Source organism: Rhizobium sp. ZX09 (genome assembly GCF_017357485.1).
Classification (GTDB): Bacteria; Pseudomonadota; Alphaproteobacteria; order Rhizobiales; family Rhizobiaceae; genus Agrobacterium; species Agrobacterium pusense.
The window spans coordinates 1911062-1967825 of sequence record NZ_CP031363.1 but is presented as its reverse complement, the minus strand read 5'-3'; the positions used below and the strand labels follow the sequence as shown (position 1 = coordinate 1967825).

The 56764-nt window shown below is 59.1% G+C and carries 53 protein-coding genes (2 of these 53 cut by a window edge); 23 read left to right on the top strand and 30 right to left on the bottom strand.

Annotated elements, in window-relative coordinates:
• Positions 1 to 1855: the 5' portion of an EAL domain-containing protein gene (locus tag BTN45_RS09865; protein ID WP_112766605.1), read on the bottom strand. It extends 533 nt beyond the left edge of the window; only the first 1855 of its 2388 coding nucleotides appear in the window; its start codon is at positions 1853 to 1855; its stop codon lies beyond the left edge, outside the window.
• 297 nt (positions 1856 to 2152) lie between these two features.
• A complete protein-coding gene (locus BTN45_RS09860) occupies positions 2153 to 2761 on the bottom strand; it encodes a 50S ribosomal protein L25/general stress protein Ctc (protein ID WP_004442950.1) in 609 nt (202 codons plus the stop codon).
• A gap of 302 nt (positions 2762 to 3063) precedes the next feature.
• Between BTN45_RS09860 and BTN45_RS09855 the strand changes: the two genes are divergently transcribed.
• The 3 genes from BTN45_RS09855 to adh all read left to right on the top strand — a co-directional run bounded on the left by BTN45_RS09855 (position 3064) and on the right by adh (position 7890).
• Entirely contained in the window at positions 3064 to 5145 is a 2082-nt protein-coding gene (locus BTN45_RS09855; protein ID WP_207587501.1) for a bifunctional diguanylate cyclase/phosphodiesterase, read from the top strand.
• A gap of 94 nt (positions 5146 to 5239) precedes the next feature.
• Complete coding sequence (locus tag BTN45_RS09850; protein ID WP_006699467.1) at positions 5240 to 6199, top strand: helix-turn-helix domain-containing protein; 960 nt, start codon at positions 5240 to 5242, stop codon at positions 6197 to 6199.
• Positions 6200 to 6372: 173 nt separating this feature from the next.
• Complete coding sequence (adh, locus tag BTN45_RS09845; protein WP_112766604.1) at positions 6373 to 7890, top strand: aldehyde dehydrogenase; 1518 nt, start codon at positions 6373 to 6375, stop codon at positions 7888 to 7890.
• A 142-nt stretch (positions 7891 to 8032) separates the two neighbouring features.
• On the opposite strand, the gene BTN45_RS09840 is transcribed toward adh, so the two are convergent.
• On the bottom strand, positions 8033 to 10297 hold the full coding sequence (locus BTN45_RS09840) for a methyl-accepting chemotaxis protein (RefSeq protein WP_112766603.1): 2265 nt from the start codon (positions 10295 to 10297) through the stop codon (positions 8033 to 8035).
• Positions 10298 to 10486: 189 nt separating this feature from the next.
• Here BTN45_RS09840 and BTN45_RS09835 point away from each other — a divergent pair, with 189 nt between their 5' ends.
• The 4 genes from BTN45_RS09835 to BTN45_RS09820 are packed head-to-tail and all read left to right on the top strand — an operon-like array spanning position 10487 to position 13955.
• Complete coding sequence (locus BTN45_RS09835) at positions 10487 to 11326, top strand: glycosyltransferase family 2 protein (protein ID WP_035209259.1); 840 nt, start codon at positions 10487 to 10489, stop codon at positions 11324 to 11326.
• Positions 11327 to 11346: 20 nt separating this feature from the next.
• Positions 11347 to 11634 carry a lipid-A-disaccharide synthase N-terminal domain-containing protein gene (locus tag BTN45_RS09830; protein WP_035209260.1) on the top strand — a complete coding sequence of 96 codons (288 nt, stop codon included), beginning with the start codon at positions 11347 to 11349 and terminating at the stop codon, positions 11632 to 11634.
• Positions 11609 to 13117 carry a glycosyltransferase family 39 protein gene (locus BTN45_RS09825; protein ID WP_207587499.1) on the top strand — a complete coding sequence of 503 codons (1509 nt, stop codon included), beginning with the start codon at positions 11609 to 11611 and terminating at the stop codon, positions 13115 to 13117. Before BTN45_RS09830 ends, BTN45_RS09825 begins: the two co-directional genes overlap by 26 nt.
• Positions 13107 to 13955 (top strand): phosphatase PAP2 family protein, encoded by an 849-nt coding sequence (locus tag BTN45_RS09820; protein ID WP_207587497.1) that lies wholly within the window; start codon positions 13107 to 13109, stop codon positions 13953 to 13955. Before BTN45_RS09825 ends, BTN45_RS09820 begins: the two co-directional genes overlap by 11 nt.
• A 229-nt stretch (positions 13956 to 14184) precedes the next feature.
• Here the strand turns inward: BTN45_RS09820 and BTN45_RS09815 are convergent, their stop codons facing one another.
• The 6 genes from BTN45_RS09815 to lgt form a co-directional block, all read right to left on the bottom strand.
• Positions 14185 to 15117: a ribose-phosphate pyrophosphokinase gene (locus tag BTN45_RS09815; RefSeq protein ID WP_003522877.1), complete on the bottom strand. Its 933-nt coding sequence runs from the start codon at positions 15115 to 15117 to the stop codon at positions 14185 to 14187.
• Positions 15118 to 15337: 220 nt separating this feature from the next.
• Positions 15338 to 16072 (bottom strand): hypothetical protein, encoded by a 735-nt coding sequence (locus BTN45_RS09810; RefSeq protein ID WP_137068869.1) that lies wholly within the window; start codon positions 16070 to 16072, stop codon positions 15338 to 15340.
• An 89-nt stretch (positions 16073 to 16161) separates the two neighbouring features.
• A complete protein-coding gene (locus tag BTN45_RS09805; protein WP_207587495.1) occupies positions 16162 to 17313 on the bottom strand; it encodes a Xaa-Pro peptidase family protein in 1152 nt (383 codons plus the stop codon).
• Between the two features lies 1 nt (position 17314).
• Positions 17315 to 18109, bottom strand: a complete 795-nt coding sequence (pgeF, locus tag BTN45_RS09800; protein WP_207587493.1) for a peptidoglycan editing factor PgeF — start codon at positions 18107 to 18109, stop codon at positions 17315 to 17317.
• A gap of 151 nt (positions 18110 to 18260) precedes the next feature.
• Complete coding sequence (locus BTN45_RS09795; protein WP_207587491.1) at positions 18261 to 19361, bottom strand: class I SAM-dependent methyltransferase; 1101 nt, start codon at positions 19359 to 19361, stop codon at positions 18261 to 18263.
• Between the two features lie 16 nt (positions 19362 to 19377).
• Entirely contained in the window at positions 19378 to 20190 is an 813-nt protein-coding gene (gene lgt / locus BTN45_RS09790; RefSeq protein ID WP_207589720.1) for a prolipoprotein diacylglyceryl transferase, read from the bottom strand.
• 308 nt (positions 20191 to 20498) lie between these two features.
• Here lgt and BTN45_RS09785 point away from each other — a divergent pair, with 308 nt between their 5' ends.
• The 4 genes from BTN45_RS09785 (at position 20499) to BTN45_RS09770 (ending at position 22862) form a co-directional block, all read left to right on the top strand.
• Positions 20499 to 20762 carry an accessory factor UbiK family protein gene (locus BTN45_RS09785; RefSeq protein WP_207587489.1) on the top strand — a complete coding sequence of 88 codons (264 nt, stop codon included), beginning with the start codon at positions 20499 to 20501 and terminating at the stop codon, positions 20760 to 20762.
• A 426-nt stretch (positions 20763 to 21188) separates the two neighbouring features.
• On the top strand, positions 21189 to 21689 hold the full coding sequence (locus tag BTN45_RS09780; RefSeq protein ID WP_004442934.1) for a YbjN domain-containing protein: 501 nt from the start codon (positions 21189 to 21191) through the stop codon (positions 21687 to 21689).
• 1 nt (position 21690) lies between these two features.
• Positions 21691 to 22509 carry a pyrroline-5-carboxylate reductase gene (gene proC, locus BTN45_RS09775; RefSeq protein WP_207587487.1) on the top strand — a complete coding sequence of 273 codons (819 nt, stop codon included), beginning with the start codon at positions 21691 to 21693 and terminating at the stop codon, positions 22507 to 22509.
• An 11-nt stretch (positions 22510 to 22520) separates the two neighbouring features.
• Positions 22521 to 22862, top strand: coding sequence for a tRNA-binding protein (locus BTN45_RS09770; RefSeq protein ID WP_004442931.1), 342 nt, complete (start codon positions 22521 to 22523; stop codon positions 22860 to 22862).
• Between the two features lie 14 nt (positions 22863 to 22876).
• On the opposite strand, the gene BTN45_RS09765 is transcribed toward BTN45_RS09770, so the two are convergent.
• The 4 genes from BTN45_RS09765 to BTN45_RS09750 form a co-directional block, all read right to left on the bottom strand.
• Positions 22877 to 24256, bottom strand: a complete 1380-nt coding sequence (locus BTN45_RS09765) for an ATP-binding protein (RefSeq protein WP_006699624.1) — start codon at positions 24254 to 24256, stop codon at positions 22877 to 22879.
• Positions 24257 to 24287: 31 nt separating this feature from the next.
• Positions 24288 to 25001 carry a response regulator transcription factor gene (locus tag BTN45_RS09760; RefSeq protein ID WP_006699625.1) on the bottom strand — a complete coding sequence of 238 codons (714 nt, stop codon included), beginning with the start codon at positions 24999 to 25001 and terminating at the stop codon, positions 24288 to 24290.
• 2 nt (positions 25002 to 25003) lie between these two features.
• Positions 25004 to 25510, bottom strand: coding sequence for a MarR family transcriptional regulator (locus BTN45_RS09755; protein ID WP_004442928.1), 507 nt, complete (start codon positions 25508 to 25510; stop codon positions 25004 to 25006).
• Positions 25511 to 25746: 236 nt separating this feature from the next.
• Positions 25747 to 26346: a DUF1236 domain-containing protein gene (locus tag BTN45_RS09750; RefSeq protein WP_004442927.1), complete on the bottom strand. Its 600-nt coding sequence runs from the start codon at positions 26344 to 26346 to the stop codon at positions 25747 to 25749.
• Positions 26347 to 26575: 229 nt separating this feature from the next.
• Here BTN45_RS09750 and BTN45_RS09745 point away from each other — a divergent pair, with 229 nt between their 5' ends.
• On the top strand, positions 26576 to 27220 hold the full coding sequence (locus BTN45_RS09745) for an MBL fold metallo-hydrolase (protein ID WP_004442926.1): 645 nt from the start codon (positions 26576 to 26578) through the stop codon (positions 27218 to 27220).
• 86 nt (positions 27221 to 27306) lie between these two features.
• Here the strand turns inward: BTN45_RS09745 and BTN45_RS09740 are convergent, their stop codons facing one another.
• The 4 genes from BTN45_RS09740 to BTN45_RS09725 all read right to left on the bottom strand — a co-directional run bounded on the left by BTN45_RS09740 (position 27307) and on the right by BTN45_RS09725 (position 30394).
• Complete coding sequence (locus tag BTN45_RS09740) at positions 27307 to 27522, bottom strand: cold-shock protein (protein ID WP_003494703.1); 216 nt, start codon at positions 27520 to 27522, stop codon at positions 27307 to 27309.
• Positions 27523 to 27967: 445 nt separating this feature from the next.
• Positions 27968 to 28870: a DMT family transporter gene (locus BTN45_RS09735; protein ID WP_037089805.1), complete on the bottom strand. Its 903-nt coding sequence runs from the start codon at positions 28868 to 28870 to the stop codon at positions 27968 to 27970.
• A gap of 152 nt (positions 28871 to 29022) precedes the next feature.
• Positions 29023 to 29334, bottom strand: coding sequence for a hypothetical protein (locus BTN45_RS09730; RefSeq protein ID WP_004442924.1), 312 nt, complete (start codon positions 29332 to 29334; stop codon positions 29023 to 29025).
• 136 nt (positions 29335 to 29470) lie between these two features.
• Entirely contained in the window at positions 29471 to 30394 is a 924-nt protein-coding gene (locus BTN45_RS09725; protein ID WP_004442923.1) for an EAL domain-containing protein, read from the bottom strand.
• 212 nt (positions 30395 to 30606) lie between these two features.
• On the opposite strand from BTN45_RS09725, the gene BTN45_RS09720 reads away from it, so the two are divergent.
• Positions 30607 to 31809 (top strand): pyridoxal phosphate-dependent aminotransferase, encoded by a 1203-nt coding sequence (locus tag BTN45_RS09720; RefSeq protein ID WP_004442922.1) that lies wholly within the window; start codon positions 30607 to 30609, stop codon positions 31807 to 31809.
• Positions 31810 to 31868: 59 nt separating this feature from the next.
• On the opposite strand, the gene BTN45_RS09715 is transcribed toward BTN45_RS09720, so the two are convergent.
• Positions 31869 to 32975, bottom strand: a complete 1107-nt coding sequence (locus tag BTN45_RS09715) for a calcium:proton antiporter (protein WP_006699630.1) — start codon at positions 32973 to 32975, stop codon at positions 31869 to 31871.
• Between the two features lie 195 nt (positions 32976 to 33170).
• Between BTN45_RS09715 and BTN45_RS09710 the strand changes: the two genes are divergently transcribed.
• On the top strand, positions 33171 to 33437 hold the full coding sequence (locus tag BTN45_RS09710) for a DUF2188 domain-containing protein (protein WP_004442919.1): 267 nt from the start codon (positions 33171 to 33173) through the stop codon (positions 33435 to 33437).
• A 102-nt stretch (positions 33438 to 33539) separates the two neighbouring features.
• Here the strand turns inward: BTN45_RS09710 and BTN45_RS09705 are convergent, their stop codons facing one another.
• On the bottom strand, positions 33540 to 34484 hold the full coding sequence (locus BTN45_RS09705) for a LysR family transcriptional regulator (RefSeq protein ID WP_174150199.1): 945 nt from the start codon (positions 34482 to 34484) through the stop codon (positions 33540 to 33542).
• An 89-nt stretch (positions 34485 to 34573) separates the two neighbouring features.
• On the opposite strand from BTN45_RS09705, the gene BTN45_RS09700 reads away from it, so the two are divergent.
• Both BTN45_RS09700 and BTN45_RS09695 read left to right on the top strand, forming a co-directional pair.
• Positions 34574 to 35611, top strand: coding sequence for an NAD-dependent epimerase/dehydratase family protein (locus BTN45_RS09700; protein ID WP_207587485.1), 1038 nt, complete (start codon positions 34574 to 34576; stop codon positions 35609 to 35611).
• Complete coding sequence (locus tag BTN45_RS09695) at positions 35611 to 36000, top strand: DUF6220 domain-containing protein (protein WP_045531999.1); 390 nt, start codon at positions 35611 to 35613, stop codon at positions 35998 to 36000. The genes BTN45_RS09700 and BTN45_RS09695 overlap by 1 nt, the downstream gene beginning before the upstream one ends.
• Positions 36001 to 36047: 47 nt before the next feature.
• On the opposite strand, the gene BTN45_RS09690 is transcribed toward BTN45_RS09695, so the two are convergent.
• The 4 genes from BTN45_RS09690 to trxB form a co-directional block, all read right to left on the bottom strand.
• Positions 36048 to 37163, bottom strand: coding sequence for an alkene reductase (locus BTN45_RS09690; RefSeq protein WP_207587483.1), 1116 nt, complete (start codon positions 37161 to 37163; stop codon positions 36048 to 36050).
• A 123-nt stretch (positions 37164 to 37286) separates the two neighbouring features.
• Positions 37287 to 37577: a metalloregulator ArsR/SmtB family transcription factor gene (locus tag BTN45_RS09685; protein WP_004442911.1), complete on the bottom strand. Its 291-nt coding sequence runs from the start codon at positions 37575 to 37577 to the stop codon at positions 37287 to 37289.
• Between the two features lie 597 nt (positions 37578 to 38174).
• Positions 38175 to 39071: a LysR family transcriptional regulator VtlR gene (locus tag BTN45_RS09680; RefSeq protein WP_034498849.1), complete on the bottom strand. Its 897-nt coding sequence runs from the start codon at positions 39069 to 39071 to the stop codon at positions 38175 to 38177.
• A gap of 24 nt (positions 39072 to 39095) precedes the next feature.
• Positions 39096 to 40070: a thioredoxin-disulfide reductase gene (gene trxB / locus BTN45_RS09675; RefSeq protein WP_072494676.1), complete on the bottom strand. Its 975-nt coding sequence runs from the start codon at positions 40068 to 40070 to the stop codon at positions 39096 to 39098.
• A gap of 249 nt (positions 40071 to 40319) precedes the next feature.
• On the opposite strand from trxB, the gene BTN45_RS09670 reads away from it, so the two are divergent.
• Positions 40320 to 40787 (top strand): Lrp/AsnC family transcriptional regulator, encoded by a 468-nt coding sequence (locus tag BTN45_RS09670; RefSeq protein WP_004442906.1) that lies wholly within the window; start codon positions 40320 to 40322, stop codon positions 40785 to 40787.
• 19 nt (positions 40788 to 40806) lie between these two features.
• Here BTN45_RS09670 and BTN45_RS09665 read toward each other — a convergent pair whose 3' ends face one another.
• Both BTN45_RS09665 and greA read right to left on the bottom strand, forming a co-directional pair.
• A complete protein-coding gene (locus BTN45_RS09665) occupies positions 40807 to 41862 on the bottom strand; it encodes a glycosyltransferase family 4 protein (protein WP_207587481.1) in 1056 nt (351 codons plus the stop codon).
• Between the two features lie 85 nt (positions 41863 to 41947).
• Positions 41948 to 42424 carry a transcription elongation factor GreA gene (greA, locus tag BTN45_RS09660; RefSeq protein ID WP_003522847.1) on the bottom strand — a complete coding sequence of 159 codons (477 nt, stop codon included), beginning with the start codon at positions 42422 to 42424 and terminating at the stop codon, positions 41948 to 41950.
• A 221-nt stretch (positions 42425 to 42645) separates the two neighbouring features.
• Between greA and BTN45_RS09655 the strand changes: the two genes are divergently transcribed.
• The 3 genes from BTN45_RS09655 (at position 42646) to BTN45_RS09645 (ending at position 46596) form a co-directional block, all read left to right on the top strand.
• Complete coding sequence (locus BTN45_RS09655; RefSeq protein WP_035209288.1) at positions 42646 to 43878, top strand: putative DNA modification/repair radical SAM protein; 1233 nt, start codon at positions 42646 to 42648, stop codon at positions 43876 to 43878.
• The gene (locus tag BTN45_RS09650; RefSeq protein WP_207587479.1) at positions 43878 to 45320 is read left to right on the top strand and encodes a UdgX family uracil-DNA binding protein; all 1443 of its coding nucleotides are present in this window, start codon (positions 43878 to 43880) and stop codon (positions 45318 to 45320) included. The genes BTN45_RS09655 and BTN45_RS09650 overlap by 1 nt, the downstream gene beginning before the upstream one ends.
• Positions 45321 to 45456: 136 nt before the next feature.
• A complete protein-coding gene (locus BTN45_RS09645; protein WP_207587477.1) occupies positions 45457 to 46596 on the top strand; it encodes a GGDEF domain-containing protein in 1140 nt (379 codons plus the stop codon).
• A gap of 18 nt (positions 46597 to 46614) precedes the next feature.
• Here BTN45_RS09645 and BTN45_RS09640 read toward each other — a convergent pair whose 3' ends face one another.
• The 3 genes from BTN45_RS09640 to BTN45_RS09630 all read right to left on the bottom strand — a co-directional run bounded on the left by BTN45_RS09640 (position 46615) and on the right by BTN45_RS09630 (position 51546).
• The gene (locus BTN45_RS09640) at positions 46615 to 46818 is read right to left on the bottom strand and encodes a hypothetical protein (RefSeq protein ID WP_037089818.1); all 204 of its coding nucleotides are present in this window, start codon (positions 46816 to 46818) and stop codon (positions 46615 to 46617) included.
• Between the two features lie 217 nt (positions 46819 to 47035).
• On the bottom strand, positions 47036 to 50524 hold the full coding sequence (gene carB, locus BTN45_RS09635) for a carbamoyl-phosphate synthase large subunit (RefSeq protein WP_037089820.1): 3489 nt from the start codon (positions 50522 to 50524) through the stop codon (positions 47036 to 47038).
• A gap of 158 nt (positions 50525 to 50682) precedes the next feature.
• Positions 50683 to 51546 (bottom strand): LytTR family DNA-binding domain-containing protein, encoded by an 864-nt coding sequence (locus tag BTN45_RS09630; RefSeq protein WP_037089822.1) that lies wholly within the window; start codon positions 51544 to 51546, stop codon positions 50683 to 50685.
• 47 nt (positions 51547 to 51593) lie between these two features.
• Between BTN45_RS09630 and BTN45_RS09625 the strand changes: the two genes are divergently transcribed.
• Positions 51594 to 52082, top strand: coding sequence for a DUF2306 domain-containing protein (locus tag BTN45_RS09625; protein ID WP_142184916.1), 489 nt, complete (start codon positions 51594 to 51596; stop codon positions 52080 to 52082).
• Positions 52083 to 52180: 98 nt separating this feature from the next.
• Positions 52181 to 53098 carry a neutral zinc metallopeptidase gene (locus tag BTN45_RS09620; RefSeq protein ID WP_004442894.1) on the top strand — a complete coding sequence of 306 codons (918 nt, stop codon included), beginning with the start codon at positions 52181 to 52183 and terminating at the stop codon, positions 53096 to 53098.
• Positions 53099 to 53128: 30 nt separating this feature from the next.
• On the opposite strand, the gene BTN45_RS09615 is transcribed toward BTN45_RS09620, so the two are convergent.
• Positions 53129 to 53608 (bottom strand): DUF2938 domain-containing protein, encoded by a 480-nt coding sequence (locus tag BTN45_RS09615; RefSeq protein ID WP_107339155.1) that lies wholly within the window; start codon positions 53606 to 53608, stop codon positions 53129 to 53131.
• A 287-nt stretch (positions 53609 to 53895) separates the two neighbouring features.
• Positions 53896 to 55986 (bottom strand): methyl-accepting chemotaxis protein, encoded by a 2091-nt coding sequence (locus tag BTN45_RS09610; protein ID WP_207587475.1) that lies wholly within the window; start codon positions 55984 to 55986, stop codon positions 53896 to 53898.
• 330 nt (positions 55987 to 56316) lie between these two features.
• On the opposite strand from BTN45_RS09610, the gene BTN45_RS09605 reads away from it, so the two are divergent.
• A protein-coding gene (locus tag BTN45_RS09605) for an MATE family efflux transporter (protein ID WP_207587473.1) crosses the window boundary here: on the top strand, positions 56317 to 56764 show its 5' portion. The gene runs 950 nt beyond the window's last position; 448 of the gene's 1398 nt are visible here — the first part of the coding sequence; its start codon is at positions 56317 to 56319; the stop codon falls past the right edge of the window.

Sequence of the window (56764 nt, the reverse complement as noted above, 5' to 3'; positions counted from 1 at the left end):
CCACATAGGTTTGCGTCATGCCCGGCAGGCGCGATAGCCTGGCGAGATTGGCGACCGACTGATCAAGGATCACGTTGCCGATACGGTGAATGGTTCCGTTCTCTTCCGCAAGGCTGATGATGGCAGCAGGGGAAAGCAGCCCCTTATCCGGATGGTTGAGGCGCAGCAAGGCCTCGAAACCCGCTGTCTGGCCGGTTGCAATGTTTTGAATTGGCTGAAAATAGGCCTCGAACCAGTCTTCGGAAAGCGCCTGCGCGATATCCCGTTCCAGTTCCGCATGTTCGCGGGCCCTGTCCATGATCGAGCTGTCGAAGACCTGGGAGCCGTTCTTGCCCGTCCGCTTGCGGGTATACATGGCCATGTCGGCGTTCTGCAGAAGCTCGGAGGCACTCGCGGCGTGAAGAGGGTAGACCGCCATACCGATACTGGCGCTGAGGCGGATGCTGTTGTTCTCGATTTCAAATGGAGTGTCCAGCAGGGTGCAGATGCGCTCACAGAACTGCAGGGCGCGCTCTTCCACCTTGTCACCGGCCAGCAGGATTGCGAACTCGTCTCCGCCCAGACGCGAGGCGCTGTCCAGCGGTGTCAGCAGCGGCTGCAGTTTTAATGTGAATTCGCGCAGAACGGCATCGCCTGCGGCGTGACCGAGATTGTCGTTGATGGCCTTGAACCGGTCGAGATCTATGAACAGGCACGCGAGTTCGCTGCCGTTCCTGTCCGCATCGCGAATCTGCAGGTCGAGGATGGCCTCGAAGCCCTGACGGTTGAAGAGGCCGGTCAGATGGTCGGAAATGGCCTGCTGGCGATTACGCTTTTCCGACTGCCGAAGTTCGGTCACGTCGGTCATAACGCAGAGGCAGGTGCTGTGATGGGCCGTATCGCTGGAATCGAGGGCTTTTTCTAGGATAAGGGCATCCATGACGCTGCCATCCCTGCAGTGGAAGCGAACGGTGATGCCTGCCTGTTGGGTGTCAGCCGCCTGATGCGCCGCCTTGCGTTCCTGGAATAATGTCTGGTCATCGGGGTGGATGAGGTCGGCGAAATTCAGACCGAGTATTCTGGCGCGGTCATAACCGGTAGCCTGCACCCAGTAGTCGCTGACGGCGGCGATCCTGTCGTGCCTGTCCAGCGAAAACAGCATGGCGGGCGTGCGGTTGTAGATTTCCGTCTTGCGGGCGTGGGCGTTCTTTATCTCCAGCTCTTCCTTTTCGAGCTGGCTCTGCATTTCGTTGAAGCTTTTCGCCAGCCGGCCGATCTCGTCTTTCGACCGCCAGTCGACGTGGTGGCGGGAGCCGAGGCGTCGTGTCGCTTCTATTGCCGCGGCCAGCCGCATCAGCGGGCGGATGACCATGAAGCGGTTACCGGCAATGGCGGCAAGGACCATGGTGAGAATGGCGAGGATGAAAATCGTGATAAAGGCCAGTTCGGTGCGGCTGAGGGAGGTCAGAAGACCGACATCATCGTAATACACCGTCAATTGGCCGACCGTGACGGGCCCCTTGGTCGTCTTGTAGATGACCTCGCGTGTCGTCGAGGCGGCATCCTGGATGATGTCGCTGCCGGCGGTCTGAACGACATCAAGCTGGCCGGATGTATCCTTAACCTCGACCATACGGATCATGGGATCGGAGACAAGGGTTCCGGTAATCTGGTTTATCGTGTCGTCATCGAGGTCCCACAGGGGGCGGGCCAGCGCCTGCGTATTCGTCGACAGCAGAATTTCGATATGGTTGCGCTGGCTGCGAATAGCCTCGTTATAGGAAAGTGTCAGCAAAAGCGTGAAGAGCGGGGCGACCACTGTAAGAAGTGCGCCGGAAACAATCGCGATAAAGCGACTTTCGACGGAATGAGCCATGTTCGATTGCAGCTACCCTTTGCCCCAGACTTGCTGCGCCCTGTTTCATCCTTCCGGACAGAGATGCGTCAGATCCCGGGCCGAGCCCTTTCCCCACGCTATTTCTCGACCCGCCGGTGTTTCCATGAGGGCGCAAGGGTATCGTTTCATGGAAGTGTTAATCGACGCTGAAACACGAACCGCATCGCTGGCGGGGAGCGGGCTTTCTGTTTTTAAAGTTCATAAAAACTAAAAGGCCCGTTCCGGAAACGGAACGGGCCTCGTTCTTCAAAGCTGTCCGGCCTTGCGGCCGCCGATTTATTCCTCGGAAGCTTCTTCAGTTGCTTCTTCTTCAACGCCTGCTGCCGGGGCAACGATCGTTGCGATCGTGAAGTCACGGTCGGCGATAACGGGCGTGATGTTCTTCGGCAGCTTGACGTTCGAGATGTGAACGCTGTCGCCGATCTTCAGGCCGGAGAGATCAACCGTGATGGCTTCCGGAATGTCGTTGGCCGGGCAGTGGAATTCCACCGTGTGGCGAACGATGTTCAGAACGCCGCCGATCTTGATGTCCGACTTTTCTTCGTTTTCGAAGTGAACCGGAATTTCGACGTTGACGAGCGTGTTGCCCGAAACGCGCAGGAAGTCGACATGCATGGTGAAGTCGCGGACCGGATCAAGCTGGTAATCCTTCGGGAGAACCTTGATCTTCTTGCCGTCGACGTCGATCGTCGCAACCGTCGTCATGAAACCGCCGGCGTGGATACGCTTGGTGACTTCGTTGGTGGACAGGGCGATAGAAATGGGGGCCTGCTTGTCACCATAGATGACAGCGGGAATCAAACCGTTGCGGCGAAGTTCACGAGAGGACCCCTTACCAACTCGTTCGCGCGCCTCGGCCTTGAGCTCATACGATTCTTTGCTCATGGCAATTCCTTTCGAGGTTATATGGAGAGTTCATGCCCGCGGGCGCTGAACTGGGGAGGCGGCAAGCGCCATCCCACCCGCGTTGCCTCCAAGGGTGTCTACACGGGTGCGGGCGCTATAATACAAACGGGAGACAAAGACAAGAGAGGCCTGCTTTTCGATCGCACGCCTTGCGGGTTTATTAGGTTGTACTAATTCACTCGCATGTTGCAACTTTTAATATGTGCTTATCCATTCATGTAAACCGGGCGAAAACTTGGCGAATGATAAGGCTACGCGAAATTCCAACTGCGTAGATGACAATGCTCAAAGTTCTCCAGTGCCTTACCATCGATCACGACTATCGATATACCGTCGCAGCGGTTTTCGTCTGCATGCTCGGTAGTTTCGTGTCGATGCGCCTTTTTTCGAAAGCACGTCTGGCGACGGGGGTGCAGAAGGTCAACTGGCTGTTTCTGGCAGGTGTCAATGGCGGCGCGGCGATATGGACCACCCATTTCGTGGCGATGCTGGGCTATGTTGCTGCGGGTGACGTGGGATACGATCCGTATCTGACCGGGCTGTCACTTCTGATTGCGATTACCACAACGACTGCCGGTTTCGGAATTTCTGCCTATGGCGGGCGCAGCGTGCTGGTGGAAGCCGGTGGGATCATCCTTGGTCTCGGCATTGCAGCCATGCACTACACCGGCATGGCGGCCTACAATGTTCAGGGCATGATTTTCTGGGATCAGAACTATGTCATCGCGTCCCTCGTGCTGGGGGCAGTGCTGGGCGCCGTTGCAGTCAATCGGGTCTCGCGGCCCGTTAATCGGTTCTGCCAGTACAGCGCGGTGGCGTTTCTCATCCTGGCGATAGCGTCGATGCATTATACCGGCATGGCCTCCATGTCTTTCGCCTTCGACCCGCGTATCATCATTCCTGAAAATCTGCTGCCGCCGGCCATCATGGGCGGAGGCGCCATTGCGGTTACGCTGTTGCTGCTGGCGCTGGGGCTTTCCACTTATGTCATCGACGCCCAGTCCACCCAGCAGGCGGTCGCCCGCTATCGCCATCTTTCGCTGCACGATCCGCTGACCGGCATTCCCAACCGGGCAGCCTTCATCGAACATCTCAATCGTCGCACGCGTCATATTTCGTTGGGCGCACACACCGCGCTTCTTTCCATCGATCTCAACCGTTTCAAGGAAATCAACGATGTGCACGGCCATGCGGCGGGCGACGCCGTGCTTCGCACCATCGCCGACAGGGCGAGTTCCGTGCTGAAGGCCGGCGAATTTCTGGCGCGCATGGGCGGTGATGAATTCGTGGCGATGACAAATTCCTATTATACCCGCGCCGACGGCGCCGAATTCGCCCAGAGGCTGATCGACCAGATCAGCAGGCCGGTGGAATGGAACGGGCAGACATTTTCGGTCGGTGCGAGTGTCGGCATTTCGGTCCGCAATACCGGCTCCATCGATGCCGATACGCTGATGGCGCAGGCGGATGTCGCGATGTACCGAGCAAAAAGCGGCAGTTCGGATACGATCTGCTTTTACGATAAATCGATGGATGAGGCCGCGCGTGAGCGCAATGTACTTGCCGTCGCCATGCGTAGCGGCCTCGCCAATAACGAGTTCGAGCTTTATTACCAGCAGCAGAACGACACCAGAAGCGGCAGCATCGTCGGTTTCGAGGCGCTTTTACGCTGGAACCATCCCGATCGGGGCATGATTTCTCCCGCCGAATTCATTCCGATCGCGGAGCAGACGGGGTTCATCGTCGAACTCGGCGAGTGGGTTCTGAGAGAAGCCTGCGCGCAGGCGGCACTCTGGAAAAAATCGCTTTCCATTGCGGTGAATGTAGCGCCGCAGCAGCTTGCGGATAACGAGTTCCCGGACAAGGTCGAAAAAATCCTGGCAGAAACGGGCCTTGCGCCTGAAAGGCTCGAGCTGGAAATCACCGAGGGCAGCATCATCGCCGATCACCGCCATGCGCTTGTCACCATCCGCAAGCTCAAGGCGCTCGGCGTCAAGATCGCGATGGATGATTACGGCACGGGCTATTCCTCGCTGTCGACGCTGCAGAGTTTCCCTTTCGACAAGATCAAGATCGACCGCGCCTTCATCGACGGGCTGTCGACCAATGTGCAGTCCGAAGCGATCGTGCGTTCGACGCTTATTCTGGCGCATAGCCTGAATATTCCCGTGCTTGCGGAGGGTGTGGAAACCAAGGCCCATGTCGAGTTCCTGCGCCGCGAAGGCTGCCTGCAGGTGCAGGGCTTCTTTTTCGGCAAGCCCGGTCCGCTGACATCCATTGCCAGCCTCGTGGATGACACCTTCCTGTCCATTGAGGACGAACCTGAGGTCACTGTCGGCAGGCGTTACTTCAAGGCGGTCTGACCGTCAGCTGCGCCTCCGATGCCGGTCGCGAAGTTTTTTGTTGAAACATCGACGCTTCCAGCGCACCATCGCCCAAAAGCTTTGGGAGGAGCGCATGCCGACTGACATCGCCCATGCGGAACGCGTGTATGAAACCGCACGCCACCGTTCCGCAGCCGCAAGTTCGCCGATTGTCGCCTCGTGGCGTCGCTGCATGGTCAAGCACCGTCTTGCACCGGAAGAAAATCGCAAGCCGATCTTTCTCAGCGAGACGGAGTTTCGGCGCGCCCGTGAAAGTGCCGCTGGCCTGATTGCTGAAAGCACCGACGAACTTGACCGAATTTTCCACAGTGTCGGGAGGTCCGGCTGCTGCCTGCTCCTGACCGATGCCCAGGGCGTTGCGCTGGAGCGGCGAGGCGCGTCCGGCGATGATCGCGATTTCCGGGCGCTCGGCCTCTGGTCCGGCGCCGTCTGGAGCGAAGAGAGCGTTGGCACAAACGGCATAGGCACCGCGCTCGTCGACGAGCGTTCGGTGGTTGTCTATCGTGACCAACATTTCTTCACGTCGAATACGGAACTGTGCTGCACCACGGCTCCCATTCGCGATCATACCGGCCGGGTGACGGGTGCGCTCGATATTTCCACCTGCCGCGATGACATCAACGAGATGACCTTTTCTTTTGTCACCCAGGCGGTGAAGGACGCGGCGCAGCGCATCGAGGGCAATCTGTTCCGCCGTGCCTTTCCGGGGGCACGCATCGTCGTCGTGCCAAGTGGGTTCGGGGCGGCGCTTTCGCTTCTCGCCGTGGATCAGGACGATCTCGTGCTCGGCGCGACCCGCGCCGCTCGTCTTGCGCTGAAGCTGGACGATGCCCGCATCGCGCAAGGTCTCCCGGCCGCGGATATCCTGCAGGAACAGCGCCATGACAGCGGTTCCGACCTCGCGGAAGCGGAGCGTTCGGCGCTGCGGCGCGTGTTGTCGCGCACCAACGGCAATGTCACGCAGGCCGCGTCCTTGCTCGGCATCAGCCGGGCCACGCTTCATCGCAAGATGAAGAAATTCGACGTTCATTGACGTTCTTGTTGTTGCGATCCGGCCGATCGCGCCGGATCAACGCGGCTTTGTCGCAGATGTGAGACAATGTGCGCTGCGGAACCGCGTCGCCCCTCTACCGAACCGTGCCATCTGGGCCCACCTTCCTTTCATGCGGTCCGCTCAGGATCGTTTTCATCAGGGAGGATGAAATCATGAATATTCAGGTTCAGCAGAAAGCGGGCGAAGCGCCCTTCAAGCTGAAATACGGCAATTACATTGGCGGCAAATGGGTGGAGCCGAAATCCGGCCGCTACATGGACAATCTCTCGCCGGTGACCGGCCACAAGATCTGCGAAGTGCCGCGTTCGGATGCAGCCGACATCGAGTTTGCGCTCGACGCGGCCCACAAGGCCCGCGACAAATGGGGCAAGACGAGCATAACCGAGCGCTCCAACATCCTGCTTAAGATAGCCCAGCGCATTGAAGACAATCTAGATCTCATCGCCCGGGCTGAAACCTGGGATAACGGCAAGCCGCTGCGTGAAACCACCAATGCGGATATCCCGCTCGCCATCGACCATTTCCGCTATTTCGCAGGCTGCATCCGCGCTCAGGAAGGCACGATCGGCGAGATCGATAACGATACCGTCGCCTATCACTTCCATGAACCGCTCGGTGTCGTCGGCCAGATCATTCCATGGAACTTCCCGATCCTGATGGCTGCGTGGAAACTCGCACCGGCGCTTGCAGCAGGCAATTGCGTGGTGCTGAAGCCGGCCGAACAGACGCCGGCCTCCATTCTCATCGTGATGGAGCTGATTGAAGACCTTCTGCCGCCTGGCGTCCTCAACATCGTCAATGGTACTGGCCTTGAAGCCGGCAAGCCGCTGGCGCAGAGCAACCGCATCGCCAAGATCGCCTTTACCGGTTCCACCTCGGTCGGCAAGGAAATCATGCGTTATGCCGCAGACAACGTCACCAACATCACCTTGGAACTGGGCGGCAAGTCGCCGAACATCTTCTTTGCCGACGTGATGAATGAGGACGATGCCTTCCTCGACAAGGCGCTGGAAGGTTTTGCCTTTTTCGCGCTGAACCAGGGTGAGGTCTGCACCTGCCCCTCGCGTGCTCTGGTGCATGAATCGATCTATGACCGTTTCATGGAAAAAGCGATCAAGCGCGTTCAGGCCATCAGCCAGGACGATCCGCTCAATCCGTCGACGATGCTGGGCGCACAGGCCTCGCAGGAACAGTTCGACAAGATCATGAGCTATCTGGAGATCGGCAAGAAGGAAGGCGCCAAGGTTCTGACCGGCGGTGATCGCAAGACGCTGTCGGGTGATCTGAAAGACGGTTATTACATCCAGCCGACTGTCTTTGAAGGCAACAACAAGATGCGGATTTTCCAGGAGGAAATCTTCGGTCCCGTTGTTTCCGTCACCACCTTCAAGACCGTGGAGGAAGCGCTCGAAATCGCCAATGACACGGTTTACGGGCTGGGCGCTGGCGTCTGGAGCCGTGACACGAACATCGCCTACCGCGCCGGGCGGGGCATCGAAGCGGGCCGTGTGTGGACGAACTGCTATCACGTCTATCCGGCGGGTGCGGCCTTCGGCGGCTACAAGCAGTCTGGTATCGGTCGCGAGACCCACAAGATGATGCTCGACCACTACCAGCAGACCAAGAACCTGCTCGTGTCCTACAGCCCGAACAAGGTTGGTTTCTTCTGAGGTCCTCCCCGGAAGCCGGCGAGGGGCTGTGGTGCCAGGTCGCCGGCGTGTTCCCAGGGGCGCCTGCCCCTGGGAGCCCGGATCGGGCTTTCAGGCAAAATAAAAGGCCGGAGGTTTTGCCTCCGGCCTTTTTTGTTGCGCATCACGCCGCGTAACGCTGGTCTCGCCGGCGAGGATCGCCCACGGAGAATTGCCCCACCTGTTCGGTCAGGCCATCCGCCTCGTTGGCGAGCGAGAAGGCGGCGGCCGTTGTCTCCTCCACCATGGCGGCGTTCTGCTGTGTCACGTGGTCGAGTTCATTGACGGAGGCATTGATCTCGCTGAGACGGCCGGATTGTTCTCGCGACGCGGTGGCGATTTCGCCGATCTGGTCGTTGACCGACTGGATGCGTTTCTGGATCTGTTCCAGGCTTTCACCGGTCTTCAACACCAGCGCCACACCGCTTTCCACATCACCCGCAGAGGTGGCGATGAGCTGCGTGATGTCGCGGGCGGCGGCGGCCGATTTCTGGGCCAGTTCGCGAACTTCCTGCGCCACGACTGCAAAGCCCTTGCCGGCCTCGCCGGCGCGCGCTGCCTCAACTCCGGCATTCAGCGCCAGAAGATTGGTCTGGAAGGCAATCTGGTCGATGACATCGATGATCTGGCGGATTTTGGCCGAAGAGGTCTCGATGCGTTCCATGGCAACGATCGCTTCTTTGACGACAGCCGTTGATCTATGGGCATCCTGCATCGTATCCGCCGTAGCGGCGACGGCGACATTGCAGCGCGACAGCGACAGATTGACAGCCTGCGTCATGTCTCCGAGCGCCGCTGCCGCCTCCTCAAGGGCTGCTGCTTGACGTTCTGTGCGCCGCGACAGGTCTTCCGAGGCGCTTTTCAGCTCGCCGGAACCGGAGCGGATGGCATTGGCGCTTCCGCCGATATTGGAGATCGTCGCTTCCAGCCCTGCCATGGAGTTGTTGAAGTCGATGCGCAGATGATCGAGTGACGGAACGAAGGGTTTTTCGATGCGAAGATCGAGCCTGCCGGCGGCCAGATTGGCAAGACCGGTGGCGAGCGCGTCCACGGCTTCTTCCAGTTCCCTGGCGCTTCTTGCCTTCTCCATCTCGCGCTGGGCGCGTTCCTCGTCCAGTTCTTCACCCTTGCGGTGGGCTTCGGCTTCCATCCGCTGCTTGTCCAGAATGCCCTGGCGGAAGGATTCCAGCGCGCGCGCCATGGTGCCGATCTCGTCGCCACGGGAAACTGCCTTGATCTCGATGTTGTTTTCACCGCCGTTCAGGCGCTCCATAAGACCGGCAAGTCCGGTCAACGGCTTGGTCAGGCTCGCGGAAACGAAAATCCCGATCAGCGTCATTATTGCTAGTACGGCCAGCGTTGCGACCGCTGCCCAGAAGGCGAGATCGTTGGCAGCGGCGAGAACCTTGCTTTCCTGTTGGCCGATGGCAAGAAGATGTTTCTGTCCGAAGACGGCGACCGGACGATAGGCATAGAAGATATTGCCCGCAGGTGTTTGCGCCATGACCGTTCCGGCGTCGTTTACGTTGGAAAGGGCAGCGAGACTTTCGGAAACGGCAGCATCCGCACCGCCCGAGAGGACGCCAGCCCTGAGTTTCCCGTCGGAGCTCAGGAGAACGGCGTCGTCGATGGTCTTGCCGGTTTCCTCGGGCGTCACCACCGCGCCGATGCGATCGGCGGCGATGCGCATGATAACGGCACCCTTGCGCTGGAGCTGACCCCAGTTGGAGACGGCGAGCGGCATGCCGATCATGGCCGAATTATTCTCGCCATCGCTGAAGCCCGTGGTGCTGACGACGCCGTCCTTGCCGGCTTCGATGCGGTCGAACAGCTCCTTGATCGCGGCGTTCTGCGGTTCCGTTACATTGGTCAGGAAGTTCTTTCCCTTGGTCACGGAATAGATAATAAGGCCGTTCTTGTCGATCACGTAGATATCGCTGACGCGGGTATTACGCCAGACGCTGGCAATGGCGGCGTTGATGGTCGCATGACGAATGGCGTAGAGCAGCCGCAACCCTTCGCCGTTGAAGGAGGCGCGCTCCTCTTCGGAGACGCCCTCTCGGCGGAAAGCCTGGATGATGGCGTCCTTTTCCGTTGGAACAACGGTGGTCATCGTTTCCAGCGCCTGAGCCACCGCGGCGTTCTGCGACAGTTCGGAAATGCTCTGTTCGACGCGCAACGTATAGGCATCAAGCTGCTTGGACTGGTTGCCTGCAACCGTTTCGAGCCTGATCTTGCTGGCGTCGATCAGCCCCGATTTACCCATCTCGTAGGACAGCAGCCCCACCGACAGGCAGGAAACCAGTGTCGCACCGGTAACGAGCGCGGCAAATTTGGCTTTGATTGACAATGATTTAGCTTTGACAGCAGTCGGATTTCCACCCGGCATCCTGTTTTCCTCCCCCCAAAAAACGTGGCCGTACCGTTGCAAAAATTGTTTACGGTCGCGTTAAAGGACAGGGAATTGTAGGATAATTTCCCGCATGGCGTGAAAAAATCGAAGAGCCGCGCGGATAGGCACCACGTAATAAAACTGCAACAGAACGGGCGCATATCCAGCGAAGATCAACGGCTGTTCATGTTCATGCAAGCTTTTCACGCTCCTTCTCTCGCCACAATCGATGATGTTTGCGGAACCCGCGCAGACGGATGTGACGGAGCCAATTTGCGATCTGCCCCGGATTTTGCCGTTGTCGTGCCCATGCACAATGAAGAAGCGAGCGTTGAAACGCTGGTGGCAGAGATCGTGAGCGCCTGTGCGCCGGTCGGCCGCTTCGAGATCGTTGTGGTGGATGACGCTTCTTCTGACCGCACGGCGGAAGCGGTTCTGGCGCTCGCTGCCCGTTACAGCATGTTGCGGCTGGTGCGGCACGACCGCCAGGGCGGTCAATCGGCTGCGATCCACAGCGGAGTGCAGGCGGCGCGCGCGCCTATCGTATGTATGCTGGACGGCGACGGCCAGAATCCGCCGGACAATCTGCCGGTACTTCTTGCACCGCTTCTGTCCGCAAATGCACCGCGCCGGCTTGGGCTGGTGGCCGGCCAGCGCGTCGGCCGGCGCGACACGCTGGGAAAACGCCTTTCCTCCCGCTTTGCCAACGGGCTTCGGGCGCGAATTCTGAAGGATGGCACGCGCGATACGGGCTGCGGCCTCAAGGCCTTTCGCCGCGACGCCTACCTCGCTTTGCCGTATTTCGACCATCACCACCGCTACTTCCCGGCGCTGTTCAATCGTGACGGCTGGCAGGTCGCCCATGTCGACGTCACGCACCGGGCGCGGCTGCATGGAAATTCCCATTATACCAATATCGGCCGGGCGCTGGTGGGCATCCACGACCTGATCGGCGTCGCATGGCTTTTGCGCCGGCGCAAGCGGTCAAGCTGGGCTGAAACTTTCATAACGGAGACATTGCCGTGAACGTACCGGCTTTATGGTCCATGCTGCATGTGAACAGCTGGGAAGAATTCGTATGGGTCTTGACCGGTTTCATGGGCCAGATGCTGTTCACCATGCGTTTTCTGGTTCAATGGATTTCATCGGAACGGGCCAACCGGTCGGTCATGCCGGTGGCTTTCTGGTATTTTTCGATTCTTGGCGGTGTGGTGCTGCTCTCCTATGCATTGTGGCGGCGCGATCCGGTCTTTGTTCTCGGGCAGGCATCCGGCCTCTTTATCTATGCTCGAAATCTCTGGTTGATCCATGCAGAACGCCGCCAGCATGCATGAGGCGGCGACCCTGCCTTATGCGCGGGCAGGCGCCGAGCGCCAATGGCTGACATTCGCGTTTTCGGCGATTGTCCTCGTAACTGCCCTGCGCGTCCTTGGGCTCGCCTTCAACCGCACCGACCTTTTTGTCGATGAGGCGCAATACTGGCTGTGGGGTCGCGAAATGGCGCTCGGCGCCTATTCCAAGCCACCGCTCATCGGCTGGCTTATTCGTGCGGCCACCATTCTGGGCGGCGGGGAGGGCACGTTTCAGGTGCGGCTCGCCGCACCCGTCGTGCATGGCGTTGCGGCGGCGGCCATTTTTGTGCTCGGCCGCATGATCTACGATGTCAGGCTGGCCTCGCTTGCGGCGGTGATCTATCTGACCTTGCCAGCCGTGACGCTCGGCAGCCTGCTGATCTCGACCGATACGCCGATGATGCTGTTCATCGTGCTGTCGATGATATCCGTGCGCAAGCTTGCGCTCGTCCGCAGCGAGGGCAGGGCGGCGTTGGGTTGGAGCATCGCTCTGGGTCTCTGTTTCGGCCTCGGGCTGATGTCGAAATATGCGATGATCTATTTTCTGCCGTGCTTCATCGCCGCCAGCTGGCTTTGCGAAGCATGGCGAATCCGGCTGCGTGACGCGGTCATTGCTGCGTTCGTCTGCGTTGCCGTGATCGCGCCCAATCTGTGGTGGAATGCGGCCCATGATTTCATGACGGCACGCCACACCGCCGACAATGCCAACTGGCACGGTGTCCAACTCAAGATCGGCTCCGCGCTTGAATTCTTCTTTTCCCAGGCAGGTGTGGTTGGGCCATACGTCTTCGTAGGCATGATTGTTGCGACAATCCGCGCAAAAACCGGTGAAGCACGGGCGCTCGTCGCTCTTTCCGTACCGATCGTGCTTTTGATCACGGCACAGGGCCTCATGTCGCGGGCACTCGCCAATTGGGCGGTGGGAGCTTATGCGGCAGGCGTACTGCTGGCGGTGCCGATCCTGGCATCGCGACGTTGGCTCATCGTATCCACACTGGTCCTCGGCGGCATCGTCGCAATCGCGCTGCCGCTGATGACGATAGTGGGAACGGGCCTGCGCCTGCCGAACGGTAAACTGGCGATGGCACGTTATCTTGGAAGCTCCGAGCTGGTATCGACCGGCCTGTCACGGGCGCGTGAAGCAGGTGCGGACGCTATTGTCGCCAATGATCGTTCGATATTGGCCGAGCTCTTTTACCAGTTGCGGGACGAGAAACAGATGTTGACGCGTGCGCTTCCGGAAACCGGCGTGCCGTCCAGCCATTATGCCCTTCTTTATCCATTGAAGCCGGGCGAAGCGAAAAATCCGCTGTTTCTGGCAAGTGCCGATGGCTTGCCGGCGTGTCTTGCAGGCGAGGAGCCGGTGGCGCACTGGATCGCCGGCCCGGGCTCTGTCGAGGGCAGGGAAATCGGGCTGTGGCGCCTGCCACCACAATGCATCCCGGAGAGCGTCAATGGGCAATGATGTCTCGCATATGCGGATCACCATCTGGGTTACGTTCGCAGCGCTTGCGCTGGTGATCCTGTTTGCGACCTTTCCCTCTATAGATCTGCGCTTTTCCGCCTTGTTTTTCTCGCCGGTGGGCCAGCCATGGCCTGGCCGGGAGCCGTTTCCCGAATGGCTGCGCGACACGTTGCGGGAAGGTGTCGAGCTCGCCGCGCTTCTGACTTTCCTGGTCCTCGTCGGCAATCTCCGGCTCGGCACTTCGCAGCGAACCGGCTGGCGAGTCTGGGCGTTCCTTTGTGGTCCCGTGATCCTCTGTGCCGGGCTGCTGGTCAACGGCGTGCTGAAGGCCATGATCGGTCGCGCGCGTCCGTTCAGCGTTACCGAATTTGGCGGGCATCAGCTTTTCACGCCACCTTTTCAGTTCAGCACGCAATGCTATTCGAACTGTTCGTTTTCTTCGGGTGAAACCGCACTGATCGCGAGCTTTTTCCTGCCACTCTGCGTGCTTGTCTGGCCGCGCCTGCGGCCCTATGGGCGATGGGTGGTGGGAGCCCTTGCCGCCGGGGCAATCATTCTCATGTCCGGTCTTCGCATCGCGGCCGGCGGGCATTTCCTCAGCGATGTGGTGATGTCCATCCTGTTTTCGGCCCTGACGACACTGTTTCTGTACCGTGTGCTGGCGATAAGCCACCACCGTCACCTCTTCAGCGGTGCTGCCATCTCAGCCGATACGATCAGCCTTTGGCGCAATGGCCGCCACGCCATACTTACCCGCGTTCGGGGCTGGTGGCCGAAAATCAGGACTGCAGCCACCCGTCTCCAACGGCCCCCGGACACGGGTGCGGCGTCGTCTTAGTTGGGAGTTCGAGGTGCAGCATCGCTGGGGTGGGAGCGAGCGGCAAGACAGTTCCGACTCATCCTAGGGGTTGTCCCTATTGCCCGCGCGCCTTGATTTTATCGACGTGGTTAGCTCCTCGGCACAAGGCCGAGGATCACGTTGAGTGAATATGCGCCCACTTTGGCTCAAGCGCATGCCGGAAAAACCGGCAGACGTAGGCAACCCTCAGCGTGATTGCTGAATTTATTCAGTCGAACAGGCCGGAAACCGACTGTTCCTGCGCGGTCCGGTTGATTGCTTCGCCGAGCAGGCCGGCCGTGCTCACCACGCGGATATTATGCGCGGACTGGACACCGGTGGTCGGCTGGATGCTGTCGGTGATGACGAGTTCGCGCAGCTTGGAAGAGGCCACGCGGGCCACCGCGCCGCCCGAGAGCACGCCATGGGTGATATAGGCAGTAACGCTGGTCGCGCCCTTTTTCAGCAGGGCTTCAGCGGCGTTGCAGAGCGTGCCGCCGGAATCGACGATGTCGTCAATGAGGATGCAGTCCTTGCCGGAGACATCGCCGATGACGTTCATGACTTCGGATTCGCCGGGACGGTCACGGCGCTTGTCGACGATGGCCAGAAGACAGTCGAGGCGCTTGGCCAGCGCACGGGCGCGAACCACGCCGCCGACGTCAGGCGAAACGACCATGACATTGTTGGTGTCGTAGTGATCCTTCACGTCGCGGGCGAGAATCGGTGCTGCAAAGAGATTGTCGGTGGGGATATCGAAAAAGCCCTGGATCTGTCCGGCATGAAGATCGAGGGTGAGAACGCGGTCGGCGCCGGCTTCGGTAATGAGATTGGCAACGAGCTTGGCGGAAATCGGAGTGCGGGGGCCGGCTTTGCGGTCCTGGCGGGCGTAACCGAAATAGGGAAGCACCGCGGTAATTCGTTTGGCCGAGGAGCGGCGCATGGCATCGATCATGATGAGCAGTTCCATCAGATGATCATTTGCCGGGAAGGAGGTGGACTGGACGATAAAGACGTCCTCGCCGCGCACGTTCTCGCTGATTTCTACGAATATTTCCTGGTCAGCAAACCGCTTTACAGTGGCATTTCCGAGAGGAACATTAAGATACTTGCAGATCGCTTCGGCAAGGTGCCGGTTCGAATTGCCTGCGAAAACCTTCATTGCGGCCGCCTGTTTCCATGCCATCGCCTTGCGCCACGGGGCTCAATCCGCCGTAACCAAGCGTCGTTCAAGGGGAGGAACATCCGGCTGAAAAGCCTTTGCCGGATACGCCTTGTTGCCATGCGCGCCTTAATAGCGCTGTTGCTTCCGATTGCAAGAGGACTCCGCGCTTTCGCAATGATTTTCGTGAAATCTCTGTGACTTCTCCCGTCGTTTCACCTCATCCGCTTTGAGACTGCTTCCATGACGTGTAGTCGTTGAGTGTTTTTGCAGCGATGTCCTGCATGACTTTGTCGGTCACGGCGGCCCATGGATCACTGCCTCGCGCGGTCACTGCCTCCTGCCCCTGCAGGCGGTGCAGCCGCACGCCATTGGCGTCGAGAATGTCCCACACGTATACGACATTGACCTTGCCGCCATCGGCAAAGGCGGAAAAATATCCCTTCAGAATATTTTCGGCGGAGTTGTCGTTGGATGCGCGGATTGTCAGCCCCTTGGCCCGCGCTTCGGCCCCCAGTTGGCGGGATAGCGGTGTCACCGCCTGTACCGGTGCGCCGATGATGGGCAGGAAGCGGATGGAATTCGCGGCGGTGGCAGGTGCAAGGGAAGCCGTCTGCTGTGATGGCGGTTGTTGCGTGACGGCGGGGGCCGCGGCCGCGGTCTGGTTCTGACGGAGCGGTTCCCCGTACTGGCTGCCATTGGACAGCGCCTGTGCCTGTGCCTGCAGGGAGTTCTGGGGTGCATAGGCCGGGACGGACGATGCGATTGCAGGCCCGCCTGCGGGTGCGCGGTCGGCGGCTGCCGCCATCTGGTCGAGATCACCCTGTGTTACCGGCGTCGACTGTGATGCGTTGTGGCCGACATCCACCTGTGGCGTCAGTGCTTCCGTGGTGTTGCAGCCGGATAGGATCAGTGCCAAAGCCGGAACAATGAGGGCAACCCCCAACCGGCTCATGCGATTTTCCCTCTCATGTTCCGCTCCTTCTTGCCCAAGGTGGCGCAATGTAAGGGCGGTTTTCCCGCTGTGTCAAACCCGGGGGCGATTTAAGCTGTGAGAAGATCAAGGCTGTGACGCGACAGTGGCTCCGGCGCGCCGTCCGTGGTCAGATATGTCTGGCCGAGCGTCATGGCCGTGCCGGAATCGGAATCCATCACGATCATATGCACAAAGAGCGTCATGTCAGCGGTGATCTCCTGCGGATTGCCGGAGTGGAACATCTGATGCTCCATCCAGGACGGGGAGAAGCGCGCGCCCAGCGAATAACCGCAGGAGTTCAGCCGATGGCGGGTGAGGCCGCGCTCGTCCATGACGCGGGCATGCACATCGAAGACATCGCCAAAGGTCTTGCCCGGCCGCAGCACCTCCTCGATGGCGGTGAGGTTTTGCAGGCAGGCGCTGTAAAGCTCCTTCTGGCGGAAATCCTGTTCGCCGATCACCACCGTGCGCATCATGGCGGCATGGTAATGGGCGCTGACGCCGGCCCATTCCAGTGTCAACTGATCCTTGCTGTCGAGGACACGACGGCCTGCCTTGTAGCGGCAGAGAAGCGCATCCGCGCCTGAGCCGATGATGAATTCATTGGCGGGGTAGTCGCCGCCGCCCGCGAGCACGGCACCCTGCATTGCCGCAAGAATGGCGGCCTCGTCCGCGCCGGGCTTGATGAGCGGCAATGCTGCATCGAGAGCCTCATCGGCCAGCTGGCCAGCCTCGCGGGCATAAGCGATTTCGGCGGGACTTTTGACGAGCCTGAGGGTGCTGACGAGATACGACGCATCGACCATCTGGCCGAAGCTCGCAAGCTGGTTATCCAGCAGGCGGGCGACACGGCCGGTCATGCCGTGGGTGTCATATTCCACGCCGATCTTTGCGCCCAGAAGGTCGAGATCGCTCAGCAGGTTTTTGAGATCGAGCGTCGGGTCGGCATTGGGTCGATCGACCCAGAGGAGGACGTTCTCGATGATCGAAGTATTGCGGGCCTGACGCAGATCGGCCGAGCGTGTCAGCAGCGTCATGGAGCCGTCCGATTTCACCACCAGCGTCTGGAAGAAGCAGTAGCCGAAAGTATCGTAGCCGGTCAGCCAGTACATGCTTTCCTGGGCGAAAAGCAGCAGCGCATCCAGCTTCTCCTCGGCCATTTTCGCGAGCAGCCGCTCGCGGCGGGCATCGAATTCCGAAAGCTCGAAATGCAGGGCCATCTTAGTCCTCCAGAATTGCGATTGCGGAAATCTGCCGGCCGTAATCGGGTTCGGCGCGGTGGGTGGTGCGGCGGTAGGAATAGAAGCGTTCTTCGTCCGGGTAGGTGCAGAGACCAAGATTTTCCGCCTTCACACCGGATTTGGTCAGGCGGTCGATGGTGAACTGCTTGAGATCGAACAAGGCGTGGCCCTCTTTCTCCGCCCTGGAGAAATAATCCGCGTAAGCGGGTTCGATATCGGTGAAACGCGCGACATATTCCGGCCCGACCTCATAATTGTCCTGGCTGATGGAGGGGCCGAGCGAGGCAGCAATACGATCGCGGCTGGCCCCGAGCTTCGTCATCGCCTCGATCGTGTTTTCCAGCACGCCGAACAAAGCACCCTTCCAGCCGGCATGGGCGGCACCCACGACGCCCGCTTCCGCATCGGCGAACAGGATGGGGCCGCAATCGGCGCTCAACACGCCGAGGACGAAACCCGGTGTCGCTGTCACCATCGCATCTGCCTGCGGACGGCTGCCGTCATAGGTTCCGTCAACCACGACGACCTCGGGAGAGTGGACCTGATGGACCGTGGCGAGGCGGTCTGGGGCAAGGCCGAACCATTGGGTTACGCGGCGGCGGTTTTCCTGCACCCGTTCCGGCTCGTCATCAGATCCGAGCCCGACATTGAGGCCTTGATAAAGGCCATCGGAAACGCCGCCCTGCCGGGTGAAAAAGCCATGGCGGATGCGATTTTTATCGAAGGCGGCGAGGAGGGGACTCTGGATGGGTAGCGGCAGCGTTACGTTCTGCATGGTGCGGGAGTTCCTTGGAGAATTTCGCTGTAGCCCAGTGGAGCAGGGTCAAGCGAGATGTTTCCTGTTGCCGCGGCGTTGCGCGGCGTGTGTGATGCAGTGTGCCTGCTTCGTGTGTCGCGACGATGTTGGCCCAGAGGTTATTACGCTGTCAATCCACTGCCCGAAACGGCAGAAGATGGAGCGCGGGACTGGAAACGGCGATGACTTTGAAAAGTTCCCCCATCTTGCCGGCGCCTTCGCCGGCGAGGCGGTTGACGGCTTCGGCGATGGCGAGGGTCTGGTCCGCGGTTGCCTTGGCGGCGAGCGCCCCGGCCCGTTCCTTGAGGCCGAGGCCGTAGAGGAAATCGCCCTGTCTCAGGGTGCCGTTAACATGAACACCGGTCGCCTCGGCCGTTTTTACAAGACTTTCGAAATCGACATGGCTGGTCAGATCGGCTTCGCCTGGATGGGCGAGCGGCGGATCGAAGGCATGGTTGCGCATGGCCTGCAGCGTGTCGCCATAGCCGGCAACCAGATGGCCGTAATCAATGGCGAGCGCGGTGCCGCCATGGGCAGACAGGCGCTGGCAGATTGCGGTCATCACCGCTTCCCGGGCGGGCGAAATCTCGAATATGGTGCCAAGCGGCTGCCGTTCGGGCTGCGGCGGAAGCAGCGCCGGGTCTATGCTGGCAAGACCGGTGGAGAAGACGAGGTTGCCATTGGCATCGAGGCTGACCACGCGTTCGCGGAAACCCTGCGGCGTCCTGACGAATTGCCGGATCGGAATGGCGTCGAAAAGTTCGTTGGCGACAAGCAGCAGGAAACCTTCAGGCACACCGTCGAAACTGTCATGCCATGCCAGTCGACCCGCATGTTCGGCCAGCGCCTCCTTCTGGATGGCGGAAAGGCGGGGGCTGGTTTCCACCAGATGCACCCGCATCGTATCATAGAGCGGCGGCGCGATGCGGCGGATGACGCGCAGCATGTCCGCCATCATGGTGCCGCGGCCGGGGCCGATTTCCACCAGCCGGGTTTCAGCGGGTGCACCGTGCCTCTGCCAGGCATGAACCACGAAAACACCAAGCATTTCACCGAAAAGCTGGCTCACCTCCGGGGCGGTGATGAAATCACCCGAACGGCCAAAGGGCTCGCGGCTCTTGTAATAGCCATGTTCCGGATCGGCGAGGCAAAGTGAAAAGAAGTCGGTTACGCTAAGCGGACCGTTGAGCCGGATAAGTGATTTGATGCGTTGCGCGAGCGGTGTGGTCATGGCTGGCCATACCGCTTTAGGCGACTTTTGCCGCGCGGCGCGCGCGCAGGACGGCCCAGAGGCCCAGAAGGAACATTGGAGTGGACAGAACCATGCCCATGGTCAGCCAGTTGCCGGCGAGGTAACCGATCTGCGCGTCCGGTTCACGGAAGAATTCCACGAAGATGCGTGACAGCGCATAACCGCAGACGAAGATGCCGGTGACGGTGCCGGGCCGCTTCAGAGCCTTGAAGGCGTAAATGGCGATGGCCAGAACGATGGCCAACACGAGGCCTTCGAGGCCAGCCTCATAAAGCTGGCTCGGATGGCGCGCGAAAGGGCCGCCTGTGGGAAAGACGACCGCCCATGGCACATCGGCAATGCGGCCCCACAATTCGCCATTGATGAAATTGGCAATGCGCCCGAAGAGCAGCCCGATGGGCGCTACGGCCGCAACGATATCGAACATGCTCCAGACAGGAATGCCGTTCTTGCGGGCGAAAAGAAGCATGGCGATCGTCGTGCCGATCAGGCCGCCATGGAACGACATGCCGCCATTCCATATTTCGATGGCTCTGATGGGATTGGCGGCGACCGCAGCGAGATCGTAGAACAGGATGTAGCCGATGCGTCCGCCAAGCACGATTCCGCCAGCAGCCCACAGGATGAAATCGTCAAGATGCTGCGCCGAGATGGGTGAGGCGTCGTTAGGCCACAGGCGATCCGTGCGGGCGAGGCGGCGGGCGTAAAGCCAGCCGAGCATGATCCCCGCAACATAGGCGACGCCGTACCAGTGGATCGCCAGCGGACCGATGGACAACGCTATCGGGTCGATGTTCGGGAAGGGCATGATGGCGAGTGAAGTGGGAGCGGCTATCAATCCGTATATATTCCGTCATCGTTGCTGGGCGGACAACGGATCATCCATTGTCTCAAAGGACCGGGCGATGATGCTCACCGGTTCTTTGACGCCAAGGAAAATGGCGATTGCGGTGGCGGCGGTCAAGGTGATTCTTTAAGCTATGGCTCAACATACCAAAGGTGACGCAAGCTCTTGGGATTTTTCGATTTCGCTTGCAAGGCGACGGTGGAGTGCCTACCTGAATGCTATCAACAGCGGGCAAGACGATGCCCCTGAACCGACGAAGGATGAGCGCCATGAGCACGACAGGCACCAATCGTTTTCTGGATGAATTCGCCAAGCTGATGGCGGATGCGGCCGGCGCGGCCCAGGGCGTGCGCAAGGAAGCCGAGGCTGCGTTCCACGCACAGGCCGATCGCTGGCTGAACAGTCTGGATGTCGTCCGGCGCGAGGAATTCGACGTCGTGCGGGAGATGGCTATCCAGGCGCGGGATGAAAATGACGCCCTGCGCGCCCGGATCGAGGCTCTCGAAGCAAAGCTTTCGGCCACGAAGGACTGATTCTTCATCACTTTTCTCAGAAGCCCCGGATCGCAGGCGATTCCGGGGCTTTTTGTTTTTCGGCTCTCTGTGGCCGACTTGATCTCCGGTTGCCGAAAGTCGTGCTCAGACGCGAATTTTTTGGGCCTGTGGACACTTCCAAAAAACACAATCGGCAGAGTCGCTTAAGACTCTCGCCTGAGGTGATGGGGGAGAAGATATCCACTGCTCAAAAAGCAAAAATGGCGACCGAGGGGTGGCAGCGGGACTCGGCCATTATACACTGATTTTAAATGATGATTCGAAAAGACCGGTAAGCTCCAGACAGGGTGAATGCGTTATTCTGGTGGTGTCGGGCAATCGTCTCAAATGTTTATCCCGGTTTGTATGTGCGTTTTGTGCCCGGCGTTCAAAACACGACATTCCGACCGGCTGAGAAGGTGCCGCATGAGTCTGATAGAATTTGAAATTGAGCGTCAGTCCAATCCCGTCGATATGATCGAGATTGTCGCTGCCTCGAATGACTGGTCGTTCGAGCGTTCGGGCGAGGACGAGATCGCCATGACTGTGGCGGGCCACTGGGCCGATTATCACGTTTCATTTGCGTGGATGGAAGATTTCGAAGCGCTGCATCTTGCCTGCGCCTTCGACATCAAGGTGCCCGATCACCGTGTCAACGAAGTCATTTGCCTGCTGTCGCAGGTCAACGGTCAGGTGCTGATGGGGCATTTCGATCTGTGGCGGCAGGAAGATGTCGTGATCTTCCGCCAGTCGCTGCTTCTGTCAGGCGGTGCCGAGCCGAACAACCAGCAAGTAGAAGTGCTGCTGTCCAGCGCGCTGGAGGCCTGCGAGCAATATTATCAGGCATTCCAGTTCGTCGTCTGGTCGGGTCTGGATGCGAAAAGTGCAATCGAAGCGGTCATGTTCGAGACCGTTGGAGAAGCGTAACATGGTGTATAAGGCTTCCGGGCCGCTCGTCCTCGTGGGCGCCGGCAATATGGGCGGCGCCATGCTGTCTGGCTGGCTGAAAAAGGGCGTGCCGGGATCGCAGGTCATTGTCGTTGACCCGCGGCCCTCCGACGCCATGCGCACGACGATTACGGAAGCGGGTGCGGTCCATAGCGAAAGCGCGCCTGAAGGCGTCAAGGCCGGCATTCTTTTCGTGGCGGTGAAACCGCAGATGATGGAAGCAGTGCTGCCTTCGCTGAAGCCCCTGCTGGGCCCGGAAACGGTCGTCGTCTCCATCGCGGCCGGCACCACCATTGCCACCTTCGTTTCGCATTTCGGTGCGATTGCCGCGGTGCGCGCCATGCCCAATACGCCAGCGATGGTGGGCCGTGGTGTTACCGGCGCATATGCAAATGAACTTGTGACACCCGAGCTTAAAGCCGTGGTGGACGGATTGCTGAAGGTCAGCGGTCCGGTCGAATGGGTGGATGCCGAAAGCGATATCGATGCCGTGACCGCGGTTTCGGGCAGCGGGCCAGCCTATGTCTTTTATCTCGTGGAATGCATGGCTGAAGCCGGTCGCAAAGCAGGTCTGCCGGCGGATGTGGCCATGCGTCTGGCGCGTGAAACCGTGGCTGGCGCCGGCGAGCTTCTGCACCAGTCCTCCGACGAGGCGGCGCGCCTGCGCCAGAATGTGACTTCGCCGGGCGGCACCACGGCTGCCGCACTTTCCGTGCTGATGGCCGAAGACGGCATGCAGCCCCTGTTCGACAGGGCGGTCGCCGCTGCCAAGACCCGCGCTGAAGAACTGGCGGGCTGAGGAGGCGGGCGATGAGCGGCGAAATTTCCTATGCCGATTTCGAGAAGGTGGATATCCGGGTCGGTACGATCGTGGAAGCCGAGCCTTTTCCCGAGGCGCGCAAACCGGCAATCAAGGTGAAGATCGATTTCGGGCCGGAGATCGGCATCAAGAAGTCCTCGGCGCAGATCACGGTGCACTATACGCCGGAAAGCCTTATCGGCCGGCAGGTTCTGGGCGTGGTGAATTTTCCGCCACGCCAGATCGGGCCGTTCCGCTCCGAGGTCCTGACGCTTGGCTTTGCCGACGCCAATGGAGATATCGTACTCGCTGCGGTTGAAAGGCCGGTTCCTAACGGCGAGAAAATGTGCTGATTGGCGGCCTGCCGTCAAGCCGGGATTTTGACGATAACCCTCAATCCGCCCATCGGGCTTTTATCCAGCGAGACGTCGCCGCCATGGCTGCGGGCGATGTCGCGGACGATGGAAAGGCCAAGACCCGTGCCCGAGGCATTGAGGTTGCGCGCCTCGTCCAGTCGGAAAAACGGCTTGAATACATCCTCGCGTGAATTCTCCGGAATGCCCGGACCGTCATCGTCAAAGGTCATGATAATGGAGCGTGGCGCCTTGCGGATATCGACGTGGAGGTTGCTGGCGTAACGCCGGGCATTTTCGGCGAGATTGGCGACGAGCCGTGAAAGTGCGTTCGGCCGCGCGATGATCCTCTCGATATTATAGAGTTCGTAGCTGAATTTCTTGCCGTGCAGTTCGAAATCATGGCCGATTTTTTCGAGAAGTGCAGGAAGCTCCAGCGTGCCGACATCCTCTTCCACATCGGTACGGGCAAAGGTCAGATAGGCTTCCAGCATCGACTGCATGTCTTCCACATCCTTGTCGAGGCCCTCGAGATCCGGATTGTCGCCGGCGAGCGCCAGCTGCAGCTTGAACCGGGTGAGGATGGTGCGCAGGTCGTGGCTGACACCGTTCAGCATGGCGGTGCGCTGCTCCATCTGCCGTTCAATGCGCTCCCGCATCAGGATGAAGGCAAGGCCCGCCCGGCGTACTTCATCCGCGCCGCGGGGAGAATAGGCGCTGACCTTCTGGCCCTTGCCGAAATTCTCCGCCGCCTTGGCAAGCGCTTCTATCGGCTTGATCTGGCCGCGCAGGAAGAGGATCGAAATGGCAATGAGCACCAGCGATGCGCCAACCATCCAGACAAGGAAGATGTGGGTGTTGGAGGCATAGGCCGCGCTTCTGCTGGTGAAGACGCGGAGCGTCTTGTCATCGAGCTGGACACGGATTTCCACCAGTGAGCCGTTGCCATAGGTATCGATCCAGAAGGGCCTGCCGATCTGTTGGCTGAGCTGGTTTGCGAGGATGGTATCGAGAATCGAGAACAGCGGCTCCGGCCGTGGCGCGGGCAGGTCCGTCTTGGGCTCGATATAGACGCTGAGACCCAGCTTGTCGCGGGCGATGCGGATGACCCGCTGATAGTCATCCTCTTCGGGGTCTGTCTGTAGAAGTTCGATGATCGCGGCGATATCCCGGGTCACAGCTGCCGAAAGGCGTTCGGTCACCAGCTGCCAGTGGCGCTCCATGAAGACGGCTGCGACCACGGCCTGCAGCAGGATCATCGGCAGGATGATGATGAGGAGCGAACGGGTGTAAAGCCCGGTGGGCAGCCAGTGTCGCAGCCATCTGCCGAGGGAGCGCCAGGTCTTTGCGACGGCGCTTTTTTTAAACGTGTCGAGAAAATCGAGGCTCGCCATGGTCGTGCGTTCGCCCTTCGTTGGGTGCTCGTCAGTCCACGCTGAGGCGGTAACCGATGCCACGCACCGTTTGCAGATAGACCGGGTTGGCAGGGTCGTCCTCGATCTTGCGGCGAAGACGGTTGATCTGCACGTCGATCGTTCTTTCGCCCACTTCCGACTCCGCTTCCACCAGCTCGTGCCGTGGAATGGTATCGCCGGCGCGTAGCGCAAAAAGCAGCATGATCTCCTGTTCGCGATCTGTCAGGCGGATCGTTTCAGGACCGCGCCGCAGTTCCCTCCTGGGAATGGAGAAGCTGTAGGGGCCGAACATGATCTGTTCGATCTTGGGCGTGTCCGGGGAGGTGTTGCGCCGCAGAATATTGTTGATGCGCAGGACCAGTTCGCGCGGATCAAAAGGCTTGGCGAGATAATCGTCCGCTCCCGCTTCCAGCCCGGCAATACGTGAATCCGCTTCGGAGCGGGCGGTCAGAAGAATGACCGGCACGGATTTGTCTTCGTTCAGCGAGCGGGTCAGCGAAAGCCCGTTCTCTCCGGGCATCATCACGTCGAGGATCAGCAGATCGAAACGGATGCCCACCATCTTGCGGCGGGCTTCTGCTGCATCGGCCGCAACGGAGATGCGATATCCCTTGTCGCCAAGAAAACGCTGCAGGAGATCGCGGATGCGAGCGTCATCGTCGACGATCAGGAGATGAGCCGCATCGTCGTCCGCCGGTGGACGTTTTGCCGGAGCTTGCGCCATCGTCACTCATCCTCCACGCTGGTCATCGTCGCCGGGCTGCGCATCTGCGCCAGAAATTTGCGCACGCAGGCGCGCGCATCGGGACCGAGGCCTTCCAGCGCGCGGTCGATGCGGCGTGATTGTGGTTCGCTGAGCGCCAACGCCAGTTCGCGGCCTGTCAGCGTCGGATAGAGCCGGCGCTGGCGGCGGTCTTCAGGACCTGCCATCTGGCGGATGTAACCGTCGTCGATCAATTGCTTCAACACTCGGGCGAGGCTCTGTTTGGTGATCTGCAGCGTATCGAGCAGATCCGCCACGGTCATGCCCGGCTGCCGGCTGACAAAATAGACCACCCGGTGATGCGCGCGCCCATAATCAAGTTTCGACAGGATGACGTCGGGATCGGAGACGAAATCGCGATAGGCGAAAAACAGCGCTTCGATCGTGTCGAAGTCAATCTTGCCGTCGTCAACCTTCGGCAGTGCCGGTGTCTGTCTGGCGGCGGCGGTTTTGAGCGATTGCGGTGGCACTGCGGTTCCTTCATATTCTGCGGCTGTCTGATCATATGTTGCAGGCGCCGATGCGCCAATATTCTGTAAACATAGCCGAAAATGCGTCCGCTCGGGAGAATGCCGCGATCATTTTCTGTTGCGGTGGATAATATGGCGAGGGTGCCGGTGCAACTGGAATCCTGAGCGACCTTTACCGCAAATACAAAAGAGCGCGGAAACTCCGCGCTCTCAGCATTACTGTGGTCATGGCCGTCTTACTGGTAGACGTAGACGATACGACGTGTCGAGGGTTCTACGAGTACAGGTACATCGTTCACCCGCACATACCGATACTGATAATCTGGAACTTCAACCAGACGGGTATCGGCCGGCAGGACGCTGCCAACGGCAATGTCGCCGTCATAGGTGATGGTATCGGCAGGGTGCTCGTCAATATAGGTGATGACCGACTGCGGCGGATCGACTTCGCCGACGCGGCCCAGATTCGGATCACCGGGGTTCGGTTCAGCCTGAACACTCGAAGTTTTTTCGTAGGTCACGACCGGCACGCTTAGTTCCGTGCGGCGTTCCTTGAGAATGACGGGCGAACCTTCATACATCACGTTCAGGTAATCGGCATGGGCCCAGCCGCGCAGACCGTTCACCTCGATGCGACACCAGCTGCTGCCTTCCATGCAGCCGTCCAGCACGGCGTTGCTGCCACGCGTGGCGAGGCCGACTTCCGGATAGTCGTCACCGGGGCCGGACCGGACAGAAATATCCGAGGCGGTTGTTGCGACCATGGCGGCATTTGCATAGCCCGCCATCAAGGCGAAGGCGCCACCAGCGATCAGCATTTTAAGCGTCTTGTCCATGTGTCTCACTCCTTTCAAGACTGGTGCTACAACGTCGCAATCCCCAGGGCGTTCCACATTTTTCGGGAAGATGATGTCTCATCGAGCCGCCTCTTCGTGTTATCTGACTGTATGGAATAGGGATTTTCTTCGTGAATTCGCCGCTGAGAACAAGGCGACCTGTCGCCATTGTGCCGTAACCGGTAGCGGGCTATAGGATGGCGGATCTATCAGACAGGAGACACGGGATATGGGAAAGTTGCAGGCCGGGATTATTCCGGTCACGCCATTTGAGCAGAATTGTACCGTCCTGTTTGATCAGGACACCAAGGAAGGCGTCGTCGTCGATCCTGGCGGGGATGTGGACGTCATTCTTCAGGTGGTTGCTGAAAACGGCATCACGCTCAAGGAAATATGGTTGACGCACGGCCATCTCGACCATGCCGGTGGTGCGGATGAGTTGCGCGAAAAACTCTCCCTGCCGGTGATCGGGCCGCATGAAGATGACCGGCCCCTGCTGGAGAGAATTGAGGTGCAGGCGCAGAAATACGGCATCAGCGGTCTGAAGAACGTCGTGCCGGATTCATGGCTGAAGGAAGGTGACAAGGTTTCCTTTGGCGATCACGTCTTCGAGGTCTATCATTGCCCGGGGCACGCGCCTGGTCACGTAATCTATTACAACCGCGACCAGAACTTCGCCCACGTGGGCGACGTGCTGTTTGCCGGGTCGGTGGGGCGCACGGATCTGCCGGGTGGAAACCACGAGCAGCTGATGGCGTCCATTCGCGATAAGCTGCTGCCGCTTGGCGACGATGTCGGTTTCATCTGCGGCCACGGCCCGGGCGGACGGCTGGGTGAGGAGCGGCTGACCAACCCCTATCTCAAGGGACTGTGAGCGCCGGACGGCTGCGGCCTGCGGCGCGCACAAAAAAACCCGGCATTCCTGCCGGGCTTCAACTAGAAAAGAAAGCCGTTTTAGGGTCAGCCAGCAATCTGCAGATTGACTGCCTTCGGCCCTTTGCCGCGACGATCCGGTTCCGTGTCGAAGCTCACTTTCTGATTTTCTGAAAGTCCGGACAGGCCGGAAGCCTGTACGGCAGAGATGTGAACAAAGATATCAGCGCCACCATTGTCTGGCTTGATGAAGCCGAAGCCTTTGTCTGTATTGAAAAATTTTACGGTGCCAGTTTCGGCCATGCATCAGGTCCTTTTCGCTCTGCCCGCGTTCAGCTACAGGCAGCATTACAGTTTTGCCCCGCGTGGGCGTTGGCAGGCAGTTTTTGACTATTGAGAAAATGGACCTTCGCAGCGGGAAGTAATGGCGTTCTCATCCAACGTTTTTCGTCCCACCGCCCGAGGTTTATAGCGTCCCCAGTGCGCAAATTTATAGGCCTTCCCATGCTCGCAAATTGCCCGAACCGCAGTAGATTGCTGCGTTTATCGAAAATTGGCAAGCAAAAGTTTTTACGGGCTTTTTGTCAGATAAAAAACCTGCGGTAGAGTTACGCGTGGGAACCGCACATTTTTTTCGCATAAGTGATAGTTGATGAAATAATTGCCGGTCGGTCTGAGCTTTCCCGGCAAAAATTTGGACGCGTGACCGCGATTTCCCGAGAAAACAGAAAAAACAGTTCTTTTCGCGTCACGCCGCTTCTGTCGCGGTTTTTTGCCGTTTGCGCGTCAGTTCCGGTACCAATTCCACGATCAGGATGGCGATGAAAATGATCAGGCAGCCGACATAGCCGGCACTGGAAATGGTTTCCTTGAGGAAAATCGAGGCCAGCAGGGCGCCGAAGAGCGCCTCCGACGACAGGAAAATCGCGGCCTGCGGCGCTGTTGTGTAGCGCTGGGCAATCACCTGAAGCACAAAGGCGAGGCCGGAAGAAACGAGGCCGACATAGAGAATTTCCACCATCGACGCCTCGATGGCGCCCATGCTGATCGGTTCGGACACAACGCCGATCATGCAACTAAGAAGGGAGCAAACCGCGAATTGTGTGCAGGAGAGCGCAAGCGGCCGGCCGCTTTCGGAGACGAAGCGCCCTGCTAGCGTAATCTGGATCGCCCAGAAGAAAGCGCAGATGATGCTGAGAATATCCCCTTTCGTCAGCGTCTCGAAGGCGCCGCCGGAAAGGAGGAATATACCACCGAGCATCATCAGCGCGCAGGGCCAGACGACCCAGTGGGGGTGACGGCGGTAAAGCAGAACGGCAATCACGGGCACGAAGATGACATAGAGCCCGGTCAGGAAGCTGGAATTGGTGACGGTCGTGGTCAGCAGCCCGACCTGCTGGGTGGTGGCGCCGCCGAACAGCGCAAGACCGACGAGAATGAAGCTGCCGATCTGACGCGGGCGGGGCGGTGATTTCAGGGACCGGGTTTCCATGAGCGCGAAGGGCAGCACGGCGATGGCGGCGATGGCGAAACGCAAACCGACGAACCAGAAAGGGCCAATCGAGGCCATGGCTGAGGATTGTGCGACAAAGCCGCCTCCCCAGATTGCTGCGGCGAGCAGAAGCAGCATATTGGCCTGAATTCGCGTCATTATTGGCACCAGCAATGCGGGGCCGGGAGATCATTGACGTCACGGCCGGGCAAACAGGGGATTTTGTGAGGTGTCATCCAGCTGTGTCGGACGACTGTTTCCCGGGTGCTTTAGCAGCAACATGCCGATGCCGCAAGTCGAGGGGAGGGCCGTTATCTATAACGGCGGGCCTCGTCCTTCAGGCTGCGCCGGGTAAGCATCAGGCCGCCAAGGCCGAGGCCGACGAACGCCGCGGCCGAGAGGACGATGAGCAGGATATGCGGACCTGCCTTCGTCGTCGCAGCCACCTGCGGTATGGCGGAGGTATGCAGGGTGTCCACCGCTTGCGCAGCCGCATTGGCCGATGTCGCGATGCCGGCTGCCATGGTGATGATGACAAGAAAAGCCGCGACCGCCATCCAGAGGGAAAACAGCGTTCTCTGTGCCCTTAACCTTTCAACGGAAGTGCGGTCGTTGGTAAACATGGCTGTCGCCTCTTGTCCCTGTTCTTAAAGGACAAAAGAGGCTTCGAAATGGACGGCTTGGAGACCGAATTCTGGCGTTCCGCGGCATTTATTGCGGCAATATTGTGGCGGGGGCGTTTTTGAACCGGAATTGGCTTCAGAGGCCGCGTTTTCCGAATGTCCGGGTCTGGCGCAGGGGATGCGCGTCAGTGGTGCGCTCCTCACGGAAAAAAGCCGCGGAGCCTTTCTCCAGTCGTGCGGCAGGGGAAAAATAAGCGCTGCCCAGCTCGGGAAAGCGCGCGTCGAAACTGGTGGGCGCAAGTTCCGGTTTTGCCAGAATGTAGCCCTGCATCAGGAAAACGCCGAGTTCCTCACATTGCTCCACCTGCCAACCGGTTTCCAACCCCTCGAAAACCGGCTCTATCCCATCCTCCCGAAACTGGCTGACAATGACGCGCAGGAGAGCGGCGCCCGCAGAATTCTGCATGAAGTCGCGCACCCAGCCCGCTTCGAATTTCACATAGTCCGGCTTGATGAGCTTTACCCGTTCGATGGCGGTATCGCCGGCGCCGTAGTCATCGAGCGCCACGCGAAAGCCGATATCGTGCATGTGGTAGGCGAAATCTGCGACCATCTGGGTATCGGAGGCCTTCTTCTCGGAGATTTCGCAGACGATACGGTCTGCCGTCATGCCGGCCTCGTGGGCTGCGAGACGCATGCGCTCCACTTCCTGCCGCATCTTGGCTGGCGTCTGGAACAGGCCGGGATGGAAATTGACGAAGATGCGCGCGCGGGAGCGGCTGAGCCTGCCGGTGTTGAGAATGTGGATGGTGCGCAGGATGCTGTCGATATTTTCGATGTCTTCCGGTGCCACCAGCGAGAAAAATTCACCTGGTGTTACCGGTTCACCGTTGCGGTGGGGTCGCACAAGACCTTCGAAGGAATCGATGTCCAGCGGCCCGCTTGATGTGCGACGGAATATGGGCTGCAGGGCGGACTTGAGGTTGAAGCTGTTATAGGCGGTGGACCATGTGCCATCGGCCTCGCGGACAAGACTGGAAAAGATGCTTTTGGGCGCCATTTTTCAACCAGCTATAGAGAGACACGACCCCTAGGCTCGCGAATGTAGCTCAACAAGCGTTACTTCCGGGTTAAGGAAGGCTTAAATTGTACCCCACGGCGGATAGGCTGGCTTTTGGCCTTGAAACTAGGCCCGTCTTTCGACATAGAAATTGCCGCAGCAGACGAGATTTCCAAGCTCTGCGATGTCAACCCCAATAGGACCGATTAAAAATGGCCTTCCTTGCCGACATTCTCTCCCGCGTAAAGCCATCCGCCACCATCGCCGTTAGCCAGAAAGCCCGCGAGCTTAAAGCGCAGGGCCGCGATGTGATTAGCCTTGGCGCCGGCGAGCCGGATTTCGATACGCCCGACAATATCAAGGAAGCGGCCATTGACGCGATTAAACGCGGTGAAACGAAATACACGCCTGTTTCCGGCATTCCGGAACTGCGCAAGGCGATTGCCGACAAATTCAAGCGTGAAAACGGCCTCGACTACAAGCCGGAGCAGACGATTGTCGGCACCGGCGGCAAGCAGATCCTGTTCAACGCTTTTATGGCGACGCTGAACCCCGGTGATGAAGTCGTTATCCCGGCGCCGTACTGGGTCAGCTATCCCGAGATGGTCTCGATCTGCGGCGGTACGCCGGTATTCGTCGACGCGACGCTGGAAGACAATTTCAAGCTGAAGCCGGAAGCGCTGGAAAAGGCGATCACGCCGAAGACCAAGTGGTTCGTGTTCAACTCGCCGTCCAACCCGTCGGGCGCGGCCTATTCGCACGACGAGTTGAAGGCGCTGACCGATGTGCTCGTCAAGCACCCGCATGTATGGATCCTCACGGATGACATGTATGAGCACCTGACCTATGGCGACTTTAAATTCGTCACGCCGGTGGAAGTAGAGCCTTCGCTTTATGACCGCACGCTGACGATGAACGGCGTTTCCAAGGCCTATGCCATGACCGGCTGGCGTATCGGTTACGCTGCCGGCCCGCTGCCGCTCATCAAGGCCATGGACATGATCCAGGGTCAGCAGACCTCGGGCGCGAGCTCCATCGCACAATGGGCCGCGGTCGAAGCCTTGAACGGCACGCAGGATTTCATTCCGGCGAACAAGAAAATCTTCGAAGGCCGCCGTGACCTGGTCGTCTCCATGCTCAACCAGGCCAAGGGCATCAGCTGCCCGGCTCCGGAAGGTGCGTTCTACGTTTACCCGTCCTGCGCCGGCCTGATCGGCAAGACCGCGCCGTCGGGCAAGGTCATCGAGACGGATACGGATTTCGTCTCCGAGCTTCTTGAAGCCGAAGGCGTTGCCGTTGTGCAGGGCTCGGCCTTCGGTCTCGGCCCGAACTTCCGCATTTCCTATGCCACCTCGGAAGAGTTGCTGGAAGAGGCCTGCAAGCGCATCCAGCGCTTCTGCGCCGATTGCCGCTGATCGGTTTGTAACCTCGATTGAAGAAGCCCGGCAGCGATGCCGGGCTTTTTTCGTTTCGGTCAGAGCCCCAGGAACAGCAGCATGATGAAGGTGGCGAAGAGAATGAAATGCGTCATTCCTTCAATCGCGTTGGTTTCACCGTCATTGAGGTTGATGGCGGCGGCGATGAGGGTGATGAAGACCATGACGGTCTGAACGGGCGTCATGGCCATGATGAAGGGCTGGCCGGTATAGAGCGCGATACCCTCCATCACGGGCACGGTCAGGATAACCGTCGAGAGCGATGCGCCCATGGCGATATTGACCACGGCCTGCATACGGTTGCGCAGGGCGGACCTGAGCGCGGTGAGGATTTCCGGCGATGCCGAGATCGTCGCCACCACCACGGCCATCAGCGCTGGCGGTGCGCTGGTGCCTTCAAGACTTTCGCCCAGGAAGGCGGACATGAATTCCGCCAGTACGCCGATCAGAACCACGCCGGCGATGATGAGGCCGATGGAGAGTGGTACGTTGCCTTCATCGTCCTCTTCCGCATGGCTGCCTGCTGGCTGGCCGGCCGGATGTGGCTTTCGAGGGTAAGTGTAGCTGAAAAAATAGCTGTGCGGGCCCACCTGCATTTTGAGGAACAGCGCATAAAGCGCAATCATCGCCACGATTGTGAACACCGAGTAGATGTGCCAGCTCTGTTCAGGAATGAACTCAGGCACTATCATCGATATGCCCATGGCCGTCAGGATCATCACGCCATAGGTCTTGCCGGAATCATCGTTATACGGCTGTTCTCCGTGGCGAAGGCCTCCAAGAAGCGCGGCGAGACCAAGAATGCCGTTGATGTCGATCATCACGGCGGAATAGATCGTATCCCGCACCAGCGTGGGTGAACTGGATTCGCTCATGATGATGGCGAGTATCAGCACTTCCACCGCAACCGCCGACAGCGTCAGGATCATGGTGCCATAGGGGTCGCCCACCTTGGCGGCCAGGATTTCGGCGTGATGGGCAACCCGCATCGAGACGAGAACAATGAGCCCGATCAGCACGACGGCAGCGATGATCGTCGCCGTCTTTCCCGCTTCGAAGATTGCATGTTCGGCCAGATAGGCGACGATTGCCGCCGGTATCGCCAGAAGCAGCATACGCTCCTGTTTCAGAATAGAACCCGCCATTGATTTCCCTTCCCCCGGATCGGCTTAGGCTGTGACGTATCGTCCCTCAGATCAAGCAGGATTTGCGCTTGAGTGCTTTTGGTAGGATAGTGATGTCGCAGGACATGCTGCTCATGCCGCGGTGTCCCCATCGGGTGCAATGCTTGAAGCGCGGTTGTGGTTGCCATGTCGCCTACCGAAACAGGAGGAACATGCATGACCAAAGTGGTGTATGAAATCGTCGAACATGACGGAGGCTTTGCCTACCGCATGAACGGCGCTTATTCCGAAACATTTCCTACCTATGCGGATGCCGTCGAGGCTGCGCGCATCGTCGCTGCCGAGCAGCAGGTGGGTGGCGATGACGAGGAAATCAGCTATCAGGATGAGAGCGGCCACTGGCATGAAGAATACAGCCAGGGCGGCGACCGCCCGGAAGCCGAGGTGGTGGACAAGACAACGCAGCAGGCCGAACCATTCTGACGGGCGATCCGTGGATTTTATGCAAACCAGGATCGCTTTTCCGTTCCGCCGGTCCCTTCCAGTTGGGGATCGCGGGCTGCCTCGTATCGACGCGGCACTGCCTTAGCGCCGTTTCGGTGGCGCGCCCGGATCGGTTTCCTTGAGATGACCCTTGAGGCCTTCGACCAGGGCGCTGAAGACGGCGCGGCATCGCGGTGAGGTCTTGAGGTTTTCGTGCATCGCGACCCAGGTATGGAGCGGGATATCGATGTTCGGCAGAACCTGAACCAGTCGCGGGTCCTTGCGGGCCAAGCCAATCTGACAGACGCCGATGCCCGCGCTGGCGCGGATCATGGCAAGTTGTGCAAGGTTGCTGTCGGCGCGTATTTCGAAGGAAATTTCCTCAACATCGGGGATGTCAGGATCGAGCGAACGCATCCGCTGGATGGCCGCCCGGATGAACGGCGTCTTGCGATCAAAACCGACCATCCGGTGGTGGTTCAGGTCTTCCATGCTCTTTGGCGTTCCGGCTTTTGCCAGATAGTCGCGCGTCGCATGAAATCCCAGACGGAAATTGCCGATGTAACGCATGACGATCGCGTCCTGCAGGGGCTCGGTCATGCGAATGGCAATATCCGCCTCGCGTCTTAGAAGGTCTTCCAGCGTATCTGATAATGACAGCTCGATTTCAAGCCGCGGGTGAACCTCCTGCATGGCCGTGATAATCGGCGGCAGCATTTCGACGCCGATGATGTCAGATGCGCTGATGCGCACCGTGCCTTCGATCTTGCCGACTTCGCCGGAGGCCGCGCGCATGAGGGCGGCGGTCGTCGCCGCCAGATTTTCCGCATAGGGGCGGAGCGCAAGGGCTGCTTCCGTCGGCATCAAGCCGTGCGGCGAGCGGATGAACAGAGGAAAGCCGACGGCCTCTTCCAGCGCGCCGATATGACGTCCCGCCGTCGGCTGGGTGATGCCAAGCTCGCGGGCGGCGGCGGACAGCGAACCGTCGCTCAGCACGCTAAGGAAGGTGCGATAAAAATCCCAGCTGATGTCGCGGTTCTTGCTCATAAAATTTTGTATAGCCGATCCACTGATTTCGATAATTTCGTATATCGCGAAACGCGACGATACTCCATCCCAGAACAAGGAGTACGGCGATGATATATGAAAACAACGCAGATTCAGCAGAGAATGATCGGCCACTGGCGCTGGTTCTGGGCGTGAATGGGGGTGTCGGCGGCCAGGTCTCCCGTATGCTGCAGCAACGGGGATGGCGCGTGAGGGCGATGACGCGGCGGAAGGCGGCCTCCCACATCACTGGCGATGTCGAGTTCGTGGTGGGTGACGCCATGAGCGGACAGGACGTCTTGAAGGCGGCACAAGGTGTTCGGCTGATCGTCCATGCGGTTAATCCTCCCGGATACCGCGATTGGGAGAAGCAGGTATTGCCGATGCTGGACAACACGATCGCGGCTGCTGAAAGCTGTGGGGCGAGGATTGTTTTCCCGGGGACCATCTATAATTTCGGCTCTGACGCCTTTCCGCTGCTGAGCGAGGAGAGCCCGCAAAAGCCCTTTACCCGCAAGGGCGCATTGCGTGTGGAGATGGAGCGGCGGCTTAAACTGGCTTCAATGCGCGGCGTGCCGGTGCTGATCGTCCGGGCGGGCGACTTCTTTGGGCCATATGCGAGAAACAACTGGTTTTCGCAGATGCTGGTGCGACCCGGCAGGCCGGTTCGCAGCGTGCAGAACCCTTCCGCCCGCCATGCAGGACACCAATGGGCTTATCTGCCTGACGTGGCGGAAACCGTTGGCCGACTGCTCGACCGTGCAGACGAGCTTCCGGCCTTTGCCGTCTATCACATGGAAGGTTTCTGGGATTTCGACGGGCTGCAACTGATTGAAGCGATCGAGCGGGTTGTGGGCCATCCGGTCAAGCGGCGACGTTTATCCTGGACAGGCATCAAACTGGTTGCGCCGTTCGTTCCGCTGTTCCGCGAAGTGCTGGAAATGCAATATCTCTGGCAGATGCCGATCAGGATGAGCAATCGTAAGCTGACAGATTTCCTTGGAAGTGAGCCGAAGACACCTATCGACATTGCGGTGGCGACCACTTTGGCGGGTCTCGGTTGCCTTGACGAGAGGCCGCGGCCGTCGAACCTTGCGCATCCGGCCGACGCCGAAGGCAGGGCGTGATGGGCGCGGTTGCGAACGGAATGTCGACCAGGCGTCGCGCCTTTGCCGTGATTTCGGCAAGCGTGCCCGTGCTGATCTTCGCTCAGGTGCTGCTGGCCGGGCTGTCGATCTATTACGATGGATCGCTGCTGTCGCTGCACAAGGGGCTCGGCCTTCTGATCGCCGTTCCGATCCTGTCGCTGGCGGTCCTCGCTTTGCGATACGAGGACCTGCGGCCCAATCTTGGCCGCTCGCTGGTGCTGCTTGCTATCTATTGTCTGCAGGTGGCGCTGATGAGCATCGGTCGGGAAACGGGCAATGGGTTGTTGCAGGCGCTGCATCTGCCCAATGCCTTCGTAATGGGCGCCTTTTCCGATTTTGCCGCGCGGCAGGCGAGAAGCGCGCAATAAACGAAAACGCCGCATCGCTTTTCAACGATGCGGCGTCTTTTTCATTGCTATTGGGCGAGGGCCGGATAGTCGGTGTAACCTTCGGCGCCGCCGCCATAGAAGGTCGGCTGGTTTGGTTCATTCAGCGGCGCGTCGTTTTTCAGGCGGCGCACCAGATCAGGATTGGCGATGAAGGCCTTCCCGAAAGCAACGGCATCAACCTTGCCACTTTCCACGGCTTCGATGGCGCTCTGCCTATCGTAACCATTGTTGGCGATCCACAGGCCCTTGCCGCCGGCATTACGATAAGCCGACTTGAAGGACGCGTAATCGAAAGGCTTGTCGCCCTGCTTGAAATCGCGTGGACCGCCCGTCGCACCTTCTACGACATGGATGAAGGCGAGATTGCGCTTGCCCAGCTGCTCAACCACGTAATTATAGAGCGGTTGCGGATCAGCCTCGAAAATATCGTTGGCAGGGGTAACTGGCGAGAGGCGGATGCCGGTGCGGCCGGCGCCGATCTCTTCCGCCACCGCGTCGACGACTTCCAGCAGGAAGCGAGCGCGGTTTTCGATGGAGCCACCGTAATCATCCGTGCGCTGGTTGGTGCTGGATTTCAGGAACTGCTCGATCAGGTAACCATTGGCGGCATGGATTTCGACGCCGTCGAAACCGGCCTCCAGTGCCGCGCGCGCGCCGCTGCGGTAATCCTCGAGGATGAGGCCGATATCGTCGATGGTGAGGGCACGGGGCTCGGAGGTTTCGGCAAAGGCACCGGTGCCGTCATCATTGATGATATAGGTCTTCGATTTGGCGGTGATGGCCGAGGGGGCGACCGGCTGGCCACCATGCGGCTGCAGCGAGGTGTGGGAAATTCGGCCCACATGCCAGATTTGGGCAACGATCTTGCCGCCCGCCGAATGAACGCCGTCGGTGATCTTTTTCCAGCCTTCAATCGCTTCCCGCTTATAAAGACCGGGAACATCGGCGTAACCCTGGCCCTGCTGGGAAATGGGCGTGCCTTCAGTGACGATCAGGCCGGCTGTCGCCCGCTGCTCGTAATAGGTGGCGTTGAGATTGTTGGGAATGGCGCCCGGGGAGCGATTGCGGGTGAGAGGGGCCATGACGATGCGGTTGGCGAGTGCGATATCGCCGGCCTGTGCCGGTTCGAAAAGACTGGTCATGCGACTTCACTTTCTGGTCGGTTGGCGAAATTGCGCGGCAGGCGCGCTATCCTGATATGGGTGCCGGTGCGAAACCGTGTCGCGGTTCCCGTCCGGCACCCCGGGGCTCAAAGCTTGGGAGGCTCAGAGATTGGTTTGCAGATAATTGCGGAAAGCATCGATGGTTTCCTCGTTGCGCTCAAAAAACACCCATTGCCCCACCTTCTTCGACCTTATCAGGCCCGCCGCCTGCAGTACCGCAAGATGCGAGGAGACGGTGGATTGCGACAGGCCGCTGATCTGAAACTGGTTGGCGCAAACACCCATGCTGAGCGGATGCTCCTGACAGAAGTGACTTTCCGGAGACTTCAGCCATTCCAGAAATTTCAGCCGTGCGGGGTGCGAAAGGGCTTTGAGGACTTCCTCCGGGTTCATTGGGGTTTCTTCAATATCTGACATACCCGATATTTATATCGACCATTATCGATATACAATTCACGTCTCTGTGAGGACTGCACGGGCGCGGTGGCATCGGCAAAAAAAAAGGCCGCTGGATATTTCCGCGGCCTGATAAGTTTGAAGGTCAAAACCTCCAGAGGGGAACAGCTGTCGCGTGCCTGAGCGAGCGTGACAGCCAACCAAGATATGGTGGGAGCGACAATGCAAAACAAGGTTGCATCATCCGATATTTCGCCAATTTGGAGAAAATTCTTGCGGGTAAAAAAAGAGGGCCGCCGGATGTATCCAGGGCCCTTTAAGTGTGAAGGTCAAAAACCTCCAGAGGGGAACAGCTGATGCGGTGGAACTGGGAGGAAAAGCCACCGTGTGCATCAGCTGAGAGCGATATGGTGCTTTTTTGTGCACGAAACAATTCTTTTTTGTGCAGGTCAGGCATGCGTCGGGTGCAGGCCTCAATATTTCAGGTATATTTTATGTGCAAAGCTGGCGAAGGGCGACTGGTCGCCCTTCCATTAATTCCCCTGTAGCTCCTTGAAAAATAACGTCTATTTCAGCCGTTCAGCTATTTAAACGTCAGAAATTCCAGTTGCGCGCCTTGGCGACGATAAAATCGCGGAAGGCCTTCAGCTTTGCAGCATTTTTCATCTCGTCCGGATAGCAGAAATAGGTGTCGAATGACGGAATGTCGGCCGCGAGCGATAACTGGATGAGGCCGGGGTCCCGGCCGACAATGTAATCCGGCAAGCAGGCGATACCTATTCCCAGCAGGCAGGCACGCTTGATCGAGGTCTGGCTGTTGATCTGCAGATGCGGGGTGCGGGTATTGTCGGAAGACCGCCCCGCATTTTCGAGCCAGTTGACATCTAGCAGGTAGTTCGGCGCGGGTTCGCCAAACGAGATGATGCGATGGTTGTCCAGATCCTCAACCGACTGGGGCTCGCCATGGCGATTGATGTAAGACGGCGCGGCATAGACGTGCATGTGCACCGTGAACAGCTTGCGCTGGATGAGGTCCGATTGCTGGGGCTGGCGCAGGCGAATGGCGCAATCTGCGTGGCGCATGTTCACATCCAGCTCCTCATTGTCGAGGATGAGCTGGATCGACATTTCCGGATAGAGCTGCAGGAATTCCTGCACCTTGTCCGTCAGCCAGCCCTGACCGAGGCCCACCGTCGTCGTGACGCGCAGCTTGCCGCTCGGCTTTTCCGTCGTTTCGGTGAGCTGCATCTTCACCGTTTCGAGCTTCAGCAGCACATCGTGAGCGGTGCGATAGAGCAGTTCGCCCTGTTCGGTAAGAATCAGGCCGCGGGCGTGGCGATGAAACAGCTTGACGCCGACATCCTGCTCCAGCGCGCTGACCTGGCGGCTGATGGCCGACTGGGACAAATGCAGCTTGTCGGCAGCATGGGTGAAAGACCCTGCTTCGGCTGCGGCATGAAATATGCGCAGTTTATCCCAGTCCAATGGCATTGCCATGCCTATCCTGCCTTTCAGTTATTCCGCTGCGACAGCAAGCGGTTGATGCGCGGTGAGATAACGTTCCGCTTCCAGCGCGGCCATGCAGCCCATGCCGGCGGCGGTGATTGCCTGACGGTAGATGTCGTCGGTGACGTCGCCGGCCGCGAAAATGCCTTCCACGTCGGTGGCGGTGGAATCGGGAGCGGTCCACATATAACCGTTGTCCTTCAGCTTCACCTTGCCCTTGAAGAGCTCCACGGCAGGCGCGTGACCAATGGCGACGAAGACGCCGTCAATGGGCCTTTCGCTGATCGCGCCGGTTTTGGTGTCGCGCAGCTTGACGCCGGAAACGGAGGGCGGCATCGGCGGTTTTGCGGGCGCGCCGGTAATTTCGGCAACTTCCGTGTTCCAGAGGATATTGACGTTGTCCTTGGCAAAGAGCCGTTCCTGAAGGATTTTTTCCGAACGGAAGCTGTCGCGTCTGTGCACGACCGTTACCGACCTGGCGATATGGGCGAGATAAAGCGCCTCTTCCACGGCGGAATTGCCGCCGCCCACCACGATCACATCCTTGTTGCGATAGAAGAAACCATCGCAGGTGGCACAGGCGGAAACGCCGAAGCCCTGGAAATGTTGCTCGCTCTCGATGCCGAGCCACTTGGCCTTGGCGCCGGTGGCGATGATCAGCGTGTCGGCGGTCCACACCTGGCCAGAATCGGTCTTCACGACGAACGGGCGAACGCTGGTTTCAACTTCGGTCACCAGGTCACTGACGATTTCCGCGCCGACATGCGTCGCCTGCTTCAGCATCTGGTCCATCAGCCACGGGCCCTGGATAGGATCTGCAAAGCCCGGGTAATTCTCGACATCGGTGGTGATCATCAGCTGACCGCCCTGTTCCATGCCGGCGATCAGCACCGGCTTCAGCATTGCGCGCGCCGCGTAGATCGCCGCCGTGTAGCCTGCGGGACCGGAGCCGATGATCAATACCTTGGTATGGCGGGCAGACATGGGAAATTTCCTTCTCAATAGCAGGGTCTTCAGCGAGGGCCTTCCAGCCGCGGCAGGGCGTACGGGCCATAACCCCTTCGTTGGCGGGTATTTAAGGTTGTCTAGTGCCTTTATTCAAGGGCAGCCTTGCGTTACCAACAAGGCAGTTGTGGATGCACGCGCAATTTTGTGACCGGCTGGCGGCATATTGTTGCGAATCCCGCGCCGAATAGTACAAGGAAGTTCTACAGCTTAACGAGGTACTCCTCCGTGACCAGCGTCGAACTCGATGCCATCGATCTGAAAATCCTGCGCGAATTGCAGCGCGACGGGCGCATGACCAATGTGGAACTGGCCGAAAGGGTCGGTATCTCGGCTCCTCCGTGCCTGAGGCGTGTCCGCAAGCTCGAGGAGGCGGGGGTGATCGAGGGTTATCACGCCATGTTGAACGCGCCGAAGCTCGGTTTTGATCTCGTTGCCTTCTGCATGATAGGTCTCAAGCGCCAGTCGGACAGCAATCTGAAGGCCTTTGCCGCGGCGACGGCCGGGTGGCCTCTCGTGCGCCAGGCCTGGATGGTATCCGGCGAAAGCGACTTCCTGTTACATTGCGTCGCAAGAAACCTGACGGAATTTCAGGACTTCGTCATCGAGGTTCTGACTGCGGATGAGAATGTCGATACGGTGCGCACCATGCTGACCATCCGTCAGGTCAAGCGCGTCGGTCTCGTGGAAATCTGATTTTCCGGCTTGCGACGCATTACCCCCGCCGCAACGCCTCATAGACTTCGCCAAGACTGGCCGCTTCTTTTTCCAGCGGAAAAGTGCTGCGCACATGCGCAAGTCCGGTACTCGCATGGACTTTGGCCATGGCGGGATCGGCGAGATAGGTCTTTATTGCATCCCTCAGTGATGCATAGTCGCCCGCTTCAACAACCGCCCCGGTCTCGCCCGTGACGATCATTTCCTCGTAGGCACCGGCATTGCTGGCGACGACGGCCGTTTCCGAGGCCATTGCTTCAAGCGGAGTCAGCCCGAAACCCTCGTTGCGCGAAGGCGCGACATAGAGCGTCAGCCGCCTGTACCACGGCTTGATGTCATCAACTTCACCCTGAAACACGATACGATCTGCGAGGCCGGCGGCGTTGACATCTGCTTCAAGGGCTTCGGCAAAAGCCTTGTGTTCCGCCGTCACGCGGCCTGAAACCACAGCTGTCCATTGCTGATAGGCGGGCAGAAGTTCGATCATGGCACGCACGAAAAGATCGGTGCCCTTCTGGTGGCGGACCCGCCCGAAGCAGCCGATCAGATATTGTCCCGGCAAGCCGGTCGCGGCTATCGTGTCCTCAGGACCGGTTGCCGGATGGAAAAGTTCGGTATCCACGCCATGCATGACAACGCGATGGGGCACTTCAAGAAATGAGCCTGAGCGGATGTTGGTGGCCACCACGGCATCCATCCTGGAGATCAGGAAACGGGTATAGGCGGAATGCCGCCTCTGCGCGGCCGAGGTGAAGAGAAGCTTCACCTTCATGCGCAGCACATCACGCATGAAAATTCCCGGCAACATTTCGAGGTTGCGGCGGGCATGCCAGATGCGCGGGCCGCCAAACGGGCCGCCTTGCCAGAGCCGCCACAGGTCGCGGAAACGCACATGCGGCAGATGCGGCGGCAGGCCGGGGCCGATGGTGGCGACCTTCTGTCCCAGCCGGTTCTGCACCGGTATCAGCTGAACGATGGTGGAGGTGACGCCGGAGAGCCTGCGTTTGAAATTCGGCGCAAGCACCTGCACATCTTTCAGGCTGACGTGGGACAAGATGGGCTTCCGTCTTTGCGGCTGGTTCAGGGGAGCAAGAGGTCAAAAGCAATGCGCCCGCTGGGGGGCGCATTGCATGGGGTAATCAGCCCCACTGAACCGCGAGGATCTCGTAGCCCTTGGCGCCGCCAGGAGCGTTGACTTCGATGCTGTCGCCAACTTCCTTGCCGATCAGGGCGCGGGCAATCGGCGAAGAGATGGAAATACGGCCGGCCTTTACGTCGGCTTCCTGGTCGCCGACGATCTGATACGTCTTTTCCTCATCGCTGTCTTCGTCAACCAGCTTCACGGTGGCGCCGAACTTGATCTTCGAACCCGACATCTTGGAAAGGTCGATGACTTCAGCGCGCGCCGTCAGATCTTCGAGTTCCGTGATGCGGCCCTCGTTATGGCTCTGCGCTTCCTTGGCAGCATGGTACTCGGCGTTTTCCGAAAGGTCGCCATGGGCGCGCGCTTCCGCAATCGCCTCGATGATGCGGGGGCGTTCCTCCTGCTGGCGCCAGCGAAGCTCCTCCTGAAGCTTGACGAATCCACCCTGGGTCATCGGTACTTTTTCTACCATTTTTTTATCCTTCGCATTCCGGTCGCTTTACCTGCAGACACAAAAAGAAACAGGTTCCGGAGGGGAACTCCGGAACCATGCCAAAATCATAACTGAGCGGACTATATCAGAAGACGACAGCGAAATGCCAGCAAATTTGAGGCATCAATATTTCTTTGTCTTTCCAATGACTTGAATATCCTGATTGACAATCCTCAAGAGAACATATAGTGAACGTTATTATGAAGAAGTCAATCAGGCAACGGCTGGCCATTCTCTCTGACGCCGCGAAATACGACGCCTCCTGCGCATCGAGCGGGACGGCGAAACGGAACTCTGCAGCCTCAGGCGGATTGGGCTCGACAGAAGGGTCTGGCATCTGTCATGCCTATGCGCCGGATGGGCGCTGCATATCGCTCCTGAAAATCCTGCTCACCAATTTCTGCATCTATGATTGCGCCTATTGCATCAACCGTTCTTCCAGCAATGTGGAACGGGCGCGGTTTACCGCAGAAGAGGTGGTGTGGCTGACGCTCGAATTTTACCGGCGCAACTATATCGAAGGGTTGTTCTTGTCCTCGGGTATCATCCGTTCTTCCGATCACACGATGGAGGAGATGGTGCGGGTGGCGCGTGAACTGCGGGTCACCCATGGCTTTCGTGGATACATCCACCTCAAATCCATCCCGGAAGCGTCTCCGAAATTGATTGAAGAGGCGGGGCTTTATGCGGATCGGTTGTCGATCAATATCGAGTTGCCCACCGATAGCGGCATCGGCCGTTTTGCGCCGGAAAAGCAGCCCGCCAATATTCGCCGCTCTATGGCCGATATCCGCCTGAAAATCGAGGAGGCGGGCGAGCCTACCGTCAGAACGCGAAAAACCAAGCGTTTTGCGCCCGCCGGACAGAGCACGCAGATGATCGTGGGCGCCGACGGTGCCGATGACAGCACCATTCTTTCCACCAGCGCGCGGCTCTATGGAAGCTATGGTCTGCGGCGCGTCTATTATTCGGCGTTCAGCCCAATTCCGGATTCGTCGAAGAACCTGCCACTCATCAAGCCGCCGCTGATGCGCGAACACCGCCTCTATCAGGCGGACTGGCTTTATCGTTTTTACGGTTTCGATATCGGCGAGATAACCGCTATCGGCGGAAACGGCATGCTGGATCTTGACATCGACCCGAAGCTTGCCTGGGCATTAAAGCATCGCGATCAGTTTCCGGTAAACGTCAATGCGGCGGATCGCGAAATGTTGCTGCGTGTACCCGGTTTCGGCACCAAGACGGTCGCCTCGATTCTCTCGTCGCGGAAGTTCCGCAGCCTGCGGCTGGAAGATATCGCCCGCTTCGGCGTTTCTCTCAAAAAGGTGAAGGCCTTTATCGTCGCGGAGGGATGGACACCGGGCAAGCTGATCGAACGGCCGGATCTGCGCGCGATGTTTGCGCCGCAGCCTGAACAATTGTCGTTGTTGTGATGTATGGCCCGGTGCTGGAGGGGCGGGGGGATTTCACCGAGTGGCGCGATGCTGCGCGCGCGGCGCTTGCGGCCAATATACCGCCGGAGAAGATCGACTGGCGGCTGCAGGATGACGGGTTTGGGCTTCTCGACTTTTCCGGTGCGCCATTGCCAACGGAGGGCGGCGCCCCGGTTTCCGTACCTGCCGCATTCGTCGCGCTGGCGCAGGCTGTCATCTGCCACAGCGATCCCGGCCGTTTCGCGCTGCTCTACAGGCTATTGTGGCGGCTGAAACGGGATCGGGCCCTGCTGCAGTTCAAGTCCGATCCGGATGTTTCCGATGTGCGGCTGCTCGAAAAGTCTGTCCGTCGCGATTATCACAAGATGACGGCCTTCGTGCGTTTTAAGGAGCTGCCATTGCCGCAAGGGCAGGGCGGGCGACGACGGTTCGTGGCGTGGTTCGAACCGGACCATTTCATCATCGAACGTACGGCTCCGTTTTTTCAACGTCGCTTCACCGACATGGACTGGTTGATTGTCTCGCCGAAGGGCAGCGCCAGATGGGACGGAAACCTGCTGCAGTCATCACGGGAGGCTGCCGCCAAGCCTGATCTCAAGGATGAAACGGACGATCTCTGGCGAACCTATTACGCCAATATTTTCAACCCGGCCCGCTTGAAGATCAAGGCCATGACAGCGGAGATGCCGAAGAAATACTGGAAGAATCTGCCGGAAGCCGAGCTCATCCCTGACCTGATTCTGGGCGCGGAGGCGCGGGTGCTGGAGATGGCGGCGAAGGAGGCGAGCCAACCGAAGCCGTTTCACCATCGCCTCCAGGCAGCGGCTTCCGCACGGGAAGAGCAGCGACCTTTGCCGGGTGGGACGCTTGCTTCGCTGGCGCATGAAGCGCGCCACTGCACACGGTGTGCCCTGCATTGCAAGGCGACGCAGACCGTTTTTGGCGACGGGCCGGAAAACGCGAAGATCATGGTCGTCGGCGAGCAGCCGGGCGATCATGAGGATCTGGCCGGAAAACCTTTTGTCGGCCCCGCCGGCCAGCTGTTCGACAGGACGCTCAGCGAGATCGGTGTGGACCGAGGCGGGCTTTACGTTACCAATGCCGTGAAACACTTCAAATACGAAACGCGCGGCAAACGGCGTATACATCAGCGCCCGAATGCGGGCGAGGTGGAGCAATGCCGCTGGTGGCTCAACCAGGAAGTCGCGCTTGTTCAGCCGAAGCTGATCGTTGCCATGGGTGCAACGGCGCTATATGCGCTGACCGGCGGCAAAGAAAAAGTCTCGGAGATTCGCGGCCGTCCCTTGCCAATGCAAGAAGGGCGGACGCTTTTTGTCACAGTGCACCCATCCTACCTGCTTCGCCTCCCTGATGAGCAGGCTAGAGAGATGGAAATCAAGAAGTTCAAAAGGGACATGCTTTATGTAAGAACGTTTGAATAATATTTTGGAAATATATATTTCGTCGTATCTAAGCTTCGTTTTGCTGTGCTTTACACATCGTTAGTTGTTATTTTTAATTGAAATTTATTCAATTCATTTTACATGTGGCATAAAAATATTTATATATGGGCGTATTATGCTGGGTGAACTTGACCTTGCAACAGTCATACTAATGCAAAAATGCTCCTACATCGTAGGGCTACTGAGTTTTATCTATTTGATGTTGACCAATCGCGGTCTGCGAGGTCCTGTCGCTCTCGCCGCGGGCTTTGCGGCAATGGCCGTCGGCTCAACGCTTGCAGGATATGGCGAGTGGAAGATGTTGTCGCCGGCCTTTTGGCGGTTGAGCAGTATCGTATTCGGTATTGCGGGTTATGCGCTTATCTGGCTTGGCCTGAAAACGTTGAGCGACGGCCGTTTTGTATCGCCGAAAACTCTGCTTGGGACTTGTCTTGTCGTGGTTCTCGGGATTGTCCTCGCGTATGAGGTGGCGGAGAACAATGCGTTGCGCGCTGCGCTGTTCAATGGCTGTGCGGCGCTCGCCTATCTCGGCGCGGCCGTGGTGCTGTTTAGCGGCTGGCGCAAGGAGCCGCTTCTTTCCCGCATCGCGCTGGGCGCGATCACCACCGTCTCGGGGCTGATTTCACTTCTGGTGGTAAAGGGGGTGCTTTCACCCTCTCTCGCCTCCATCAACATCGTCAATGCGTTCTTCCTCATCATTATGCTCAACTTTGCGATTGCCCTGTTCGTAATGGTGCTGGTGGCTGAACGCTCGGAGCGGAAACTGTTGATCCTTGCCAATACGGATCCGCTGACAGGCGTGAAGAACAGGCGCTTCTTCTTTCAGACGATGCCCACAAGGCCTGATCCCACCGATGCGACAATGCTGCTCGATATCGATCACTTCAAATCGATCAACGACCGCTTCGGCCATTCCGTCGGTGACAGCGTCCTGCAGGAAGTGGCAAAGCGGATCGGCGGCAGTATTCGCAGTGGCGACGTGCTGGCTCGTTATGGCGGCGAGGAATTCATCATCTTCCTGCCCGGCGCAGGAAGCCAAAAGGCGTCAATGATAGGCGAGCGCATTCGCAACGCGGTTGCTTTGAAAGAGGTGGACTGCGGCGGGCTGCGTGTCGGTGTGACAATCAGCATCGGCATTGCGACAAGCGGCGAGATACACTGTGATCTCCAGACGCTGGCCGACATGGCCGACCGCGCGCTGTACCGCGCCAAGAGCGAAGGCCGCAACTGCGTCCGGGAAGCACTGGCGGCTTAAAGCCTGCCGTTTCAGATGCTATTCGCTCTCGTTCGATTTTTGGCCCGTGTCATGGCCTACCTCTCGCTCACGCTGCCTAAGGGCTTCTTTCAGAAGAATTTCGATCTGCGCGTTAATGCTGCGCAGCTCGTCGCTCGCAGTCTGGCGGACAGCATTCAAAATCACCGGTTCGATGCGCAGTGGGAAAGCTACACGGATCGGGCCGGGCGGTCGTCCAGTCATGCTTTTGCTCCAGATGCGGGTTCAGGAACTGGGTGATCGGCGATGGCGGAGAATTCTCGGGACAGGGAAAAATCGTCATCGGCCTGTGGGTGGGAATGATGTTTTTTTGATACCGGCGTTGGATTGCAGGTGTATTACGCAATGAGAAACGCCGCCAACCTGGTGGTTCGCGGCGTTCCGGCGTTCATTCAGTTCGTTGTGCTTTCTTGCTGATCTCTTAGTTGAAGTAGCTCTGCAGCGGCTTCACTTCCAGATTGCCGGCCTTCAGCGCCTTGATGGCAAGGGCGGCTGCTTCGGCGCCTGCCATCGTCGTGTAATAGGGCACCTTCTGCATCAACGTTGCGCGGCGCAGAGACTTGCTGTCTGAAATCGCCTTGTTGCTGTCGGTGGTGTTGATGACGAGCTGGACCTGACGGTTGCGGATTGCGTCCTCGATATGCGGACGGCCTTCCTGCACCTTGTTGATCTTTTCGGCGTTGATGCCTTTTTCGGCAAGGAAACGCTGGGTGCCGCCGGTGGCCAGCACTCTGAAGCCGCTTTCCACGAGAATGCGGATGGCGGGCAGAACGCCTTCCTTGTCCTCATCACGGACCGAGACGAAGACCGCGCCGGAGCGCGGCAGGTCAACACCGGCGCCGAGCTGGCTCTTGGCGAAGGCGAGCGCGAAATCAGTGTCGAGGCCGATGACTTCACCGGTCGAGCGCATTTCCGGTCCGAGCAGAATGTCGACGCCGGGGAAGCGCGCGAAGGGGAAGACGGCTTCCTTGACGGCAATGTGCTTGAGGTTACGCGGATCAGGCTTCTCGCCGTAAGCGGCAATCGCCGGATCGAGCTTCTCGCCCGCCATGACGCGGGCGGCGATCTTGGCGATCGGCGCGCCGATTGTTTTCGCGACGAAAGGCACGGTACGCGAAGCGCGCGGGTTGACTTCGAGAACGTAGATGGTGCCGTCCTTGATGGCGTATTGAACGTTCATCAGGCCGCCAACCTTGAGCGCCTTGGCAAGCGCCGTCGTCTGGCGCTCCAGTTCGTCGAGCGTTTCCTTGCTGAGCGAACGCGAAGGCAGCGAGCAGGCCGAGTCGCCCGAGTGGATGCCAGCCTCTTCGATGTGCTCCATGATGCCGGATACGAAGACGTTTTCGCCATCGCACAGCGCGTCGACGTCCACTTCAACGGCGTTGGTCAGGTAGCTGTCGAACAGCAGCGGGTTCTTGCCGAGCAGGGTGTTGATCTGGCCGGTCTTGTCGTTCGGGTAACGCTGCTTGATATCCTCGGGTACGAGACCCGGAACCGTGTCGAGCAGGTAGGTCTGGAGCTGGCCTTCCGAATGGATGATCTGCATGGCGCGGCCACCCAGAACGTAGGACGGGCGAACCACCAGCGGGAAGCCGATTTCAGACGCGACGAGGCGGGCCTGCTCGACCGAATAGGCGATGCCATTGTTCGGCTGGGCGAGATCGAGCTTCATCAAGAGCTTCTGGAAGCGGTCGCGGTCTTCGGCAAGGTCGATCATGTCAGGCGCGGTGCCGAGGATCGGGATACCGTTCTTTTCCAGCGCTTCTGCAAGCTTCAGCGGCGTCTGGCCACCGAACTGCACGATGACGCCGACGAGTTCACCCTTTTCCTGTTCGGCGCGCATGATCTCGATCACGTCTTCGGCTGTCAGCGGCTCGAAATAGAGGCGGTCGGAAGTGTCGTAGTCGGTGGACACCGTTTCCGGGTTGCAGTTGATCATGATCGCTTCAAAGCCGGCATCCTTCAGCGCGAAGGCTGCGTGGCAGCAGCAATAATCGAACTCGATGCCCTGGCCGATACGGTTCGGGCCGCCGCCGAGGATGACGACCTTCTTGCGGTCGGAGACCTGCGCTTCAGAGCGGGCGGCGCCGACGAAGGGTATTTCATAGGTCGAATACATGTAGGCGGTCGGCGAGGCGAATTCGGCGGCGCAGGTGTCGATGCGCTTGAATACCGGGCGGACGTTCAGGCTGTTGCGCAGTTCGGCCACTTCCTTTGGACGCTTGGAGGTCAGGCTGGCGAGGCGGGCATCGGAGAAGCCCATGGCCTTCAGCATGCGCAGGTTCTCGGCATCCTGCGGCAGGCCGTGCTCGCGGATGCGGGCTTCCGTGTCGACGATGGCCTTGAACTGCGCGATGAACCAGGGGTCGATCTTCGAGTTCTCGTGGACTTCCTCTTCGCTCATGCCCATGCGCAGCGCCTGGGCGACCATGCGCAGGCGATCCGGCGTCGGCGTGCCGATGGCAGCACGGATCGCGTTCTTGGAGCCTTCGCCCTCTTCGTAACCGGGAATTTCGATTTCATCGAGACCGGTAAGGCCGGTTTCGAGACCGCGCAGCGCCTTCTGCAGGGATTCCGCAAAGGTACGGCCGATGGCCATGACTTCACCGACCGACTTCATCGCGGTGGTGAGGATCGGCGACGCGCCCGGGAACTTCTCGAAGGCGAAACGCGGGATCTTGGTGACGACGTAGTCGATGGACGGTTCGAACGATGCCGGGGTGGCGCCGCCGGTGATGTCGTTTTCGAGTTCGTCCAGCGTGTAGCCGATGGCCAGTTTGGCGGCGATCTTGGCGATCGGGAAGCCGGTTGCCTTGGAAGCCAGCGCAGAGGAGCGCGACACGCGCGGGTTCATTTCGATGACGACGAGGCGGCCGTCCTTCGGGTTGACGGCGAACTGCACGTTGGAGCCGCCGGTCTCGACGCCGATCTCACGCAGCACCGCAATCGAGGCGTTGCGCATGATCTGGTATTCCTTGTCGGTCAGCGTCAACGCTGGCGCAACAGTGATGGAGTCACCGGTGTGGACGCCCATCGGATCGATGTTTTCGATGGAGCAGATGATGATGCAGTTGTCCGCGGTGTCGCGGACGACTTCCATCTCATACTCCTTCCAGCCCAGAACCGATTCTTCGACCAGAACTTCCGTCGTCGGCGAGGCGTCGAGGCCGCCGGAGACGATGTCGAAGAATTCCGAGCGGTTATAGGCAATGCCGCCGCCCGTGCCGCCCAGCGTAAACGACGGGCGGATGATGGCGGGCAGGCCGACATGATCGATGGCCTGGGCGGCAATGGCCATGGCGTGGGCCATGTAACGCTGCTTGCGGTCGGTTTCGCCGAGGTTCCACTGGTTTTCGAGGTCGTCCAGCGCCTTGTCGAGTTCGGGGCCGGAGAGCTTGCCCTTCAGTTCCGCCCGCGCAGCTTCATGCTTCTTGCGGTCTGCATCCTTGATTTCCGTGGCGTTGGCGAGCATCGAGCGCGGGGTTTCAAGGCCGATGCGGGCCATGGCTTCGCGGAAGAGGGCCCGGTCTTCAGCCATGTCGATGGCTTCGGGCTTCGCGCCGATCATTTCGACATTGTAGCGGTCGAGAACGCCCATGCGCTTGAGAGAAAGCGCGGTGTTGAGCGCGGTCTGGCCGCCCATGGTCGGCAGCAGCGCGTCGGGACGCTCCTTTGCAATGATCTTGGCCACGACTTCAGGGGTGATCGGCTCGACGTAGGTGGCGTCCGCGAGACCCGGATCGGTCATGATCGTCGCCGGGTTGGAGTTGACCAGAATGACCCGGTAACCTTCTTCCTTCAGCGCCTTACAGGCCTGCGTGCCGGAGTAATCGAATTCACATGCCTGACCGATAACGATCGGTCCCGCGCCGATGATGAGGATGGACTTGATATCTTGGCGCTTCGGCATGGGCTCTCTCGTTCCGCTTTTCGGTTGCGCAAAACACCGGCCAGGGTGGAAGATCACCGGCCGGGGAGCGCAATTCAAATGTTTTCAGGCTAGAAGCGGCTTATAGGCAAATGTTTTTGAGAACGGAACCCCATAAATTCCGGAATCGACAGAAACTCTTAACGGGCAGGGGCAAGCGCGGCAAAACGGGCCTGTACCGCCGCGGTATAGGAGCGGCTGACGGGAATTTCTGTGCCGTCCCTTGTCATGAGAAGCAGACGGCCTGTCTGTTTACGCAGCGCGACGACATTCGTATCGGCAATCCAGTGGGAGCGGTGCACCTGCAAGCCCTGCGTCTCGCCAATCTCCTTCAGCGCATCGGCAAAACGCAAGAGGACGAGTTGACGCCCGCGCGTGGTGACGATTTCGGTATAATGGTCCTGTACTGAGAGCCGCAGCAGTTCGCCACGCTTTTGCGGTGGAAGCCGCTCCAGCAGCGGTGCGAGGCCCTTAGCGTGTTTGATGTCTTCGTCTCTGACCGTAGAGGCATTGGCCGTCGTCTCGAACGACTGGCAGGCGGTGAGATAACTCAGCAGGCAGAAGATGGCGCAGAGAGGCAGGGAGGACAGGCTGCTCTGCAAAAAGGGGCCGAAACCCATTTCCCTGCCGGAAAAGACCCCGTTTGTGATGGTAAGCAAGAGCCCGATCGGCAAGGCGGCCGTCAGCGAGCCGATCATCATGCGCGCCAGCATATTTTCGATGCGGCCGGCAAGGATGCTGTTGGCGATGATGGAAAAGGATATGGCAAATATCCAGGCGCCGGCCTGAATGATTGTCCAGTAAAGCAACCGGTCGGCGAAGCTCATGGTTTCGCTCGTTCCGAAGGGCCCGGTCACGATGAAGATCGCCAGTACCGCAAGGAATGTCAGCCACAGCCTGCGCGATTGCAGAACGGCGTGCATTTCACGAAGCGTGGATTGCAGATACGGGTGATCCACGAAGTTTTCCTGCTGATGGCGCCAATCCGTTTTTCCTGTCCGCATGTTTCGCCGAAATTGCCGGTGATTTCAACCGAGCCGAAACAGCACCCATGTCATTCCAGCCTCTGTTAGACGCACCGCTTGCCGTGCAATTCCATGTCGCCACCGTCATGCCCGCAGCCATTCTCGGGGCCTTCATCTTCCTGCGTCCCAAGGGAACCGCCATCCACCGGCTGCTCGGCAAGATCTGGGTGCTGCTGATGGTTTCGACTTCCGTTTCGACCTTCTTCATCCATGAATTGAGGATGTTTTACGGTTTCAGCCCGATCCATCTGCTCTCCGCTTTCACGATATATGGCTGTCTGCAATCGATCTACTTCGCCCGGCGTGGCGATATCAGACGCCATATGCGGATTATGCAGAGCGTTTATCTGGGCGGCATCGTGATTGCGGGAGGATTCACCTTCGTTCCCGGACGCCTTATGAATAAGGTTACTTTTGGTGGCGGCGGAGCGGGATTTGTGGTCATTTCCGCCGGCGCTCTGGTCTTTGCCTTCCTGCTTCTGACCGTGCTGAAACAAAGACGCAGAGCCGCATGAAAGACTCCGCTGACCGCCTCTGCTTTCTTCCGGAACAAGATGTATTATAGTGCCGTTATAAGGCAGCTTGTTGAGGCGATAGTCGCCGGGAGAATAGCATGGAATGGAGAGGGCGCCGCCAGTCGGACAATATTGAGGATCGGCGCGGCATGTCGGCGGGGCCGAGTGATCCTTTTTCCCGAGGCGGGATGCGCGTGCCAATCGGGCGTCGCGGCGGCGGTATCGGGATTGGCGGTCTTCTGGTCATTCTGTTGATCAGCTGGGTGCTCGGCATCAACCCACTGACGCTGCTGACCGGCGGCGATCTGTCGATGGATGGCGGCGGTACGACGCAATCGGGGACCCAGCAGTCCGGCACGCGACCACAGGGGCAATCGTCCGACGAGACGACCGCCTTCGTCCGCACCGTTCTTGCCGAGACCGAGGATACGTGGAGCGGCATTTTCCAGTCGGCAGGCGAAACCTATCAGAAGCCGACGCTGGTTCTGTTCTCCGGGCAGGTGTCTTCCGCCTGTGGTTATGCTTCCGCTGCCAGCGGTCCGTTCTATTGCCCCGGCGACCGTAAGGTCTATCTCGATACCAGCTTCTTCAAGGAACTCGACCAGCGTTTCGGCGCGGCTGGCGATTTCGCGCAGGCTTACGTGATTGCGCATGAGGTCGGCCACCACATCCAGAACCTGACCGGCGTTCTGCCTGAGTTCAACCGCCGCCGTCAGTCGATGAGCCAGACGGACGCCAACAAGATGTCGGTGCGTGTGGAGCTTCAGGCGGATTGTTATGCGGGCATCTGGGGCAAGTTTACCGAACAGAAGGGCATTCTTGAGACCGGCGACCTTGAGGAAGCCCTGAACGCGGCCCATCAGATCGGCGACGATACGCTGCAGAAGCAGACTCAAGGCTATGTGGTGCCCGATAGCTTCAACCACGGCACCTCGGCGCAGCGCATGGAATGGTTTAAGCGCGGCTTCCAGAGCGGCCGGGTCGAGGACTGCGATACTTTCTCGGCGAATATCTGAGGAGAGGGGGCTTTTCAGCCCCCTTTTCGTTTAGCTCATCAAGAGCGCCACGACATACATGCCGAGGGCGAAGATGGTATGGGCCACGAGGTTGAGGACGCGAACCTTCGTTGGGTTCGGTGTCTTCGATGCGGCCCAGCCAATGCCGAGACCCGGCTGCAGCAGGAACCAGCCTGCGCCCACCGTTATGATGCCGACGACCCACGGCGCTATGAAGGACGGGTTTGCAAACCAGGTGACTGGGACCACCAGGGCAAGAATGACACCATAGAGAATCCCGACGGCGTAATGCGAAATCCAGCCGAGCGCCAGTTCATGCTCGTAGGGTTCAGCCGTGGCGATGCTGTCGTGAAATATCCTGCCTTTCGGCACATGCCAGAACCAGCGGCCGACCGGCGCCCAGTTCGGGGCGGACTGGCCGAAGAACCGGTGCAGTATGATTGCCCATATGTCCATAAACACGGTGCCGCCAATGCCCATGGCAATGCCGCGCCAAATCAGTTCCAGCATGAATCCCTCCGCATGATCATGATCGATCAAGCTCTAGCGGATCGTGTGAATGGCGGGAACCGACTATTAGGAGGGTGGGCAAAAAAATGGCCGGATCGCTCCGGCCATGAGGTGAGAAAGGCGTAAGATTTCACCTCCGTCATGCTCGGGCGTGTCCCGAGCATCTGCGACGTATGTTTTATACGAGACGTGGTTGGATCCTCGGGACAAGCCCGAGGATGACGTCGAGCGTGGTGATGGTTGGCCATGATCCGGTGCTATAACGATCGGCCAATATCCATTCTCCCTTAAGCAGCCCGCCCATATTCCGCCTGCCGCCGCGTGGCCGTGGCGAGCTGGAACTGCGCGAGCAACTCGTTGAGCGCCGCCGCTTCCGAGGCGAGGCCATGACTTGCTGCCGTCTGTTCCTCGACCATGGCGGCATTCTGCTGCGTGCCCTGATCGATCGTGTTGATGGCGGTGTTGATTTCCTGGAGGCCGGTCGACTGTTCGCGCGATGCGGTGACGATCGCGTCGATATGGCGGTTGATCTCCTGCACTTCGCGGACGATGGTTTCCAGCGCCTTGCCGGCATTGCCGACGAGTTCGACGCCGGACTGCACCTGCGATGTCGAGGCGTTGATCAGCGTCTTGATCTCCTTTGCCGCATTGGCGGAACGCTGGGCAAGTTCGCGCACTTCCTGGGCGACGACAGCAAAACCCTTGCCGGCCTCGCCGGCGCGGGCGGCTTCAACACCGGCGTTGAGCGCGAGCAGGTTGGTCTGGAAGGCGATCTCGTCGATCACGCCGATGATGTTGCTGATCTCGGAAGATGATTTTTCGATGCCTTCCATGGCGCGCACGGCATCTTCGACGATGACGCCGGACTGTTCGGCATTGCCGCGGGCGCGGTCGACCAGGCGGCCGACTTCTTCCGCACGGCGGGCGGAATCCTTGACAGTCGTGGTGATTTCCTCAAGCGCCGCCGCCGTTTCTTCGACGGAGGCTGCCTGCTGTTCGGTGCGTCGCGCCAGATCGTCGGCTGACTGGCGGATTTCGCCCGCACCCGCATCGATTGCGAGGGCATTTTGGCCGACGGTGCTGAGCGCAGCATTCAGCTTCGCAACAGAATTGTTGAAGTCGTCGCGCAGGCGATCGATGCGGGACACAAACGGCGTATCGATACGATAATTGAGATCGCCGTTGGAGAGGTGAGCAAGGCCCTTTGCTAGTGAATCGACTGCAAACTGAATATCGGCCGCGTCTTTTGCTGACAGTCGTTCCCGCTCGTTACGCTCCTGTTCGGAAAGTGTGCGGTTCTGTTCGGCGTCCCCTTCGAGCCGCAGGCGTTCCATGGCGTTCGAGCGGAACACGGCAACGGCCGCAGCCATGGAGCCGATCTGATCGGTGCGTTCCTGGCCAGGAATGGCGACCTCGAGATTGCCGGCAGCCAGGCCTTCCATGGCGGAGGTCATCTGCGTCACCGGGCGAACGATGAAGCGGGAGAGCACTGTCGCCAGCAGGGCAATCATGATCGTGGCGGCGAGAATGGTGGCGATGGTAGCGGCCATGCGGAACTGCCCGATGGCGCCATAGGCAACATCGGAATCAACAACAAAGCCAAGATACCAGTCGACCGAAGGCAGGCCGGCAACGGGAATGAAGCTGGTGATCTTGCCCTTGCCGTCGATTTCCGTCTGGGAAATTGCAGAAGAAATCACCGGCGTATCGACTTTGAAGAGATCGGTCAGCGGCTTGTCGACGAATTTTGCATCGGGATGGATGAGAATCTTGCCATTCTTGCTGACGAGGAAGGCGTAACCGTCCTTGCCGGCATCCACTGACGTGATCATCTTGACCAGGGAGTCGAGCGAGAAGTCGCTGCCGGTTACACCGGTAAGCTTGCCGTCGACGGAGACCGGAATGGCAGCCGTGATGATGAGGCCGCCGGTGGAGGCGTCGTTATATGGCTCGGTCAGCACCGTCTTGCCGGCTTTCACCGCATCCAGGTACCACGGGCGCTTGCGCGGGTCGTAGCCTTCCGGCAGCGGTGTCTTCGGGAAGGTGGTGAAGGTGCCGGTTTCCGCGTTGCCAAAATAGGTGGACATGAATTGCGCGGTCAGCACCTCATTTTCCAGGAACTGCAGCTTCGCGCCGTCTTCCGGAAGCTTGGCAAGCGTCTTTGCCACGGTTTCCGTCAGCATGATGCGGCCATTCAGCCAATTCGCGATGCTCTGGGCGGCCTGCTTGCCGGAAGAATCGATATTTTCCGCCACCGCTTCGGTGGTGACCCGATGCTGAAGGCTGTCGATATAATACGAGAAGCCCGCAAAGGCGGCGACGACAAGAGATGACGCGGCAACCAGAATGCGCGTCATAAGATTGGTTTTCTTTGGCAAGCTACAGATCCTTGAAGCCCGATGCACCGATAAGGTCATCTTGAACAATGGTTGGGGAAACATGCCTCGAAGGCGGGAATATTCTGCGTCATGCAGCTTATGATTTTAGAAGAACTATTCGATGTTCTAATGGATAAAGGCGAATGGTAAAATTCAACTAAACTTGTGTTTGGTGAGGGCTCGTATTGCGAATTTGTCGAGCCTTTTCAGAACTGCGTAATTTTTAACCATGCACTGCTGCCGGTTGCATGCAGACAGCGATTATTTTATTCATCCTCGTGCTGCCGTTGCGCAAATCGCGGGCAACGGCCAATGTTCGGGTGAATTACAATGTCTTCGTCGGTTGTTGCAGGAACCGTTCCTTCCGGATCGGGGTCGTGGTTTTCTCATTTCAAGGCTACGCTTGTTCTCGGGATTCCGCTTATCGGCGCGCAGCTCGCGCAGCTTGGCATCCATACCACCGATATGGTGATCGTCGGTCAGCTGGGTGCAGAGAAGCTGGCGGCCATGGTGCTGGCCGGGCAGTTTTTCTTTGTCGTCTTCATTTTCGGCTCGGGCTTCTCCGTTGCCGTCGTACCCATGGTGGCCCAGGCTTACGGGCAGGGTGATGCAACGTCTGCGCGCCGCTCTTTGCGCATGGGCATGTGGGTGGCCATTGCCTATTGGCTGCTGGCGCTGCCGATCTTCATGAATGCAGAGCGCATTCTGGTTGCGCTTGGGCAGAATGCCAACGTAGCGGCACTGACCGGCCATTATCTCGCCATCGCCAAGTTCGGCC

Coding starts and splice junctions, on each gene's coding strand:
- BTN45_RS09860 (WP_004442950.1), bottom strand. CDS start 2,761: ATGAGCAAAGAATCGTATGAGCTCAAGGCCGAGGCGCGCGAACGAGTT.
- BTN45_RS09855 (WP_207587501.1), top strand. CDS start 3,064: ATGCTCAAAGTTCTCCAGTGCCTTACCATCGATCACGACTATCGATAT.
- BTN45_RS09850 (WP_006699467.1), top strand. CDS start 5,240: ATGCCGACTGACATCGCCCATGCGGAACGCGTGTATGAAACCGCACGC.
- adh (WP_112766604.1), top strand. CDS start 6,373: ATGAATATTCAGGTTCAGCAGAAAGCGGGCGAAGCGCCCTTCAAGCTG.
- BTN45_RS09840 (WP_112766603.1), bottom strand. CDS start 10,297: ATGCCGGGTGGAAATCCGACTGCTGTCAAAGCTAAATCATTGTCAATC.
- BTN45_RS09835 (WP_035209259.1), top strand. CDS start 10,487: ATGTTCATGCAAGCTTTTCACGCTCCTTCTCTCGCCACAATCGATGAT.
- BTN45_RS09830 (WP_035209260.1), top strand. CDS start 11,347: ATGCTGCATGTGAACAGCTGGGAAGAATTCGTATGGGTCTTGACCGGT.
- BTN45_RS09825 (WP_207587499.1), top strand. CDS start 11,609: ATGCAGAACGCCGCCAGCATGCATGAGGCGGCGACCCTGCCTTATGCG.
- BTN45_RS09820 (WP_207587497.1), top strand. CDS start 13,107: ATGGGCAATGATGTCTCGCATATGCGGATCACCATCTGGGTTACGTTC.
- BTN45_RS09815 (WP_003522877.1), bottom strand. CDS start 15,117: ATGAAGGTTTTCGCAGGCAATTCGAACCGGCACCTTGCCGAAGCGATC.
- BTN45_RS09810 (WP_137068869.1), bottom strand. CDS start 16,072: ATGAGCCGGTTGGGGGTTGCCCTCATTGTTCCGGCTTTGGCACTGATC.
- BTN45_RS09805 (WP_207587495.1), bottom strand. CDS start 17,313: ATGGCCCTGCATTTCGAGCTTTCGGAATTCGATGCCCGCCGCGAGCGG.
- pgeF (WP_207587493.1), bottom strand. CDS start 18,109: ATGCAGAACGTAACGCTGCCGCTACCCATCCAGAGTCCCCTCCTCGCC.
- BTN45_RS09795 (WP_207587491.1), bottom strand. CDS start 19,361: ATGACCACACCGCTCGCGCAACGCATCAAATCACTTATCCGGCTCAAC.
- lgt (WP_207589720.1), bottom strand. CDS start 20,190: ATGCCCTTCCCGAACATCGACCCGATAGCGTTGTCCATCGGTCCGCTG.
- BTN45_RS09785 (WP_207587489.1), top strand. CDS start 20,499: ATGAGCACGACAGGCACCAATCGTTTTCTGGATGAATTCGCCAAGCTG.
- BTN45_RS09780 (WP_004442934.1), top strand. CDS start 21,189: ATGAGTCTGATAGAATTTGAAATTGAGCGTCAGTCCAATCCCGTCGAT.
- proC (WP_207587487.1), top strand. CDS start 21,691: ATGGTGTATAAGGCTTCCGGGCCGCTCGTCCTCGTGGGCGCCGGCAAT.
- BTN45_RS09770 (WP_004442931.1), top strand. CDS start 22,521: ATGAGCGGCGAAATTTCCTATGCCGATTTCGAGAAGGTGGATATCCGG.
- BTN45_RS09765 (WP_006699624.1), bottom strand. CDS start 24,256: ATGGCGAGCCTCGATTTTCTCGACACGTTTAAAAAAAGCGCCGTCGCA.
- BTN45_RS09760 (WP_006699625.1), bottom strand. CDS start 25,001: ATGGCGCAAGCTCCGGCAAAACGTCCACCGGCGGACGACGATGCGGCT.
- BTN45_RS09750 (WP_004442927.1), bottom strand. CDS start 26,346: ATGGACAAGACGCTTAAAATGCTGATCGCTGGTGGCGCCTTCGCCTTG.
- BTN45_RS09745 (WP_004442926.1), top strand. CDS start 26,576: ATGGGAAAGTTGCAGGCCGGGATTATTCCGGTCACGCCATTTGAGCAG.
- BTN45_RS09740 (WP_003494703.1), bottom strand. CDS start 27,522: ATGGCCGAAACTGGCACCGTAAAATTTTTCAATACAGACAAAGGCTTC.
- BTN45_RS09735 (WP_037089805.1), bottom strand. CDS start 28,870: ATGACGCGAATTCAGGCCAATATGCTGCTTCTGCTCGCCGCAGCAATC.
- BTN45_RS09730 (WP_004442924.1), bottom strand. CDS start 29,334: ATGTTTACCAACGACCGCACTTCCGTTGAAAGGTTAAGGGCACAGAGA.
- BTN45_RS09725 (WP_004442923.1), bottom strand. CDS start 30,394: ATGGCGCCCAAAAGCATCTTTTCCAGTCTTGTCCGCGAGGCCGATGGC.
- BTN45_RS09720 (WP_004442922.1), top strand. CDS start 30,607: ATGGCCTTCCTTGCCGACATTCTCTCCCGCGTAAAGCCATCCGCCACC.
- BTN45_RS09715 (WP_006699630.1), bottom strand. CDS start 32,975: ATGGCGGGTTCTATTCTGAAACAGGAGCGTATGCTGCTTCTGGCGATA.
- BTN45_RS09710 (WP_004442919.1), top strand. CDS start 33,171: ATGACCAAAGTGGTGTATGAAATCGTCGAACATGACGGAGGCTTTGCC.
- BTN45_RS09705 (WP_174150199.1), bottom strand. CDS start 34,484: ATGAGCAAGAACCGCGACATCAGCTGGGATTTTTATCGCACCTTCCTT.
- BTN45_RS09700 (WP_207587485.1), top strand. CDS start 34,574: ATGATATATGAAAACAACGCAGATTCAGCAGAGAATGATCGGCCACTG.
- BTN45_RS09695 (WP_045531999.1), top strand. CDS start 35,611: ATGGGCGCGGTTGCGAACGGAATGTCGACCAGGCGTCGCGCCTTTGCC.
- BTN45_RS09690 (WP_207587483.1), bottom strand. CDS start 37,163: ATGACCAGTCTTTTCGAACCGGCACAGGCCGGCGATATCGCACTCGCC.
- BTN45_RS09685 (WP_004442911.1), bottom strand. CDS start 37,577: ATGAACCCGGAGGAAGTCCTCAAAGCCCTTTCGCACCCCGCACGGCTG.
- BTN45_RS09680 (WP_034498849.1), bottom strand. CDS start 39,071: ATGCCATTGGACTGGGATAAACTGCGCATATTTCATGCCGCAGCCGAA.
- trxB (WP_072494676.1), bottom strand. CDS start 40,070: ATGTCTGCCCGCCATACCAAGGTATTGATCATCGGCTCCGGTCCCGCA.
- greA (WP_003522847.1), bottom strand. CDS start 42,424: ATGGTAGAAAAAGTACCGATGACCCAGGGTGGATTCGTCAAGCTTCAG.
- BTN45_RS09655 (WP_035209288.1), top strand. CDS start 42,646: ATGAAGAAGTCAATCAGGCAACGGCTGGCCATTCTCTCTGACGCCGCG.
- BTN45_RS09650 (WP_207587479.1), top strand. CDS start 43,878: ATGTATGGCCCGGTGCTGGAGGGGCGGGGGGATTTCACCGAGTGGCGC.
- BTN45_RS09645 (WP_207587477.1), top strand. CDS start 45,457: ATGCTGGGTGAACTTGACCTTGCAACAGTCATACTAATGCAAAAATGC.
- BTN45_RS09640 (WP_037089818.1), bottom strand. CDS start 46,818: ATGACTGGACGACCGCCCGGCCCGATCCGTGTAGCTTTCCCACTGCGC.
- carB (WP_037089820.1), bottom strand. CDS start 50,524: ATGCCGAAGCGCCAAGATATCAAGTCCATCCTCATCATCGGCGCGGGA.
- BTN45_RS09630 (WP_037089822.1), bottom strand. CDS start 51,546: ATGCGGACAGGAAAAACGGATTGGCGCCATCAGCAGGAAAACTTCGTG.
- BTN45_RS09625 (WP_142184916.1), top strand. CDS start 51,594: ATGTCATTCCAGCCTCTGTTAGACGCACCGCTTGCCGTGCAATTCCAT.
- BTN45_RS09620 (WP_004442894.1), top strand. CDS start 52,181: ATGGAATGGAGAGGGCGCCGCCAGTCGGACAATATTGAGGATCGGCGC.
- BTN45_RS09615 (WP_107339155.1), bottom strand. CDS start 53,608: ATGCTGGAACTGATTTGGCGCGGCATTGCCATGGGCATTGGCGGCACC.